Here is a 42,275-nt window from a genome sequence, read left to right as displayed (position 1 = left end):
TCGATTGTTGTTACTTTTGTTATAAAAGCGAATTGACTTCGCAAATATTGTTTGGGTTTGATACCAAGTATCAAACCGCCCTACACATATTTGGTTTGTCGAAACAATGTTCAGTTTTCAAAGGTCTACCTGATTGCTTGCCTGAACAAGCAACTCATAAAGCATATCATTCTATTGGTTTGCTGTCAACAACTAAATTCAATCTTTTAAATTGGTCTAGTCGTTATTTCGTAACAGCAACGTATACAACTATACCAACCAGCGTCTAAATCGTCAACTAAAAAATGACAATTAAACAATCTTTTTTTAAAGGCGAACCGCACAAGAAAAGCGTCTGAAATTGCACCGTAAAAGCCGCACAATTTCAGACGCTATATCAGTTGTTGTCCGTCGTCATTTTGTCCGTCGTCGCAAGATCGGGGCAACACCGACAACAAATCCGGCCGCAACGATGAAATCAACAATCGCACACAGTAAGAATAAAAACTTAAATGACGTGAACTGACCAATCACAACGCCCCCAAGAACAGGGCCTAAAGCCTTCCCAAGCGATGAGAAAGAATTAACCAGTCCTTGGTACTTTCCTTCATTTCCCACGGTGTACGCGTTAATCAACGCCGGAACCCCCGGTACATAGACAGCTTCCCCCACCGTTAAAAGGGTCATCGCCATAAAGAGTACCACGATGCCAGAAGTTGTCGTCATTAATAGAAAAGAAAAGGCAATCGCGAGGAGTCCAAATAGAATCTGCCACGGAATAATCCGTACGTGACTGGCCTTGGTCATCAGTGCCTGTACAATGATCAAAAGAATCCCATTGTAGACCCAAAGATAACTGTAGAGCTTAATCCCTAATCCTTCATTTTGAATGTAGACCGAGACGTTACTCATCCACTGGGCGTAGGTAATCCACATGAAGACCAACGTTAAGAGAATAATCACAAGACTCGCCACGGGGAGTTTCCTACTATTAATTACCGTGGTCTGTTGTGTCGAAGTTACAACGGCTTCATCCGTACCACTGGCTTCGAATTCAGCAGCCTTCCAACGCCAGAGGGCAAAAGCCCCAAGATAGCAAACAATCAGCAGGGTGAAGATTGGTCGTAGACTGTGATGGAAAAGAACCCCGATGCTGGCGGTTCCGACGACAAGCCCGACATTAATGAATATATATAGTAGATTAAAGAGTTTACTGTCATTATGACTGAGCTGTGCCGTAAGTGCCGTAATCAGAGTTAACATGCCCCCCGTGAGGAGCCCAAAAACAATCAAAACAATTGGATAGGCAATAATCCCATTCCAGATAAACCCGAAGCCAGCATCAATCACCAATGCTGCGAGCATGCCCAACCCAACCGTTTTTGCCGAGTAGCGATCCGAGAGGACCCCACCTAGATACCCCCCTAAGACATTGCACCCAGAATAAGCTGCTAAAATCAGTCCACTCTGAACTAAGTCTAAATGGAGATTCCCATGAAGATAGATGGTCGTTAACGGCCACATCACACTGTACGCTGTGTTCACCAAGAACCCCAGCACCAGTAACGGCCACATTCTACGAATCGTTTTTAACATATGTCGTTTCCCGCCCTTCAATACTAAGTCCATTCTATCATCACCCGTCACTGACCGAAACACCTGAATCGATCATTTACCCCCCCCCGTTGCTCACCTGATCTCTCCGTGGCTTTATTACAAAGTTTCTAATAATTCGAGCTATACATAAATTGTTCCAGACCAATTTGCTAATTCGGCTTACAAAAGCCGTCAAAGTCATGTTTGCCATACTAGCACCCCAAAGATATTTATACATTTTTCTAAATAAAATTAACTTTTTTAGCGATTTCCCTTGCTTATTTGGTCGAAATAAATTAGATTTAAGTTAGATTTGGATTTGATTTACCGAATCAATACTTATTAGGAGGCCACATATATGAGCAATAATCATACAAACAGTTCCACGCAACCCGACTTAAACGATCAAATGCAGGTTCGGCGGGACAAAATGAACAAGCTCAGTGAACAAGGCATCGCGCCATTTGGACACCGGTTTGACAGGACCGATACTAGCAAGACACTTAACGACAAGTACGGTCAAAATACTAAAGAAGAGTTGGCCGAAGATAAGCATAATGTGACTCTTGCTGGGCGGGTAACCGCTAAGCGTGGTAGTGGGAAGGCCGGATTCGTCGATATTCTCGACCGTTTCGGTACTATCCAAGGCTACGCACGGCAAGATGAACTCGGTGAATCTGCCTACGACTTATATACTTCTTTGGACTTAGGTGACTTTATTGGTATTCACGGTTACGTTATCAAGACGGATACCGATGAATTAACGATTCGAATTACGCAACTTGAATTCTTATCAAAGGCGTTACGTCCGTTACCTGACAAGTTCCACGGTTTAACGAACCAGGAATCTATCTACCGTAAGAGATACTTGGACTTAATCGCTAACCGCGATAGCTTTAACCGCTTTATGCAGGTTACCCAGATCAAGCGCGCTGTGCGTGAATACCTGGATAACCAAGGTTACATTGAAGTCGACACGCCTGTCTTACAGACGCAAGCCGGTGGTGCGGAAGCACGGCCATTCATCACTTCTTCTAACGCTCTCGACATTCCTTTATATCTCCGGATTGCCACGGAGCTTTACCTGAAGCGCTTAATTGTCGGTGGATTCGAAAAGGTTTACGAATTAGGCAAGGACTTCCGGAACGAAGGGATTGACACCCGTCATAACCCTGAATTCAACATGATCGAAGTTTATACCGCGTATACGGACTATAACGACGTCATGGACTTAACGGAAAACATTTTCCGTTACACGGCTCGTAAGCTTCACGGCGATGGCCACATCACTTACCAAGGCACCCCTATTGACCTGGAATCTCCATACAAGCGGATTCACATGGTTGATGCTGTTAAGGAAGTTACTGGTATCGACTTCTGGAAGAAGATGTCCGTTGAAGATGCTCGTAAGTTAGCTGACGAAAATGATGTTGAATACGAAGACTACTGGACTGTTGGTCACTTCATCAACGCCTTCTTCGAAGACAAGGTTCAAGATACCTTGATCGACCCAACCTTCATTTACGGTCACCCAGTTGAAATCTCACCATTAGCTAAGAAGAACCCTAAGGATGGTCGTTTCACTGACCGTTTCGAGTTATACATTAATGGTAATGAATATGGGAACGCCTTTACCGAATTAAACGACCCTGTCGACCAACGTCAACGTTTCGAAGCACAAGATGCTGAACGTGATGCCGGTAACGAAGAAGCCCATGGGATTGACGAAGATTACCTGGAAGCCATGGAATATGGTATGCCACCTACTGGTGGACTTGGAATCGGGATTGACCGGATGACCATGCTGTTAACGGATGCACCTTCAATTCGTGACGTCATGCTATTCCCAACGATGCGTCCTAACGAGTAATCTTTGAAAAGAGGCAATTGCATGAAAGCATTCCAACTGATTGCGTTACTACAAGAACATGATTTGTACCAAAGTAATTCGCTTAAATCAGACGACGTTTCTTTCGAATCATTAGCTTATGATTCTCGCAACGTCAGTGAGAATGGTCTCTTCATCTGCAAAGGCAAGAACTTTTCAGTTGATTACCTAAAGCAAGCCATTGCTAATGGGGCCACTAGTTATCTCGCTGAAACTGATTATAGTGACGTGGTTTCCGTTCCGGGGATTATCGTCAGCGACGTGCGTAAGGCTATGTCCTTGGCCGCTCAACTATTCTTCGGTTTTCCCCAAAATGAATTATTTCTGATTGGGTACACGGGAACCAAGGGTAAAACCACTTCCACTTACTTCACTCACAATATCCTTGAACATGCTCATCCAGGTGAGGTTGCCATGTTCTCGACTATCGACCGGATTGTTGGTCAGGGTGCTAAGAACCAATTCAAAGCCCACTTGACCACCGCAGAATCTTTCGATCTATTCAAGGAAATGCGAGAAGCCGTGGATAACGGTGCGAAGTACCTGGTGATGGAAGTTGCCTCCCAGGCTTACCTCCTTGATCGGGTTTACGGTTTACAATTTGATGTGGGTATCTTCTTAGATATCACACCAGACCATATCGGCATTAACGAACATCCTGACTTTGCAAACTACTTGTTCTGCAAACAGCAGTTACTGCTGAACTCCCGTAATGTGGTGATTAACGCCGACACCGACCACTTCGATGAAGTCCTCGCTGCCTCGCAAGTCTCCACCGCTCCCGATCACATCTTCACCTATGGAATGAACTCAGATTCAGCCAGTGTGTCGATCACTGATAACCAAGCTAGTTTGACGGCAAGTACCTTCAAATTAGTCGTTAATAGCGACAACCCCACACTCGCTAGTCTTGCACAAACGTACAATGTCTCCGTTCCTGGTGACTTTAACCAAGGTAATGCCTCCGCAGCCATTTTAGCCACTGCAATTGCAGGTGCTTCCGCTGAGGACATGCAATATGGCTTGGCTAATACTAAGGTTCCTGGCCGTATGCAATTTACTCGGACCAAGAATCACGGAACCATCTATGTGGACTATGCTCACGATTGGGGCAGTATGAATGCATTACTTGGCTTTCTGAGCACTCAGTTCCCTGATCAACGGGTTATTGCCGTTCTCGGCAGTACCGGTGATAAGGGTGAAGACCGGCGAGAAGGTTTCGCCCGTGCCTTGAACGATTTCGCTGATGTCGCCTACCTGACGGCTGATGATCCGGGTCACGAAGACCCCATCAAGATTGCCGAGGAAATCGACAGTCACATCGACCACTCAAAGGTAGCCACCACTATCGTTCCTAAGCGTGAAGACGCTATTCGCCAAGCGATTACCGGCGCATCCAATACGGATCTCGTCGTTCTGGCTGGTAAAGGTGAGGACAAGTATCAAAAGGTGAACGGTGTAGATACACCTTATCCTTCCGATCCTGTCGTTGCCGCTAACGTCTTAGAATCGCTAGCTGACGAAGCCTAAAGTTTCTAGGATAAATAGGTCACAATCAAACGTAAATAGCACGACAGATGATAAAAATCACCTGTCGTGCTATTTTTTTGCTATTCTAACGGAACAAAATCCGTACCGCCCGATCGATCTGCTTCGAAGCCACCCTTTGTCTAGACAATCATCACCTGCCCCACTGTCCAAACAAAATAAAAAAGCCATCAGCTCGCTCACGCGAACCGACGACTTTTTCTAGGCAACTAATAATTAGTTAGCTTCAGCTTCAGTAGCAGCTTCTTTGTTGGCCTTTTCAATTTCCTTTTGGTCTAAGTCAAACTTAGGCGAAACGAAACCGTACATAGTCCAACCGAAGAAGGTAACTAATGAACCTAAGACCATGGCTTGCGCACCTGAAGCGTACATTGCGTACAATGAGTAAATTGCGGCAACGACAGCTAAGAAGTTCGTAACCTTGTAGGTCATGTTGTGCTTGCTGATCCCGGCACTTTGTTGAATGGTCTTTGCAGCACCCATTGACAAGATGTAAGGAACCAAGTTGGTGATAACAGCCAAGTTAACTAAAACGTTAAATTGTTTGTTCAAGTCAGGACTGATAGTCATGAATGACAACAGAATTTGAACAATTAACAAGATAGTCATACCGGCAATTGGGGCACCATTCTTGGAAACACGAGAGAAGATTGCTGGGAAGTAACCTTCATCAGCGGATGACTTGAACACTTGGGCGATAGTAAATTGCCAACCCAATAATGACCCAAGACAAGCAAGAACCATGATACCTTCAACGACTTTACCAGCCCAGCCACCGAACATGGTTGAGAAAGTCAAACCGAATGGGGCGTTAGAAGTCAGCAATGCTGAGTTCTTAACAATACCAGCCATAACGTTAGTGGACAGGATGTAAATAATCCCGGCACCAATCGTCCCAGCCATAACGGCGATAGGAACGTTCTTACGTGGGTTTTCAACGGCATCCATGTTGGCAACCGCAGATTCAAGTCCTAAGAAAGCCCATAACGTAATTGGAATTGATGAAGCAATTCCGTCGAAGAATCCAACATTGTGTGGATTCCATGAAGCAGCGTACAGTGATGGTGAGAACCAGAACCAGCCTAATACGGCCAAGATAACAACTGGGAGAATAACACCCCAGACAGTTACGGAACCAATCCGACCAGTCAACTTAGAACCACCGAAGTTAAGCAAGGTCGTAATGATAACCGTTCCGATAACCCAGAAAGTAACTTCGATTGGCTTCAGTGTAATGTCCAGGAACACCGTCAAATAACCAACGGCGGAAACCGCGATGGCCACGTTGGCGATAACCAGTGATAACCCATAAGTAAAGTTACTCATGAAACTACCGTCTTTACCATATGAGTATTCGGCGTATCCACCCATACCACCGGACTTTGTACTAAACATACCGTTTCTGGCGAAAACCCATGCCAGACAGAGGGCCCCACCTAAAGTTACAATCCAAGAGAGAACGGACATCGTCCCAACTTGTGCTAACTTAGATGGCAACATAATAATCCCGGAACCAAGCATGTTAACAGCCGTAATGATGGTCAGCTGCATAACACCCATTTTCGTACTATTTTCTGCCATTTTTCTAACCTCAATTGAATAAAATTTTGAAACGAACAATTGCTAGAATGCCGGCCCAAAAAGGACCGACATTCATTAGTATAAATCTAGAATCTCATAAAGTCTAGGTTATTTTGCGGCATCCTTGTCATAAACGTAACCGTAAGCCTTAACGCGACCGTCTTCTTGAGGTTCCATGTAGACACCTTGGATTTCAGGGTCAAATCCAGGGAAGTTGTTGATACCTTCTTGAAGAATCGTGAAGTAAGTTGCGGCTTCCTTGTTCCAAACTTCACCTGGGGCAACACATAAGATACCAGGAGGATATGGAAGTGCACCTTCAAGAGCAGTTTCACCAACGATCTTGTCCAATGGTACTAACTTAGCATTGTTAGCAACTAATGCCTTGTCAGCATCGTATGGGGTCATGCTTGGCTTTGGCCAAGTCTTTTCCCGGAACAATGCACGTTGATATGCCTTGGCATTTGACTTCTTGTAGAAGTCATGAATTTCTTGGCAAAGTTGACGGATCGTGTAACCACGGTACCGGTCAATGTTTTCAGCGTAAATCTTAGGTAAGACATCGCTCAATGGGGCATCTTCCTTGATCAACTTTTCAAGTTGAAGAATGAAGTTAACCAAGTTGTCCAACTTAGCCTTAGTTTCAGCAGGCGTGAGTAAGAACAAGATTGAGTTCAAGTCAGACTTTTCAGGGATAATCCCATGTTCACGCAAGTAGCTGGAAATCAGCGTTGCGGGAACACCGAAGTCTTCATATTCACCGGTTTCCATGTTGATACCTGGTGTCTTCAACATGAACTTCAGTGGGTCAACGAAGTACTGGTTGTCAGCATAGCCGGCAAATGAGTGCCACTTTTCACCCTTACTGAAGCGCCAGTAGTCGATGTCGTTAGCAATCGTGTCCGTATCAACGTCTTCCCACTTCTTACCATGAACAGTGGTAGGAATGAATGGCGTGAACATCGTGGATTCCTTAAGCATCCGCTTACGAGCTTCGATACCCAACTTAACCGTGTCGATCCACATCTTGGCACCGGCAGGGCCTTCCATCATCTTGGCGTTAACGTCAAGTGTGGAGTAGATTGGGTAGAATGGTGAAGTAGACGTGTACTTCATGTAGGCGTTGTTAAACCGTTTGTGGTCAATGTAACGCTTCTGACCCTTAATGTGCTTATCTTTCTTGTGAATCTGGGAAGCTTGTGACAAACCACCCATTTGCTTGTGGACAGATTGGGTAACGAAGATACCTGGATCTTCTGGTCCCAAGTCATCAATCAGCAATGGTGAGCTATCCTTCATCATAGGAATGAATTGTTCGTAACCAACCCATGCAGAGTCAAAGAGGATGTAGTCACAAAGACGACCGATCCGCTTGATAACTTGACGTGCGTTGTAGATACTCCCATCGTAAGTCCCTAATTCGATGATAGCTAATCGGAATGGACGCTTTTCCTTAGCTTTTTCTGGATCCACCTTAGCAGCTTGTGCACGGATGTAATCTTCATTGAAAGCAGCATCGTCGATACCACCGATGAAACCGAATGGGTTCCGTTCAGTTTCGAGGTAAACTGGTAAACCACCAGCTTGTACCAAGGCAGCGTTGTAGTTAGACTTGTGGTTGTTCCGGTCGAACAATACCAAGTCGCCTGGCTTAACAGCTGCAATATCAACAATTGCGTTAGAAGTGGTCGTCCCATTCATAACGAAGTAAGTCTTGTCAGCGTTGAAGACACGTGCGGCATGCTTTTCACCATCAAGGGCAGCACCACCGTGGGTCAACAAGTCACCAACTTCGACGTCAGAACTACTTACGTCAGAACGGAATAAGTTTTCTCCGTAGAAGTTGTACAGTGCACGACCAGCTGGGTGACGTAAGAAGAATTGTCCACCGTGGTGACCTGGCGTATCAAAGTTCAGGTTACCTTCTTCAACGTAATGTACCATTTCCTTGAAGAATGGAGGAATCATTTTATCTTCATACGTAGCGGCAGCTGTTTCAATTTCACTGTCGTAGATGTTACGGTAACTCTCGTCATTGTTGTCCAAGAAATGGAAGACCATTTCACGAACGCTTGCATCGAGAGCTGCAGAGTCAGCAGTTAACATAAATACAGGAATATCAAATTTCGTTGCATTAATTAACTTTACGCTGGCAATATCTTCGTCAGAATCAGTGACGACGGCAGCAGCAATATCGGTGAAGTCAGTCTTACCTGCGAGGTCGACGATCTCACGGTCAGTACTGAAGAATTTAAGAGCTCCTTCAGAGCTAGCTATTTTCAAAGACTCAGCCATTTTCGATAAGTTCCTTTCTATTTCCGAATGAGTTTACTTTTTGCTTGAATCGTAAACGTAACCGTAAGCAACAGTCTTGCCGTCTTCTTGCTTAAAGTAAACACCTTGGATTTCTGGTGCAAAACCAGGGAATTTGTTAATACCTGCTTCAAGAATTGAGAAGTAAGTTTGAGCAACCTTGGTCCACTTTTCACCTGGGGCAACACAGAAGATACCAGGAGGATATGGTAAAGCACCTTCAAGGGCAGTTTCCCCTTCAATATCACTCAACTTAACTAACTTAGCATTGTTGTGTAACAATTCAACGTTAGCATCGTATGGCGTCATTGCTTGTTCTGGGAAGTAGTCAGCTAAGAACATCTTCTTTTGGTATTCCTTAGCATTGTTACCCTTGTAGAAGTCATGTAATTCTTGGCAAAGTTGCTTGATAGTGTAGCCGGCGTAACGGTCTTTGTTACGTGCGTACAGACGAGGCAATACCTTAGATAATGGGGCATCAGCCTTGATCAAGCTTTCGAAGTTAACAATTTGGGTTACCAAGTTGTTCATCTTAGCTGGCGTTTCGGCAGGAGTCATCAAGAATAAGATAGAGTTCAAGTCATTCTTTTCTGGGATGATTCCGTGTTCACGCAAGTAGTTAGCTAAGATAACGGCTGGAACACCGAAGTCTTCGTATTCACCGGTTTCAACGTTGATACCAGGAGTCGTTAACAAGAACTTGTTAGGGTCAACGAAGTATTGGTTGTCTTCGTAGCCGTCAAATCCATGCCACTTAGCACCCTTTTCAAAGCGCCAGTAGTCGATGTCGTTAACGATCTTTTCAGTGTCAGCATCTTCCCAGTTCTTACCATTAACAACTGGTGGAACGAATGGACGAATCATGGTTGCGTTCTTTAACAGACTCTTACGAGCGTTAACGGAAGTTACCAATGCATCATGCCATAACTTCTTACCAGCTTCGCCTTCTTGCATCTTGGCGTTAACGTCAAGCGTAGCGAATAATGGGTAGAATGGTGAAGTAGAAGCATATTGGTTGTAAGCGTTGTTGAACCGTTTGTGGTCGATGTAACGCTTCTGACCCTTAATGTGCTTATCCTTCTTGTGGATTTGTGATGCTTGTGAGAACCCAGCTTGTTGCTTGTGGGTTGATTGCGTTACTAAGATACCTGGATCTTCTGGTCCGAGGTCTAACAGTAATGGAGAACTGTCTTTCATCATAGGAATGAATTGTTCGTATCCAACCCATGCAGAGTCGAAGAGGATGTAGTCACAAAGGTGACCAATCTTGTCAACAACTTGACGTGCGTTGTAGATAGTCCCATCGTAAGTCCCTAATTGGATAACAGCTAAACGGAATGGGCGCTTTTGCTTGGCCTTTTCTGGGTCAACCTTAGCAGCTTGCTTCCGGATGTAGTCTTCATCGAAGTCACGGGCATAAATCCCACCGATGAATCCGTAAGGGTCACGGGAAGTTTCTAAGTAAACTGGACGGCCACCATCTTTAACGAGGGCAGCGTTGTAAATGGACTTGTGGTTGTTCCGGTCGAACAGAACCAAGTCACCGGGAGCAACAGCAGCACCAACAGCGATGTTGTTAGAAGTTGAAGTCCCATTCATTACGAAGTATGTCTTGTCAGCGTTGAAGACTTGTGCGGCATGCTTTTCAGCATCCATAGCTGGACCTTCGTGAATTAACAAGTCACCTAAGTCAACATCGGCGTTACAGATGTCGGCACGGAAGACGTTTTCACCGAAGAAGTTGTAGAATTCGCGACCAGCTGGGTGCTTAGCGAAGTATTGCCCACCTTGGTGTCCTGGACAGTCGAACTGGATGTTACCCCGTTCAACATATGACTTAAGGGCTTTGAAGAATGGTGGTAATACACTATCTTCGTACTTTGCGGCAGCCGATTCAATTTCACGATCAACCAATTTACCATCTGACTTACTGTTTAAGTCAACAATGTGGTAAATCTTTGCCATCAAATCGCCCTGGATCTTTGAACTGTCTTTACTGAGAACAAAGACTGGCACACCAAACTTTGTTTCGTCAACAGCATTGATAGGATCAAGTTGATCATCCATTACAACAACCGCTGCAGAATCAACGAAGTCAGTGTCGTTAGCATCGACGATTTCACGAGTAGTGGTGAAATACTGCCGAGCTTCCTCAGTAGACGCAATCTTTAAATTATCCATGAGAGCCTCCTTATAAAATTTACAATTTTTACCACGGCTTCCGGATGAGGGAGTCGAAGTAAGACTTACACTCTTATTTTTACTACATTTTGAAAGCGCTGACAAGGGGGTCTTTCATTTCAAACCACCCTTTGACCCTCATTAGAGGATGATGGGAATTTTCGTTTTATCAATAAATATACTCATCCATTGGATTGATTACCCACTCACTAAGCCAGACCAATTCGCCTTAAAGCCGCATGGCGCCGCCATCTTTGATTAGCGAAACTTTTCACGAGCACAACTAATAATATTCACTTTAAATGTATATTTCCGTTCAAAAAACGTTAAATTTAGCGTCTGCTTTTCATTCAAAAATAATTTTTACTTTTTTTTACTAACCCCACCAAAAATCGAATTTTGTGGTCACTTCACACCGACTAAAGATCGGCCCATAGCCTAGAACGTATCTGTTTTCAATAGTTTATAGTCTCTTTTGACTTTGTTTTCGTGAGCCGTTTTCATTTCTTTAAAATGGGAACGTTTGAGGTGGCAACCGGTTGCTTTATTAAGCGTTTTCATTTTCATTCATGCTTTTTTAATTTTCTATGCATAAAAAACAAAAAAGATCACCCTAAACCGGGTGATCCTGAGACATTTTAGATATGTTTGACACTTGAACGTTTGACCAGTCCAATCGGCAAGTTCAACGTTTCTCGCGGCGTCTGTGGCTTTTGATTCAGCTCTTCTAACTTATCAAAGGCTGCCCGACCAATATCGGATGCCGGAATCAGCACCGACGATAACTGCGGGTGCGTATAATTATCCAACTCAGAGTTGCCCACACCCAGTAATGACTGGGTATCCGGTACCCGCTGCCCCTTGGAGGCCAGGCCCCGCATCATCCCAATCGCAATCTCATCCGCAGCCGTAAAAACCGCCGTGTAGTCTTGTAGATTGGTGTTTTTAGCAAAGCGGTAGCTCTCACTGAGGGAGGGCACAATGCGGAAGATGTCTTGTTCCTCCAGTTGGAGGTGGTATTCTGCAAGTCCTTCGCGAAACCCAGCAACGATCTCTGAATTCGCGTGATTCTCTTGGGGCACGACCACCGCTATCTTCCGATGACCATTGGCCAATAGGTATTCTGCAGACAAGATCCCAACCTCATGCAGATCGACCCAAACATCCGAATCACTAGCTGCCGCATGACTGTTAACGATCACATAGGGCACTTTGAAGGCGGCAGAGAGCTCCCGAAGGATCTTCGTTGGAACTATGGGCTCACAAAGAATTAGGGCATCAATAGGCTCTCTGAATAATCCCTTCAAGTCTCGCAGATTATCCTCGTAGGTGTTCCCCACTTCATAGAGCGAGACAATAACCTCTGTCCCCGCTGATTCGCGAATACCCGTAATGACATCCTGATAAAAAAATTGATTAAACGCTGTCATAACAACACCGAGCCGGTAAATTTTCTTGGCATATCGCGGCACAACTGGACGCTTTTCAATATGATAACCGAGTTCATCGCGCAACTGAAAAACCCGCGAACAGGTTTCCTGACTGAACCGCTCACCTTTACCATTAAGAATCAACGACACGGTTGTTGGTGAGATACCCGCTGCCTTAGCTATGTCAGTGATTGTGACCTTTTTGACCATAAAACCACACCTCGCCAAATAGTTATTATAAGTTAATCATAAACTAATCTGTCGCTAGGTAAAAGTTTTTTGTGATTTTACCTGCAAATTCACGGTTGGTTATCAATGGCCTAATGCTTGCGCCGACGCCGGCGCCGCTGTTTTCGACTATATTTAATTTGCTTAACGGGTTTTGTCCGTTTTAACTGCCGATCCGCCGTAAATAGCGCACGACTAATCGCTGGATGAGCGCGCAAATAGGTCTGCGTAAAGTGATCAACAGCTGTGTGATCTTGAGTATCGATGCCGGCTTGTTCCATCGCTTCGGTTAACCCCTCGTAGAATTTCTCTAATTCCGGATTGTACATCGTCACCAGTGCCTCATGCTGTTTGAGCACCCAATCCTGCAATGCGGCGGCATGGGTTAATTGATTGGTTTGCTCAAGATAGGTAAAGAGCGTCGTCAGAGCAAAAGGCACTAACTGAAAGAGACCCGAAACCCGGTCTTTTTCATCCAGTAGATGCGTGAATGGGCCAAACATAATGCCGCTCAACGTGTCGACGTCCCAATCCTTCGGTGCCAACTTTCTCCCGGTAATCATAAGTTCCGCGGTAGTATGAATAATCGTCACAAAGTGATGTTGATCGGCGATCGTCAGATTCATCACTTCGGGTTGCTCAAACATAGCTTGAACCCACTGCTTCACCTGTTGGACAACGCCATCGTAATCTGCCTCTTCTTGTGCAGTCTCCGCGTGCTTGGCCACCAATGCTGGGCGTGCCGCCTTCAGTGCCGCGATTAAGGGCTTTACCTGATGACCTTGGGCCTCAAAGTAAGCGATCATCACAGGAACGACGGCAACATAGTAAACGTGTGGCTGGTCAACTAAACTTGGGAGCGCTGCTAACGTCCCTGCTACCTGCCGAGGTGTCCAGACCCCCTGGTTAAGATCCACCGTCTCACGGGCTGCCAACACATCCGTCAGAATCGTTTCGGCATACTTTTGTTGGTTGGCTGATAGCCTCTTAAATTGCGTGGTGGTCAGAAAATCTGCCACTGTCAGAGTGTCAACCGCTTCATCTGTTTGTTCCATTACAACTAATCCCCTATCTTGTAAACTCCTCCTCATTATAAGAAAAGTCTTTAAGAAAATGCAAATCCTCATCTCATTCCAGTCCTCCGCCAAGACAAAAGCGGCAAAGTCGGTTATATTTAAGTTTCGGAAACTCATCGGAAAAGGAGAATTCATACACATGGCAGAAGAAGTTGTCATCGTCAGCGCCGTTCGGACGCCCATCGGTAAATTTGGTCGGAACTTCCGGTCAGTCTCTGCCGTCACCTTGGGAACCATCGCCGCAAAGGCCGCTATCAAGCGTAGTGGTCTTGAACCTAACATGATTCAACAAACGATTTTTGGCACCGTCCTCCAGGCCGGCCAGGGGCAAAACGTCGCCCGTCAGATTGAATTGAATGCCGGCCTCCCCGCTAGTAGCACCGCCATGACTGTCAATCAGGTCTGTGGTTCCAGTCTGAAGGCGATACGCTTGGGACAAGGCGCCATCCTCATGGGTGACGCGGATGCCGTACTGGTTGGCGGGACCGAGAGTATGAGTCGCGCACCTTATCTCAGTCATCATGCTCGCTGGGGTCGCAAGTTTGGCGACCTCACACTCACGGATAGTCTCGCTAAAGATGGCTTAACTGACGCTTTTAGCCAAGTCCCTATGGGGATTACAGCCGAAAATGTTGCCGAAAAGTTCAACGTCAGCCGTGCTGATCAGGATGCCTTTGCGTTACGTTCCCAACAAAAAGCCACGCAAGCGCAAGCTGCCCACCGATTCGACGCTGAGATTGTACCCGTACCTGTAGCTGGCAAAACCATCACGCAGGACGAGGCCGTCCGCGCCACCACCTCACGCGATCAGCTTGAAGCCTTAAAGCCCGCCTTCAAAACCAACGGGACTGTCACTGCGGGAAATGCCGCCGGCCTTAACGATGGGGCCGCCGCTATGGTCTTGATGCGTAAGTCCACGGCCATCGCCGCTGGTATTCCCTACCTCGCCACGCTGAGTGGTTATCAGGAGAGTGGTATCGATCCTCAGATCATGGGGTATGCTCCGGTCACCGCCATTCAAAAGGTTCTCCGGGATCACCAGCTAACGGTAGCCGATATCGACCGCTTCGAAATTAACGAAGCCTTTGCCGCCCAATCAGTCGCGATTACTCGGGATCTTCAGATTCCCGCAGATCGTTTGAACGTCAATGGTGGTAGCATTGCCTTAGGACATCCCCTGGGTGCTTCCGGAACCCGTATCGTGGTTACGCTACTTCACGAACTCCTGAGAACCCAAACCCACCGTGGCCTAGCCGCCATGTGCATCGGCGGTGGCATGGGGATGACCCTGTTAGTCGAACGCTAACCCGAGAAGTCTGGTATAATGCGGTTAATAACTTTGAAATGAGTGAGGTGCACCATGCTGACAGCAGATTTTGATGTCAAAATGAAATTATTAATTTTGGCGAGTTTGGGCCTAATCATTCTCTGTGGCGCCCTAGTCACCGTAACCCGTCGCCATACAGCTTATCGGCGTCACCTGCCCGGCGTGATCGGCGCAATGGTGGTTCTCGTCTTCGTCCTGATCTCACTACTCATGATTCACTATTAACCTAAGCTTAACGACAACAGGTTCCAACAACTCGACACCATTTTTGGTGTGAGCCGTTGGAACCTGTTTTTGATTAACCTTGAATTTTTTGTTCCGGTACCGCGACTAGAGTGCCCGTATCCAAGAGATACAGATACTGTGCTGTCACAGGTTTGCCCGTCATTTGTCGCAGGGCGGTGGCATAAAGATTAACTTGTCCGCCGTAACGATCCACCAATTTGGCTATACTCTGGTCAACTGCCCGTTGATTGACATGATCCGTCTTGTAATCGAAGAGCGTGATGCCGTCAGCTGTCTCCAAATACCCGTCCACAATCCCATGAATGAGGACCTGTGAATCGGCCTCACGGAAATCTTGAAACAGACTCTTGGCCGGAATCAAGAGTGAGAATGGGACTTCTCGATGTAACTGTTCAGGATGATCCAATACAGCCTGACCAACCGACGTCTCAAAGAAACCTAGGACACGATCAGCTTCAATCTTAGCCGCCACTTCTAGTGTCAGAATTTTCGCCGCCACTAATCGGTCGATCACCGCCTGAACAGTTTTCGCCGTTGGTACACTGGTTACCGGGAGCTGTTGTAACACCAGGTGAGTCGCCGTTCCGATTTCGGTCGGTAATGGGGCCCGCACCGTTTGTAAGAACGCCGGCCGATCGAAGTCATGGCTGACGAATCGTCGGCCATGGCCGGTAGGCTTATCCGGCTGATACTCCCCAATTGACGCGTTGTCTGGGTCTTCAAAGAGCCGCTTAGCTTCCGAAACCGACTGGTAAGCCGTCGTTAATGTGGCCGCCTCATGAGGATACTTAAAGTCCATAACACCACGGATGGCCGTCTGTTCTAAAGGCGTTCCCGCCTGAGCATCTGCCTTGGCTTGGGTTTCTTTCAACCAATCCGCGGCTTCTTCACCAACCGCTGTCACCGGTCCAAGATCCTGCGCGGTCGCGAAGCTAACCTGAAAATTAGTTTGATCATCTACCAACTTCGGACTGGTTGCCTTACCATCGCGCCAGTCGGCATTAAACCGTGGCGCTCTGACCAAACACATTCCCACCCAATCCAGGTAATTCGCCAGCGTATGCTTTTCTCGCAAAGTGGCATTAAGTACCAGGTCACGGCTTTGATAGGCCTGACGCCAGGCTTGTAAGGCTTCATCTTTGGTCTTATGAGATCCGACAAGATAAAGCCGTGACTCAGCTCTAGTTAAGGCCACATAAAGTTTCCGCATTTCTTCCGCCAGGCTTGCCCGTGAGATCGCTTGAGCCCCCACTAACTTCTGTAGGCTCGCCGAGCGAACTCGCGTCTCGGGATCCAGATAATCGATCCCAATTCCCGTCTTACCACTCATAACATAAGTTCCCTGCTGATCTTTCATGTTAAATTGATGCGACGCGTCCATGATGAAGACGACTGGAAACTCCAGCCCCTTACTCCCATGGATGGTCATCACTGACACGGCGTCTTCCGCCGTCTGAACGGGCGCACCGGCCAAATCGTCGTCACGTTCCTGAAGACGTTCCACGAAGCGAACAAACTGAAAGAGTCCTTTGAAGCTACTCTGCTCATAGCTCTGAGCGCGTTCGTACAGGGCATGTAAGTTCGCTTGTCGCTGCTTTCCAGCCGGCATTCCCCCAACGTAGTCCAAGAAACCCGTATCCTGGTAAATTCGCCAAATAAGGGTAACCAATTGATTTTGCCGCGCAATGTCACGGAACTTATCGAGTTGTTCCAAAAAGTGACTCACCTTCTGGTAGACCCGTTGTTGCATGTCGCTCGCCGGACCCCCAACAGCCATTTGTTGTTGAAAATGACGAACAGCTTGATAGTAGTCCCCAGTTCGTTGATTAATCCGTAATAATGCCAGCTCATTTTCGTCGAGACCCACGATGGGCGAACGCAACACCGCAGCGAGTGGAATATCCTGATAAGGATTGTCGATCACCTGTAGAAGGGCCATCATGATCTGAATTTCGGTCGTCTTGAAGTAATTCTGCGCGTCGTTCACTACCACTGGAATTCCCAGTCTCCGGAGTTCATCCGTGATAATAAGATTATTATTCCGAGTTGGCGTTAAAAGCGTAATGTCCCCATAGGTCATCGGCCGAATGCATTTCTTATCACGATCATAAATCGGCGTCTCGGCAGCAATAAGATCTTGAATCTTTTTCCCAGCCATCAGGACTTCTCCTTGGTGCTTGTCATCTACCTGAAAGGTCTCATCCATCGCCTCATCATCCTGGTCATCTTGATCGGCTCCCTTGGTCAGATAGACCAATAATTCAGCAGTACTGGTGACCTCCTCGGGATAGTAAGTGGCGCCAAAGGCTAACTCGGCATCCCCGGTGTAGTCCACCTCACCCAATTCACGATTCATCAGTTGCTTAAAGATTAAGTTCGTAAAATTGTCGATATTTTCCATCGAGCGAAAGTTTTCGGCTAAGGTAATCAATCCCCCGGACTGCGGATCTTGACCGTAATGGTCAGCCTTTCCCATAAAGAGGGTGGGATCCGCCTGTCGGAACCGATAGATCGACTGCTTCACATCCCCCACCATGAACAAATTACCGTGAGGCGCTGGATCAGCAATCGCTGTTAGAATGGCTTCCTGCAAGCCATTCGTATCTTGATACTCATCGACCATAATCTCGGCATACTGCTGACGAAGTCGTTGTGCCACCTGCTTTGACTGTTCCGTTCGGCTAGTCAGAATCCGCAACGCAGCATGTTCAATATCCGCAAACTCTAAGACGCGCCGCCGTTCCTTTTCAACCCGATAAGCCTCACGATAGGCCAACACAACACGTGATAGTTCCGTGACCAACTCTTCAGCCCGTTGCATGATCATAACCAGCTGATCCTCTGTTTGAGCGAAATACTTATCGCGAATTTTATCGAGCTCATCCTTGGCGGGTTCGTAGTAGGCAGTCTTGAGATCGTTATAAATTGGGTAATCTTCATTCTTTTTTTGAATGCTAGGAATCCTTCCCCAACTAAAATCCTGAATAGCCGCTCGTAAATCATTCCAACTGCCATTGGTCACTAAGTCGTCCACCCGAGCTAGCGACTTCAAAGCTTTGGTCATATGATCAGCCTGCTTATCCAATGCATGCTGAGTTGCTAGATTCTGAGCGCTGGTCAGGTCCGCCTTAACTTGATTTAATTGATCTGTCAGCAAAGGTTGTATTCGCTCACGATAAAAAGTCGTATCCGTCAGCTTTGGCGCGTCCAATTGATAGGCTACCGGAAGCTGCTTCAGCCAGGCGGCTGGATCGGGGGTGGCATTTGCGAACGTGTACGTACGCTGGACCAGATCGGCCAAGCCATCATCACTTCGGTCATTAGAGAAGTTTTCAGTCAATCGCGCAAATCGCCCCGACACATCATCGGCGTAGAGTTGTTCCCGCAGGTCAGACCAGACTTCATCGCGAAGTAAGCCGACTTCCGTCTTATCCGTGAGTTGCCGAAAGACAGGGTCCATATCAATGACGTAATAATAATGTTGTAGAAGGTGTAAACAAAAGGCGTCCAACGTGGTGATATCGGCAACTGGCAGTTGATTTAATTGTCGTAAATAAAACTGTTGCTGCTGTTCATCCTTAGCTGCCGTGAGTTCCTTACGCAACGCCTTTTGAATCCGATCGCGCATCTCGGCTGCCGCGGCATTGGTAAAGGTCACAATGAGAAACTCATCAATTCCGGTGCCTTCCTTCAACCGTTCGATTACGCGTTCAACTAGAACTCGGGTTTTCCCAGAACCAGCCGAAGCCGACACTAAGAGGTTATTCCCATGTTGATGGATCGCCTGATCCTGACTCGGGGTAAATGAAAAGCCATTACTCATGATGGTCCTCCTTTCTGGTTGCGGCTGCCTGCTCGTCTTGGATCAATTTAAAAACCTCATCGCGTTTGAGTGGTGCCAAATCATAATAATTATTCATGGGCAACAAAGGATCAAACTGCATGATGGCCTTATAAGGTGTGTACTGCATCGCCGTTTTGTTCTGGCTCTTTTCCCTGACTGGCGCCAGATCCGTTTTCCCAGACAAAATACCATTGGCTGCCCGTTTGATTAGCGTTTCCGTGTGGGCTAACAACAAATCAAGTTCAGCCCGGGTAACCAACATCCCACTCCTTGAATAAAAGCCACCGGCCTTTTTCTGAGCAATACTCTTAAAGAGTTGTGAGCTAACACCATAGCCTTCCTGACTAAACAAGGCATCAATATTCTTCAGCAGATCGGGATCGTTTAACAGCAAGCCCTGGTACCTCTCGGCTTTCAATAAGGCCCCAATTGGATCTGTTGCCTTTAAATCAGCCGGCTTCAAGATTGGATTTTGCAGGTGAAGATAGACAGCCCCGGCTAATTCGGCGGCTTGAGCATCGTCATCTTCGAGATACTCTGACAAATTCTGCTGAACAGCATCAAGGTACGTCAACATTTGCATGGATTGGCCGTAAAAAGCCTCCTGAAAGCTAAATTCATGGTCTGAACTCTTGTAATCCACGATACCCAGGTAGGTCTTTCCCGCCGCTTGAAGGCCATCCAAGCGGTCAATTCGACCACGAACCGTCACCTGACGGCCATTCCCTAGATCAAAGGACAACCCCGTTCGTTCATTCTTGGTTCCAAATTGAACTTCGGTCTTCCGGGGGCGCAACTGCGTTCGCTTACTCTGTTCCCAGAGAGTTTCGGCCATCTTCTGCATGGTCTTCTCAAGCTGTTGCTGAATGTACGTCATCCGATGAGAACTCTGCAGAATCGCAAATTGCGGGTTCACGTCAGTATCTAGGACATTAGCCATGACTTCAGTTGCCAATTCATGGAGCTGTTGCTGGTCCATCTTAGCCAGATCTAAGTGTTGGTCATGAATCTTGTGAATCAGGCCATCCATTGTCGCATGGAAGAACTCCCCGGTGCTAGCCGGCGACAACTCAAAAACATCCCGTTCCTGCAGCTTCAACCCATATTTCAGGAAGTAGGCATACGGATTGGCATAATATTCTTCTAATTTTGAAATCGAGGTACTGATATGCGTTCCGTAGAGGTCAGTGACGATTTCGGGCTTTAAGGCCTTCGGAACGTTACGATAATTCAGGCTCCCCAGTAGTTTTACAGTCAGATCGCCATACGTTGGATCATCCTTTAACAAACGGTAAACCGTGATCCAGGCCGGTGACAACGGTTGTTGCCGCTCCTGACTGTCATGGCTCGCTTGAACCAGATGACGGAGTGTCGTGCGCCGAGTTCCCACAAAGGATCCGATCCCAGTTTGTTCAGCATGTGGCGCTGTAGCCGCAATAATTGGTTTCAAATTAAAGTGTTGTTGAATCCGGGCAACATAAGGTGAAACCTGCAATGTGTTGTCCTCATCACTGGTCACCGGATAGCTGAAAATCAACTGTTCGCTAGCACTCATGAACGCCAGGTAATTTAAGTAGGGCTCTCCGGCGAGTTGCGTGGCCGCATCATCTCTAAGATAATGCGTCTCATCCGTCGCCTGTAATTGTGCACTCAAATCTTGGCGGTCATTATCCGCTAACAGTGTGGTTGGCACTTGCTCATCCGGCATATTGTCGGCGGTCGCCCCCATCAGGAAGGTTACCTTTCGATTGTTTGCCTGAACCAGTCCGCTTTCGGAAATAGACACCTGATCCAAAGTCGATGGAATCTGGCTGTATTTGGCCCCGGCGAACCCAGACTGTAAAATCGCCTGGAAAGTCGCCTGGTTAAATGCCATGTTTCCCAAAATATCGTGGCATTCATCCAGCATCTGACAGAAGGTCGACCAGGTCTGTTCGGGTTGCCCAGCACGCATCAGATCTCCCTCGTCGATTGCCTGATCACGCCAGAGCATTAATCGGTCGGCAACGCCCGCGTGATCCAGAAATTGATAAAGAATCGCAGCAGCATCGGTATAGGTCTTGGCCTTTTTAAGCCGTTGAAAGAACGGTGGCAATGTGTTGCTGACAAAATGACGAATCAAGTTAATCTGCCGGGTAATACGTTCGTCTTGTGTCGTCTGGACTTGATCTGCGACAGAAGCAAATCGGGTATAGACCCAATCCCTCTTTTGCGTCCAACGATGCTGGCCCTCGTAACCATTCTTCAAAACCAGGTTCTCCGTTAAAGCCAAAGCCTGACGATACGTTTGTAAGTCAATTGGTTGGCCGTCCGAATTTTTCGGTAAGAGCAGCTCTGACTTCAGAACCCGAAAAACGTCGGCATACCGATAATTACGGCGATCAACATCAAAGAGTGCGTTGATAAGTTCTACAAAAGGGTGATCGGCCATTTGAACATCGGCATCATCGAAGTATGGAATTTCTTGCGCTTTAAAAATAGGATCAATCACCGTTTGATAGGCATCGAGGTGCCGGGCGACCACTAAAAAGTCTTGATAACGATAGTCACCAGTCGCCACCATCTGACGAATCTTAATGGCCACTTGAGCCACTTCCACATAACGATTGGCCGCCTGGACAATCCGAATGTTCGCTGGTGTCTTCGTGGCCTTAGTGGGTACCGTCATCAGTGAATTGGAAGCTTGCCAATAGGTATCTAGTGCCTGTAGGTCGGCTGAAACCCGTGGTTGCTGTGCCATCCGATCGGGTTCCACACGCACCTGGGCGGCTGTGGCTACTTGCGCCAGTTGAAAGTATAACCGCCCCGATTGATAGAACAGATTGGTCGCGTCTGGCTTCTGACTACGGTAAGGTCGATCGAGATTCAGGGCCACGGTCACACTGGCAGCATGCTCGATTAAGACTGCTACCAGTCGGCGTTCTTGCGCACTTAACTGGGAGAAACCTTCCAGATAGAAGTGGGCCTGGCTGAGGTCAACCTTTGTCGCAAGAAAATCCGCCAACTGATTGAGCAAGTCGGTATTTTCGACATACTTCCCCAGCATCTGTTGTTCAAAGGCTTCATAAATAATCATGAGATCATGAAGCTTAGCCTGAAGATCGGCATTGACCGTATCCATCTGTTCCACGGCCGTCATCAGGTCTACTGCCGTGACTTGTCCTACCTTAAGCTCAGCCAATTGGGCCGTTAGCTGGCTGACAAAGCCCGGCCGATCAACCTCCACGCGAAAGATCGTTAACTCGTCCGCATGACTTTGAATAATTTGGTAAATCAGCATATTGAGTCCGGCCTTGGAGATCCGTGGTAATTGATAGACCGGTTCATTTTTCATAAAGAACCAAGCTAAACGGGTAAACGAAAAGACCTGAACCTGAGACTGTGCGAACAGTCCCTGATCCGGTGCTAAGCGAGCTTTTAATGCGGCTAAAACATCGACTTCCGTTTCAAACTTGATATGGTTAGGAACCAAATAGTAGTCCCGATCCTGAGGATGATCGGTCACCTGCTGAGTTAAAGCAGTCACCATGGGCGTCCGATGATCTTGCCCCGCGCTCCCCAAGACGAATTGTAAACTCATATGCCAACCTCCTATGTCATTTTTACTTGATTATAGTCTAGCATACCCGACGCCAAAAGCGAACAAACGTTTGGCTAAAATGTCAGTTAACGCCAAACTTTTTTGCGCGATCAGTCTCCATTTCGCCAAAACCGTGCTACACTAGGACTTAAATATTAAAAAATGGTGAGAAAGTGAGTTGAGTCTTCTATGCAAAAAAGCGAACAAGTTGAGATTTTGCAGCATTTAATTCAAATTAACTCTGTCAACGGGAATGAGGCGGCCGTGGCCGACTATCTCCAGCAACTCTTCACCGACCACGGAATTCAGTCCCACCAAGTACCTTACGCCGAAGGACGCCATAACCTCATCGCTGAAATCGGTGCTCCCGACAATGATCGGGTTCTGGTGCTTTCTGGTCATCTCGACACCGTCGCCACCGGCGACCTAAGCGACTGGAAATTCGATCCCTTTGCCGCACACATCGAGAATAATCGCCTCTACGGCCGCGGTAGTGCCGACATGAAGAGCGGTCTGGCAGCGATGGTCATTACCTTCCTGACTTTAGCAGATGCCCAGACTCCGCTTAACGGTCGTTTGCGTTTCATCGGTACCGTGGGTGAGGAAAATGGGGCCATGGGATCACGCATGCTGACCGAACAGGGCCTGGCAGATGATGTCAGTGCCATGGTCATCGGTGAACCTACCGGTGGTAACATCGTTTATGCCCACAATGGCTCACTCAACTACCACGTCTATTCTAAAGGCGTAGGTGCCCACAGCTCCATGCCAGAAAAAGGCGTGAATGCGGTCACCAACCTGGCAAAATTTATAACGGCCGAAGCCACCGGCTTTGACGACGCACCAGTCAGTCCCGAACTTGGACCACTGGTACATAGTGTCACGGTCTTCAATGGTGGTGAACAGGTGAATAGCATCCCCGCCAAAGCTGAACTGCAAGGTAACATCCGACCAATTCCAGAATTTGACAATGCAGCCGTGATCGCCCGGTTAAATGCCCTCGTTGATCAATTGAACCAAGATCCCCAGCAGGATTTGACCCTCCACGTAGATTACAGTTTCAAACCCATCATCTCCGAACAAACGTCGCCATTGGTCCAACTGACCAAGAAAATTGCAGATACTGAATTCGGTCGGACAATTAATTTACAGGTCATTCATGGCGCCACAGATGCCTCTGAATTTACGAAATCCAGTAACGTCTTCCCAGTCATCGTCTACGGAGCCGGTGACTGGCGTGATGCGCATGCCTTGAATGAATCCGTCGATTTGGACCAGTTCATTCACGTGCAACACGTCTATCAGCAACTCGCAGAACAATTCCTCGCATAAGTCACTTATCCTATTAAATGATAACTTAAGGGGTCGAGACAATGTCTCGACCCCTTTTTATGATCGTCATTACTTACCAGCTGTCCGGTAGTCATGCGCCCCAAAGTACTGGAGGCCAGGCAATGCCTGATAATTTAACAGCTGACTAACCGTCACCAGCTTGTATCCCTTGGCTTTCAGCCGCTTGATAATCGTTGGCACGGCCGCTACCGATTGTGCGTGGATATCATGCATAAGGACGATGGACCCCCCTCTAGTGGCCCGCATGACAGAACTAATATCTTTTTGCTTGTTCAGATAAGCCCAGTCACGAGAATCAACCGACCAGCGGACGATCGGCTGTTCAATAGCTCGACCCTCAGCGGCCGTGATGTTCCCATATGGCGGCCGAACGTATTGTGGTAGCGTCCCCGTCGCCTTGTAGATGGCTTGGTTGGTCCGCGTAATTTGCGCCGCGGTCTTCGCCGTTCCAATGGCGTTAAAGTCTGGGTGATTCCACGAATGGTTCCCCAATTCATTGCCCCCAGCGAGCACTGCCCGTGAGATTTGTGGGTAGCGACTGACACTCTGGCCAACTTCAAAGAAGGTCGCGTGAACCTTGTACTTTTTCAGCGTCTTCAGCAGCCGTGGTGTGAGCGTCTTATCTGGTCCATCATCGAAGGTTAATGCGACCAACTTAGATGTTTTGATCGTCTTGGTCCGTTGCGCCTTTGGTAGATAACGATTCCGAATCTTCCCTTTCAAGTCCTTGTAAGGAACCGTCACGTTCTTTAACTTAAACGAATTCTTCTGCAAACTGACCCGTAACCCCTTGGTGGTCAGCTTCCCTTTCTTATTCATATGATAGGGCAACCCTACCTTGTAAACCGCCTTAACCCGGCTACTCTTCGATTTTGTCTGCTTGAGAATCTGTTGCCGCGTCGCCTGACGAATAGCCGCGAGTCGATGGGCATTGTTATTCGTGAGTTGACCATAGGTGACGGCTTTGGTCGTCGCCGCATACCCAGTAACTGAGCCCCCAACTAGTCCAAAGGTTAGCAAGGTGACCAGCGCTCCGCTCATTATCAATTTTCCTTGTTTCATCATAACCCCTCCTCAAGGGTAATCCCCTAAACTTATCTCCATTTTACCAGCCTTAGCCCCCAACCAGGTTCCATACGCCTTACAAAAATAGCAATAAAAAAGTAGGCTAACCGAAGTTAACCTACTTGCTAGCAGCATCCTCTGGAGGATTAACCGCTTGATGATTCTCTTTTAACACTTCATTGGTGTAGTACTCCAAATCGGCGAGGACTGTTTTACCATCCGTCTGCTGTGCCGCCATATTTTCGGCGACTGCCCAGCGGGCCAAAGCATCCGTAATTGGGACAATATCCTGAATAACCGTCATGTCGGAATCAGCCGCATGCTGTTCCTGAATGGTTCGAAAACTCTCAATATCCGTAATCAGGCGCAGAACCTTGCCTGTGTCTCTTTCAACGGATTCAAAGATTACAAAGTGGGCCTGTTGGTTCGCTTCGTCCATCCGTTCACGAATTGCTTGAAGTTGTTGATCATCTATTTTAATTGCCAATGCCTTCACCCCACTGCCCTTATTTTAACAAACTATGTGTGCGAGCAAACCCTTTTCCATGAAAAAAACTAACTTTGTGTTGTATTTAGCAAATTGCAATCGATTGATAGTCATAACCGCCATTGCACAGGACATCCATTGCCACGGCCGCAACCGTTTCTCTTGCCACCTGACCAGCAGGAACAGGATGGCCCTCTGGAATAATCTGGGCATCTTCTTCGGGCCGATCAACCATCGCCACTGGTCGAAGAATCGTATATGGAAACTCCGCTTCATCCACCAGTTTGGCGGCATACCGCTGCTGATTCAGGTATTCGTCTGTGGCCGAAATACCAGGATAGGTCAGGTCGCCTTCAACCTCGTGATCCACACCCGCAGTACTCAACATGACGAAGCGCGGATAGGTCAGTCGCTGGTGATACTGCGCGTCGAATAAGGCCTCGAAGGCCAGATCGACATCCATTCCAGTCAGCGCCGAGAAGACAACCGGCTGACCCTGCAACGGTGCCTGGTAGGTGGCTTCTTTTTGGAGATCTCCCGTGTATTCGGTTACCCGATTCGCCACACTGGCCACTAAATGTTCTTGTGGTGTGTGCAGAAGACGTACTGCACCAGCATCAGCTGCCAATAGTCGTTCAGCGACGCTTTGACCCACAGCCGTTGCACCAATAATTAAGAAAGTTGTCATCAGTTCTCGCTCCTTTTTACTTGCCTCCCAGTGTACCAGAAAGCTTCACCGAGGGATAACGACCTTACCAATTTTCATGAATTTTCAATATTTATGAACAGACCTTTCTAATGTTGTGACCTTTTCTAGCAACTTCTTCGTTCAACGTTAATTTCGCTTTTATTAATACGAACATTATTTTTATAAAATATATGTTAATTCGTGATTGCTTCTAAAAGAGAAAAATGTTAAGCTCTTTAAGGAGTATTTACCGACAAATACACGAACAATAGTCATTAATGTTCGTCTTTTAATCAAATAAATTACTGAGGAGCGCTGATTCATGCAAAAGATTGCCAACTATTTTCATTTTAATGAGCTAAATACCAACTTTAGAACCGAGATTCTAGCCGGCCTCACCACCTTCGTTTCCATGGCGTACATTCTCTTCGTTAACCCACAGGTCCTCGGGGCCTCTGGAATTAGCCAAGGGGCAGTATTCACCGCAACTGCCTTTGCCTCTGCCTTCGGGTGTTTCGTCATGGGAATCATGGCCAATTATCCCATCGCTATTTCGGCTAGCTTAGGAATCAACGCTTTCTTCGCTTACTCTGTCGTTATTGGTATGAAGGTCCCATGGGAAACGGCGTTGGCCGGGGTCTTTGTGGCCTCACTACTCTTCATGGTTTTAACGGCATTCAAGCTCCGTGAAATGGTCGTTGACGCCATTCCACGTGATCTTAAAATGGCCATTAGTGCCGGTATTGGGTTATTTATTGCCTTCATTGGCCTCAGTCAAGGTGGCCTCGTTGCCGCTGACAAGTCCACTGTGGTGACCTTGGGTTCCCTGCAAGTCGGGAGTACTTGGTTAACCATCTTTGGCCTCTTAGTCACCCTAATCCTCATGAGTGCCAAGGTCCCCGGTGCCATCTTTATCGGAATGGTGGCCAATTCCATTCTGGGTCTTCTCACAGGTTTGATTCCATTGCCAAGTCACCTGATTGCGCCAATTCCTAGCATCCATTCCACCTTCCTAGTGGGCCTAACACACATTGGAAGTATCAACTCAATTCAACTCGTCGTGGTCGTTCTGACCTTTCTGTTAGTAACCTTCTTCGATACCACCGGGACCTTAGTCGGTCTGGCTGAACAAGCTGGATTAGTTAAGGACAATAAGTTACCACGAATCGGTAAGGCCTTAATGGCCGATTCCAGTACGATGGTTGTGGGGTCTTTACTGGGTACCTCCCCAATGGGCGCCTTCGTCGAATCATCCGCCGGCATTGCCGTGGGTGGGCGAACTGGTTTTACCGCGATCGTCACTGGAATTCTCTTCATCTTCGGTGCCTTCTTCTCCCCACTATTGGCTGTCGTAACCAATCAAGTCACGGCACCAGCCTTGATTATCGTTGGGGTTCTCATGGCCCAATCCTTAAAGGGTATTCACTGGGAAAAGTTTGAAGTTGCCGCACCAGCCTTTCTGATTGTTTTGGGAATGCCCCTAACTTACAGTATCTCCGATGGCATTGCTCTGGGCTTCATCACCTATCCCTTAACCATGATTGCCGCCAAGCGTGGTAAGGAAGTGGGCCCCATGATGTATGGCCTTGCCGTGGTCTTCGTCATCTTCCTTTGGATTTTAAATGCAGGCTAAACCGCCTCTAACTAAAGACAGCGTGACCAGTCAAACTGGTCACGCTGTCTTTTTAATTTCGCTTAATTTCCTGGGTTATAGCTGCCCTTTATTTCCGTCGATAACGCCGCCACCCTTGCATGACCAGACCACTAGCAAGGCTTATGCCACCAAGAATAGTCAAAATCCAGCCACCCGCAAGTCCCGGTGTTCGGTAGGTCAGTTCGATGTGGTGGTCACCAGCCTTCATTGGGGCCCCAACGAACCCGTCATTGACGATCTGGGTTGGGACTTTCTTACCATCAATTCGTAACCGCCACCCGGTCGAGTAAGGAATCGAGGTCGTCAGCCAGCTCGACTGGGTGTTCTCGACCGTCCCGGTAACGCGATTATCGTGAACTGTGGCCGCCCGGATTCCCCGATATTGAATGGCGTGGACCTGGCGATCGTAGTCTTTACCATAGGGCATGGCGATCAGGTTGACCTTTTTAAAATCGATCTGCCGGGTCGCACTGAACGTAATGTCAATAGTCTCACGCCGCTGTTTTGAATAACCGAGGTTTAAAAGAACGTTGTGCTTAGGCTCATAATCTGAAAGATTATCGATCCCAAATTGAGAAAAGCTATTGCGACCATTTCGAGTTTTAGCTGTAACCCAATAATCGCCAAGATCAGGGGTCCGAACAGCTTCCCGCCATGAATCAAGCTTCGTCAAAGCCGAGAGAGGCGTGCTCCCAAAGATGCTTGAATTTTCTTGTTGTTTAAGTTGTTGACGCGTCGACTGGCGGGTCGCACTGATCCCGTCAAAGGCTAGATACAGTTCTGTTCCCTCAGCTTGTTTGGGCCGTTGTATTGTCAACGTATACTGAATTGGCTGGCCCTGAACGTCACTCGTTACTTGATGAAGTCCCGTTGCGTTGGCCTGGGCATTCCGTAAAACTATCCGCTGATTAGCCTTGAGAACCCGCTGAAGTGCTTCCTGATTCTGTTTAATCTGAACGATTGGCCCGTAAGTCTGCTCGTCCTGGCGACTCATAAGGCCGTTCTGATCCAGAGTCAGTTTTGGCGCCTTCAAGGTTTGACCAAAGGTTGCCAGCTGTTTGTCATTAAGCGTCTTCTTTTGGCCAACCTCGGCCTGTTTCAATCGATACTGAATAACCTTGTTGGGGCTATCCAGTACGGGAATCGTATTGGCCGTCACGGTGTAGCTCAGGTGGCGTGCTGGTGAATGATAGTTAGCCTCGGCCACCTTAGTTTGATTACCCGGAACCACCGCGGCCTGTGTGAGGCTACGCTCGCGGTCTACCGCAGACAATCGACGCCATTGTTTTTGCGTCAGCACCTGCGGCTGCGTATAAATTAAGGGAAAGTTCAAATTCGTAGTCAATCGTCGGGTTCCCGTGCCATTGGAAAGGCCATAGACTGACTCTTCCGGGTAAATTCGCTTCCCGGCATGATAACCGTAAGGCAATGCTGTACCATTTTGAACCTGATCGTCCCGAGCAAAAAGCGTCTTTACCCCGAGAATCTGATTCAGTGCTGTGCGCCCATCCAGTTGTCCTAAGGGGGAATTCATGGCATACTCGGCATTTTTGACATCCTGACTGAACTGGCCCAGGTGCCCATTTTGGACGGAGAAATACGACATTACCCCATGAAGGTCATGGGCCATGGTCATGTTGTTCCCTACTGTCCGCTGTAAATTAAAGTTAGGCGCTGTGTTGACCCGACTAAATGGCGTTTGACTGAGGCCCTGTTGTGCGCCATCAAAATACGCCGTGATGTAGCGCGTGGCATCCTGATTTCGTAACTGCTGAGTTGCCTGCACGCCGGCATCGGGATCATAATAACCCCAGGCGTTGCTGATCAGGTTTAACCCCACCAATGTTCCCAGTAGCCCCACAACCCAGCGTCGTGACCACTGATGGCCACCAACGACAACGACGACCAAAGCTAAAAAGAGGCCATAAGTAATCAGATTGCGGCGCGGATTACTGAAAACAAACCCATTGCTGGCGTAAACCACCAGAATTAAAGCCGCCGCCAGGCCCGTTAGAAAACGACGATCCCCCTTGGACAGACTAAACAAGTGATCTCCTAATACCATCGTGGCCAGGTTAAAGGGAATCGTCGCCAAGAGCAACCAGCGGTTGGACGGCGTCGACATAACATTGAAGAACGCCGCCACGGCTGGAAACGCAAGCCCAACCACGATGAGTCCCAGTGTCAACGCCAAGTCATGGTATTGGCGCCAATGACGTAGCGTATAGCCACATCCTAAAAACGTCAGGCCACTCATTCCCAAGATTGCCCAGTAATTAAGGACGTTACCGGTGGTCAGGACTGCATTTCCCAAAGTCAGGTAATAACTGGCCGGATAGACCCATAACCCATTGGCAAACGTCGACAGCGTCCGCGTAGACTGGAGCATCATGACCCCAGCCGGCACCAATAATACACCAGCAAAGAACAGTCCTGTGATCGCGGCAACCACTAATTGCCAGCAGATCGTGCGAATCTTAAGGGTTAGTCGGCCCTGGGAACGCAGACTAAAGTAACGAATCACCGCGTAACAGAGACTGCCCAACCCTAATATGTAAGCAAAATAAAAGTTACTCAAAACGGCGAGTCCCGTGACGAGACCCAGCAAACGCCAGCCCTTACCAGCAAAGACGCGCTCGATGCCCAGTAAGAGTAGTGGGAACCAGAGCATCGGTAAGATGAAGAAGGGATGGTGCACCCCAATCATCAGGGAATACCCCGTGAAGGTGTAGGTCAGCGTCCCTAATAGCCGACTCCCCGGCGTAAAGGCATAGCAACGGCTGAAGGCCAGAAAGGCTAAACCAGCTGCATATAGGCGCAAAATCACCAGTACCCCATACCCCGCCTCCATTAGGCGTAACGGGAGGAGTGCTAGCACATAGGCAAAGGGATCACCCAGAACGTAGTAGGCCAACGTTGTCAGTTTATCGGCTCCTAAGCCGAAAGTCCATGACCACCCCGCCACGCCCCCTAGGCCTTGGCGATGGAGGATCTGATGGAACGTACGCATCAAGGGATAATGCTGATTGACGCCGTCCATATTCCAAATCAAGGTTCGGTTAGCCATGGCCAACACCCCAAAGCTCGCCGCCGCAATGATAGCAAAGGCGATTGTATACAGCAGCCACAGCGGCCAACGATGTCGCGCAATCTTCATCTTGTTTCCTCCAATACTCACAGTTCACTTACCGGCAGGCTAATTCCCTGTCCGATACCCCATTTTTATTGACCCGTTCAACCGCGAGATTTTCCCGCCAAGGTCACTTGTTTTAAGAATTGATTCTACCAAATCCGGATTAAAATTTGCTGGGGAATGACCGGGTTCATACCTTGATTTTTGACCCTTTGAAAAATGCACCGGGAAACCCAAAGAGGCGAGGACCCGCGTCCTCGCCTCTCACACATACTACCTATTGCTGCTGCGGGTCTGCCCTGCCAACCGACCGGTTCTCCCGGCCTCAATCCGGTGGCTAAGCACCACGACCTTCAACGTCTTCATCATACCACCTGTCCGCGATAAACCACTACTGAAATGGCTTATAAGATTGGCGATAATAAACGTGAAGCCGTTTGCTTAAATTTCAAGTAAGCCGACTGCTGATCAAACATCTCTGGCGTGATCAACTCACTGTTGTGAATATCTGTTTCATAAATAGCCGTCAGCTGTTGTGCAATCTGTTCATCGTAAATAAAGGCACTAATCTCGAAATTCAACTTGAAGCTTCGGTAGTCCATATTGGCGGACCCTACGGAAGAAATCTTCCCATCGATAACCATCGTCTTGGCATGAATAAACCCATCATGATAGTAGTAAATCTTGACGCCATCATCCGCCAACTGTCGAGCATAGTACTGCGTCGCCCGATAAACGAAAGCATGATCTGGCTTGTCAGGAATCATGATCCGAACATCAATACCAGCCATCGCGGCGATCCGCAAAGAATCCAAGACACTGTCGTCGGGAATCAAATACGGCGTCTGAATCCACAGACTCTTCTCTGCCGTTTGAATCAAGCGCATGTATCCCATCTTAATCTGTTGTAAGTCGGAATCCGGTCCACTAGAAACAATCTGTAGACTCGTAGTCCCCTTGACCTTCGTAATTGGAAAGTATCGAGAATCGATCCGATCGTCTACGAAGGGGTGGTCACGATCGGTGGCATTCCAGTCAAGCATGAAGCGTGCCTGGAGCGAAAAGACCGCGGAACCCACGATGCGCAAGTGCGTATCGCGCCAGTTCCCAAATTTTTTCTTGCGACCGAGGTATTGGTCCCCAATATTGAAACCACCGACGTAGCCAACTTTGCCATCAACCGTCACGATCTTCCGGTGATCACGGAAGTTTAGACGGAAGTCAATCACCGCCGAGCGAACACCCAGGAAGGGTTCCACGTGACCGCCGACGTCCATCAAGGGTTTAAAGAACCGTTTCCAGGTTCCCATTGAGCCCCACGGATCATAGATGACGCGGACTTCAACCCCTTCAGCGGCTTTTTTAACCAAAAGATCTAAGATGTCATTTCCGATCTGATCGTTATAAAAGGTGTAAAATTCGATATGAATGCTGGATTTGGCGCCCTCAATATCCTCCATCATGGTGTGAAAGAGGTCATGTCCATTGGTGAAAATGCGCACGCGATTCTTACGGGCCAAAAAGGCCTGATCGGTTTCCATAAACATATTCACCATATTAATGACCGAATGACTAATCTTATCGGCGGGCATAATTTCCGTTCCCAACTGTTCACGCTGCTGGTCCAACCGTTCATTTAACTGGACGGCCACCTGCCGCTGCAGTCGAAACATTCGGTTCTTCGGTAGTTTCCGTCCGATGAAGGCATAGGCGATAAACCCAACTACCGGCAGTAAAACTAGCACTAACATCCAGGCCCAAGTTGCCGCAATGTCGCGTTTTTCTCGGAAAACCGTCACGAAGGCTAACGCCGTATTCAAAATGACGATAATATCCAAGATCAGCACAAAATTCACGTTCACCAGTAACCCTCCTCATTAAACAAAACACTTTCTTTTTTTATCATACGCCAATCCGTGTAAATGTCTTTAATTTTATTTAACTTTTACTTACTTCTCCAGAAAAAAATTTAGGAGGTTAGCTATCATGCCCAGACTCTTTGCCTTACTTGGCGGCCTACATGGCACCGGAACCTTCCGTGCCATCCGTTGGATTTTCCGTGACAATCCTACCGTTGGTCTGATCCTGCTGGCCGGACTGGTTCTCTATCTCATTTACCGTTATATGAATCGTCACTAAAAAGCGACACCGACTGTTAAGTCGATGCCGTTTTTATCTTTTCGGCTAAAATGCCGCCGCAGGATCGCCAAGCTGGCTACTCCCATTATCATAGTTAATCTTGATGCCGGCTTGAATATTGAAGATATAGACATTGTAAGAAATGCCCTTGCCTTCAACAGATTCAGCTTGCATGTGTACCCCACGAGCGACCAGTTCGTTTCCTCGAAAGACCGGTTGGACCTGGTAACGGATGTGATTGCTAGGATTGGCCTTCAGATAACTTGCCACCGGATTCTCGTAAGCCGTCATCCCCGGATCATTCAGGGAACGCGTCCCGGTCATCAGATTCTTCAGATTGTTATTCTGACCGGTCAGTTGATACCCAATCAGGTGACTTCGGTTATACAAATACCCCCGCTTCCCGTTAACCGTGTACGGCTTATTTCGCCACCCAGTTGGATTAACATACAGGGGTTCTCGCTTGGCCGTAGGCATCGTTGATTTGCTTAACATGGCATTAGCCGTTGTCACCCGATTACTAGTGTCTAGGGCGCCATATTTCGCCCAGGACCCTTGCTTGAGGGACAGGTCAGCCTTCGTGAAGGTTGGTTCATTATGATTAACCGCCACGATCTGAGTTCCCGTATACTTCAACTCGGCTAATTTTTTGGTAGCCACCGACTGTTTCGGTGTCTGAGCCCCACCATTTTGATCGGACTGGCTACGCGATCCTCCCGTAATCTGAGTGACTGCGTTGCTAGCCGTCTGGGTGAGCTTCTCAGCTGTCGGGTTTCCCTGTGAACTCAGTCCCCCAATGGCCCCAATCATAATCAGCAGAATTGCCGCTACAATTGAGGTCCGTCCGCGGCGCCCCCTGTGATAATGTCGCTTACTCATTTCTAATTCCCCTCTCTCTCAAACCGTTCAAACTCTCTGTCACATTTTACCAGAAAAACATACGTTCGTCTGCTCTTTCTCACGAATAACTTTTATTCTGGGTTCCTGTCTTTTCCTTTAACCTTAACCTTTTTTTAACGGGCCTCATTCCATCTTACGACGGCTGTCATGCTATACTATTGGTGAATAAAATAGCTCTATTTGTACGTTACTGTAAAAACTGTTATCATTTTTAGATGAGGTGATTGGATAATGAAGAAGTCTCGGATGTTCGCTGCTACCTTAGGTTTATTGGCGATCCTGACCATTGGCCTAGCAGGATGCAGCAGTAAGAGTAGTGACTCAGGTAACACCCAACAAGCAAGCTTTAAAAATAAGACGACAAAAAAAGCTGACGTGAAGTCCACTCTGACGCAGTCCAAACAACTTTGGTACGTAACCGGTTCGGTCAACGCTAAAAGTAATTCCGGCCTGGAAGCCTACAAGTTTAATAAGGACGGAAAGGTTACCGTCTACAACGTGAATAAGTTCTACAAGACTTTCAGTGCAGCTAAGAAGGCCAATGCACTCAATAAGGAAGGCACGTTGACCACGACGTTTAAGACGAAGGGCAAGCAAACTGAAATCTCCTTTAAGGGGAAGTTATCGGATATTCCGATGACCCAGAAATTTACGGTTAAGACGACTCTGACAGGCAAGAACAAAGCCACTCATTTGAAAGTTGCCGGCTATCACATCGCACGCGACGTCGATGAAGACGTGACGAAGGCTGTGCTGGTTAAGGTTGCTGAATAACCACCGAATTGTTGAGCCCGGGAAGTTTCCGGGCTTTTTTCGTGACTAAGATCGTAGGAGGTGCCCCATTAAGATGCAAAAACTACTGGCCTGGATTGGTGGCGTACTGGTTACGGGAAGCATCCTCGCTTATGAATACTATCGCCACTTGGGAATCATCCCCATGTTGGAAACGATCGTGCTAGGAATTGCCGCTGTTCTCAGCATTCTGCACCTATTAAGCTATTGGCACCGACGCTAGTGATGTTTCACGTGGAACAGGTTGGCTGACAGGGCCGCCCCTTTGGGTTATGATGAGTCAAAGGAGTGTGATTGCTGATGTTAAAGCATAAACTGATAACAGATGTCGCCGAACCACTGGCCACTCACCACGACGCTATGAAAACCCTCGTGATTGAGAATCCTTGGCTAATTCCCGCGACCCTGTTCATGGAAGTTCTGCCCGCCACGGTAATTATTCACGGTTATTGGAAGAATCGTCAACTCAAGAAGCAACTCCAAATCGAACGGGAACACACGAAACAACTCCAGCTGGAGCAACTTAACCAGCTACGTCCCGGCCACCATGCCGACGGCCGTCCTCGACCATTGGCACTTCGCCGGCCATTCCATCACAACGGTTAAACCTAAAAAGCGATAGCTACCGACTACTCGGCAGCTATCGCTTAATTTATTATTGTAAGGAATCCCAAGCGGGCAAGATCTCTGGCGTTGTGTGCAACAAAGCCTGTTGCGCAGTGGTCAGGAATCGTTTGTGCACGACGACCTCATAGACAAAGTCATCCATCCACTCGTCAGTCATAACAAAGTAACCCTTGTCGCCATTCTTCTCACCCCAGCTATTCTCAACCTTCCAGCGAGTTGAATCATCATTAACGAGATCAACGCCCGTCAAGGTCATAGCGTGGGTCACCTCAGCCTCATGAGTTGCAAGGCGGTCAGCTTTACTCAAGCTAAGGTCAACGCCAAAGAGTTCTGCTGTCCGGTAAAGACGGCTATCAAGAAAGCCGCGTTCCCGACTCATCTGTTGCAGAACATCGTTTCCAAACCACACAGCCTCTCCGGCTTGGAGTTGCGCGCTAGCAGCTTTCTTCAACACGTCCATCGGTTCATTGAGGAAGGTAATGTGTTTTCCGCCAACCACGTTGTCCTGGCTAGGCAGGCTGTAAAAGTGGTCAAATGGCTTGTCTGGTGAGTTGGACAGCACTACGTAGTCATCTAAGTCAACGTCAAAGTACTGGTCGAAGAAGTCCTTGGGCGTCAGGCCTGCTACTCGGTGGTAGCCTTGCTTATCGTCCTTGTATTCCAAGTCAAAGGTGGTTGGTGGTTCGCCAAAGGCATAGGCTGCCATCCGGTAAACCTCTTTCAAGGCCGCCTGACGCACTGCCGCAATGTCAGCCTCGCTGGCACCGTCAGCAACTAACTGACGAAGATGTAAGGCATCTTTGCGGAGCTTTAAGTTTAAGGCTGCCGCGAAAGCCGTAGTGTTGTTAGCACTGAAGGATTCGGGCATAACGCTGGTTGGCACCACCCCATACTTTTGAACCAATGCCGCACCCATGGCCCATTGGCCACCATCATCGTCGGGACGGCTCAGGTAGTAAGCCACTTCCCGGTCATCAAGAGGCCGATCAGCCGTTTTTAAAATGTTGGCATAGAACATGTTAGCCCGTTCGACTTTGTCCCAGAAGAAGAGGTAACTCTGGGATAACTCGAAATCTTTCACGTTGTATTGTGCCGCGAATTGATGGCGAATCGTGTTTAACACGGAGAAGAGCCAGCAACGGCCAGAATGTTTCTGGTTGGCGACTTTCCCGGTATCGAGTTCAACGGAAAAGGTTCGGTTCAATCGCGTGACAGCCTGTGGATCCTCGGCCGCCGCTAAGACCCCGTTTTTAATGACGGCGCGCCCAATGACCTCGTGCGCGGGTTGCGTCTGTAAATCGGCATGTAGGGCCGCAATTTCAGCCACTGTTAAAGGATAATTCGTTTGCGTTTCTGGCATAAAATAACTCCTCTCTCCTATTTCATGAGAAATCTCATGAAAATCTCATAATAAAGCATGAATTCATTCTAACGCTTTCCGATAGTGGACGCAACGAGGAGTTTTCTTTAAGCGTAAACGACTAGTCAGCGCGCCTTAACGTTAGTCATCGGATAATCCTGATTTGCGTTTGTTTGGCTATTGGGGGTGAGCAGCACGGCCTGTTTCCCACGTTTCAATACGATAATTTCAGAGACCAAAAAGAGACCAGGACAGTTGTCCTGGTCTCTCCACCACAACTTAATTTTGATCCGTTACCGCTTCATTATCTACGGCCTGCAAGGCCAATTGACGAACGGCTGCGACCAACTCGTCGTGCCGATCCCCTGGAAACTGGGCCAACAGGTCATCGGCAACCGTCTGCCGTAAACGTAAAATATCGGGGTAAATGCGTTCCCCTCGTTTGGTCAGTGACAACTCGTAGACCCGCTTATCTGCCTTGGACTGCCGCTTACGAACGTAGCCCAGGCTGACTAACTGGTTGACAGCCCGCGTCACATTACTGGGATTCAGGTAAGTCATGCTGATCAACTTATCCTGCGTCAGACGAGGTTGTTCGTGCAATCTCAGAATATAATAATACAGACTGGCATTTAAGCGATACGACTGTAAACATCGGTCCAGTGCGATTCTCGTATAGCGGTTGGCAATCGACAACCACTTAATAATATCCGAATCCTTTCCCGTGGTAGCCATCGCCACCACCTCCCTCTCTCTAATTACGTGCGCAAGCATATTCTAAATGTGCTTAAAAGTCAAGCCGCTAAATGAGGCACCATCCCCGTCGATTTCGCCTGAAAATTATGCTGAATCTGCGACCAAACGGCCCAATCTGTTCGGCTCTGTTCGGCCGATCAGGGCCCCATTGAAAAGTCGCGTCAAGTGGCGAAACAAAAAGGCGTTCGGAATCTTCCGAACGCCATCCTGTTATATTTAGTAGGCCAGTGAATTCACATTGGCTCGTTTCGTCTTATTAGATGCCCAGACCGGCACCTTGACCACACCTAAGACCTTATCCTTGTTCACAAATCCCCAGTAACGAGAATCGTTGGAAACACTCCGGTGATCCCCTAAGACAAAATACTTGCCCTTAGGTACAACCGTGGTCCCGTTGCCCCAATGATAGGTCTTCTGCAAGCTAGCCAGCGTCCAATTTCCAGTGCCAGCAGTCCGTTCACTATCGCTGATAAAGGACTGTTTAATCTTCTTGTTGTTGACGTAGATGTACCCATTCTTACTGCTAACTTTGTCACCAGGTAAACCAATGACCCGCTTGACATAGTTGGTCTTGACCTTGGCCGAAGGATCTTCACCATGGGCATCGAAAACGATAACACTTAGGTGTTTGACCTTGGATTGCTTCAAAGCAAAGACTTTTTCGTTGTTATTCAGGTTAGGCTCCATTGACGGTCCATCTACCCTAACACGGGTAAAGACAAATGCTTTTAACGCTCCAGCAATAGCTAACCCAATAATGACGGGAATGAGCCAACTGGCAACTTCCTTTAAGACTTTCATACTGGCACTCCTTATTTCTCAACTAGTTTATATTTGTTATTATCATACACCACCCCGGGAATTTGTCCCATTCCCCAGTTTAGCGGTCGCTTCTAATCTTACCATTTACACGGAAAAAATACCCTCGCTTTCCGCGAATTTAATCCATTTGATACGGAATTGCCAACTGACCGTAAGAACCACCTTGCAAATTCCCGAATTTCCGTCAATAATGAAGCATACGTGTCAACTTACATACGAACCACGACTATATGAAAGGGCTGACTTATTTGAATCCTACTCTTACTCGGCGCCGCCAACTCTGGCTGACTCTCCTCTTGGGGACGGTCAGTGCGACCGGCCCGTTGGCTATTGACCTCTATCTGCCGGCCCTGCCCCAGATGCGCACCCAATTCGGTACCAGTGCCTCTCTCATGCAGCTCAGCATCACTGCCTGCCTGATTGGTCTGGCTCTGGGCCAATTGATTGCCGGCCCCTTATCGGACCAGTATGGGCGACGTCGCCCGCTCATCGCGGGCTTCATTATCTTCGGCCTAGTTTCTCTGACTATGGCCTTTATCCAATCGATTACGTTACTTATTATCCTCCGTTTCATTCAGGGACTGGCAGGCTATCTTCATATTACTTGCCGCGATTGGCTGGATCATTGCCCTGGCTGTCGCCTTAGGACTCAAGGAATCGCTGCCAGTCGACCAGCGACAGACTGGCGGTTTCCATGCCTCGTTGACATCGATGGCCCAGCTCGTGGTCAAACCCGCCTTCTGGCCTCTGATTCTCGCAACCGGGCTGGTCTATGGTGCCCTCTTCAGTTACATCTCGGCCTCGACATTCGTCTTTCAAACGGGATTTGGCATGGCACCACAAATGTTTAGTCTCCTGTATGCCTTTAACGGCCTGGGAATCGTCGTTGGCAGTAACCTGCCAGGGCACCTGGCCAAGCGCTTCACCAATCGCCAACAGGTGACGCTCTTCCTCTCACTTGCCGCTGGATTCAGTGCCCTATTAGTGGGGACCTTACTGTTCCCAGCCAACGTCTGGGTGGTCAGCATCTTCATCCTGATTCTAGTGGTCCTTATTGGGGCACTCCTGACACTCACGGTAACGCTCATCATGGACCGTGCCACCAGCAATGCCGGTGGGGCCTCTGCCGTGATTGGCCTAGCGCAGAACGCCTGTGGTGGTCTCGCATCCCCATTGGTTGGACTGTCCGGTCAATCCTACGCAGCTATGGCGGCCATGCTCTTCATTTGTTCCGCGGGAGCACTGGGACTGGTCACTTATCAAGAAAAACAATATCCGGAGCTTTAGCTTCAAGACACCTCACAGAGATGATTGCCAAATGGTGATCGTCTTTTTATTTTTACCAGTCTACACAGAAACCCATTTATATCTGCCATGACCTCGCCTCCAAATTGCACTTTGTGAAGAATGTATCAATATCTAGACCCGCTGTAAATCAAGTGTTAGGATGAAGCCGTAAGTGTTCTTGACGACATATGCTGCCTTACTATCCCATCAGATTGAAGGTCTTTTTATGGAAATAAATTTTAAAATGCCCGTCGTTTTAAGTATCATCATTGGCATCCTCGGTTTAGGTCTAGTGAGCATGCCCCGCAATGTAAGCGCTTCTACAAATTACTCAGGAACGATGTCTGTCAGCGATACAACTCGCAAGCCAGTCACTTGGACCTTAAAAGAGGGGCTCCTCACCCTAAGTGGCGGTGTCATGGGGACACCCGATACCAACCACCCACAAAATGGACAGCTACTGATGTCTCTAGTCAATTCAACCGACATTAAACCTACAGGTACCACTCTGACGATTCAGGACCTAGCCCCACAAATTAAAACAGTTAAATTAACAGCCCCGATATGGGATGGAACGCCTAACGACCTGGCTAATCCCACATACGAAGGTGCCGATCTGGACTACTTGTTTGCTAACTTAACAGCGGTCACACACTTCGTTGGTCTCGACTACCTACAGACAGCCAATGTTGCAACAAAGGAGGGCTATTATCGCGGGATGGCCTTTATGTTTGCCAACGACACAAGTCTCGTTACCTTTACGTCTCCTAAGTTCGCGGTTACGGCTACCACTAGCCCACGGGATATGTCTGACATGTTTTCGGGAGACTCTGCCTTATTGTCGGCCGATCTTTCTCAACTCGATACTCACAACGTCTCAAGCATCTATCAACTTTTTATAAATGACACGTCGATTCGTACCATCAACCTCGCAAATATGGCTTCTTATGATGCAAAAACTACCGACTTATTTTTGGGTGATCAGCATTTGCAAAATCTGACGCTAAGCCCCAAAGTTCATTTAACCACCGCCCAATACCTGCTACTAACTGTCGGTCTTAGTCCAGACATGACCCCTACCGATCAGTCAACGTTTACTTCTCAGCAATGGCAAGCCGTCGGAAACGGCCAAGTTAACTTCGTCAACAACGATCCCACTCAAAGATATCTGAACTACAATCCCTTAGGGGAGACTTACTCATCATCCGTTGACGAAAAATCGCTAGTTTACCATTACACCAACGACAATGCCAACATTCCTGGAAATGAAACCTACGTTTGGAAACCAGATAAACCGATAATCGCACCGGCTTTTCCAACGACAGCCGTCAATCCAGTCACACCCCCGACAATCAATCTGGCCCCTTACTATGTCATTGCTACTCACAAGATTGGCTTTTACCGAACGCCTAACTTCACCGCTGGATCTCGATCCCACTGGTTCGTCAAAAAACCACAGATGAAACAACCAACATTCACCATTCTGGGGACCGCAACTTCCGTCAACGGTAATCCACGCTACCGCGTTCGTGACACCAATCGTAGATCTATGACTTACGGGAAAAAGGGTTATATCACGGCTAAGCCCGCTTATGTCACCGCAACTTATGATCAAGTTGCTCCAAAAAAGATTACCGTTATTGCACGCAATGGTATCAATGGCTACAACAATGCGACCCTAGACCATAAACAAGTTTCCTACTCACAAGGAACCATACTAAACGTGAAAGCTGTAGTCACTTCTGGCCATGTGACTCGTTTTCGTTTAGCCAATGGCCATTACATCACCGCCAATAAGCGTCTCATAACAACGGGTAAAGTCACGATACCCGCTCAAGTTCGAGTTAAGTCAGGGATGAATCGCTACACCAATGCCAATTTAACCACGCGAAACCATCACTATATCGGTAAGCATCACCAGACTCTTAAGATAATCGGTTATGACTATTCACATGGAACCAGTACGTCTGTGTCAGGTCATCTTCGTTATCGTGTCACCGGTGGCTATATTACCAGTAATCCTAAATTAGTCACCAGACTTAACTAGCAAAAATAGGCTAACCGCTTCATTTTGCACTAGTCCCTGTCAAGTTGACAGTTGAAATAATATAATTTTTAGTATTGCTTAAGCGGCTTCATCGCGGTATTCATTCGCGGTGGAGCCGTTTCTTTGTGCTGTGCGATCAATATAGTTGAAGTAGTAAATGCCTGCCTCAATCAGTTTCATTAATTCTTCCCTTGTCTTTGGCATTGGGTGGCTATCCAACCAGTTAAGCTTGAATTCATTCCACCAACGCTCCATTGGCGCATTATCGTACGGTGTTCCTGGACGTGACATGCTTCTGATCACTTCGTGATCAGTCATTAAATTATTGAAAGCTTTTGACGTGAATGC

General features: G+C 47.8%; 30 protein-coding genes and 1 pseudogene. 13 read left to right on the top strand and 18 right to left on the bottom strand.

Annotation, left to right across the window (positions count from 1 at the left end; genetic code table 11):
* Positions 1–393: 393 nt before the first annotated feature.
* Positions 394–1,575: an MFS transporter gene (locus tag EKM71_RS09685; protein ID WP_125574412.1), complete on the bottom strand. Its 1,182-nt coding sequence runs from the start codon at positions 1,573–1,575 to the stop codon at positions 394–396.
* Positions 1,576–1,933: 358 nt separating this feature from the next.
* Here EKM71_RS09685 and lysS point away from each other — a divergent pair, with 358 nt between their 5' ends.
* Positions 1,934–3,445, top strand: a complete 1,512-nt coding sequence (lysS, locus tag EKM71_RS09680) for a lysine--tRNA ligase (RefSeq protein ID WP_125574411.1) — start codon at positions 1,934–1,936, stop codon at positions 3,443–3,445.
* Positions 3,446–3,466: 21 nt separating this feature from the next.
* Positions 3,467–4,993 (top strand): UDP-N-acetylmuramoyl-L-alanyl-D-glutamate--2,6-diaminopimelate ligase, encoded by a 1,527-nt coding sequence (locus EKM71_RS09675; RefSeq protein WP_125574410.1) that lies wholly within the window; start codon positions 3,467–3,469, stop codon positions 4,991–4,993.
* A 234-nt stretch (positions 4,994–5,227) separates the two neighbouring features.
* Here EKM71_RS09675 and potE read toward each other — a convergent pair whose 3' ends face one another.
* The 5 genes from potE to EKM71_RS09650 form a co-directional block, all read right to left on the bottom strand.
* A complete protein-coding gene (gene potE, locus EKM71_RS09670) occupies positions 5,228–6,592 on the bottom strand; it encodes a putrescine-ornithine antiporter (protein ID WP_125574409.1) in 1,365 nt (454 codons plus the stop codon).
* Between the two features lie 108 nt (positions 6,593–6,700).
* Positions 6,701–8,887, bottom strand: a complete 2,187-nt coding sequence (gene speC, locus EKM71_RS09665; protein WP_125574408.1) for an ornithine decarboxylase — start codon at positions 8,885–8,887, stop codon at positions 6,701–6,703.
* Between the two features lie 33 nt (positions 8,888–8,920).
* Positions 8,921–11,086 carry an ornithine decarboxylase gene (speC, locus tag EKM71_RS09660; RefSeq protein WP_125574407.1) on the bottom strand — a complete coding sequence of 722 codons (2,166 nt, stop codon included), beginning with the start codon at positions 11,084–11,086 and terminating at the stop codon, positions 8,921–8,923.
* Between the two features lie 638 nt (positions 11,087–11,724).
* On the bottom strand, positions 11,725–12,726 hold the full coding sequence (locus EKM71_RS09655; RefSeq protein ID WP_125574406.1) for a LacI family DNA-binding transcriptional regulator: 1,002 nt from the start codon (positions 12,724–12,726) through the stop codon (positions 11,725–11,727).
* A 110-nt stretch (positions 12,727–12,836) separates the two neighbouring features.
* Positions 12,837–13,799, bottom strand: coding sequence for a hypothetical protein (locus tag EKM71_RS09650; protein WP_125574405.1), 963 nt, complete (start codon positions 13,797–13,799; stop codon positions 12,837–12,839).
* A 160-nt stretch (positions 13,800–13,959) separates the two neighbouring features.
* Here EKM71_RS09650 and EKM71_RS09645 point away from each other — a divergent pair, with 160 nt between their 5' ends.
* Complete coding sequence (locus EKM71_RS09645) at positions 13,960–15,126, top strand: thiolase family protein (protein ID WP_125574404.1); 1,167 nt, start codon at positions 13,960–13,962, stop codon at positions 15,124–15,126.
* Between the two features lie 54 nt (positions 15,127–15,180).
* Positions 15,181–15,372, top strand: a complete 192-nt coding sequence (locus tag EKM71_RS09640) for a hypothetical protein (RefSeq protein WP_125574403.1) — start codon at positions 15,181–15,183, stop codon at positions 15,370–15,372.
* Positions 15,373–15,445: 73 nt separating this feature from the next.
* On the opposite strand, the gene addA is transcribed toward EKM71_RS09640, so the two are convergent.
* Together addA and EKM71_RS09630 are read right to left on the bottom strand one after the other, a co-directional pair.
* The gene (addA, locus tag EKM71_RS09635) at positions 15,446–19,216 is read right to left on the bottom strand and encodes a helicase-exonuclease AddAB subunit AddA (RefSeq protein WP_125574402.1); all 3,771 of its coding nucleotides are present in this window, start codon (positions 19,214–19,216) and stop codon (positions 15,446–15,448) included.
* On the bottom strand, positions 19,209–22,817 hold the full coding sequence (locus EKM71_RS09630; RefSeq protein ID WP_125574401.1) for a PD-(D/E)XK nuclease family protein: 3,609 nt from the start codon (positions 22,815–22,817) through the stop codon (positions 19,209–19,211). Before EKM71_RS09630 ends, addA begins: the two co-directional genes overlap by 8 nt.
* A gap of 189 nt (positions 22,818–23,006) precedes the next feature.
* Between EKM71_RS09630 and EKM71_RS09625 the strand changes: the two genes are divergently transcribed.
* Positions 23,007–24,149: an ArgE/DapE family deacylase gene (locus EKM71_RS09625; RefSeq protein ID WP_125574400.1), complete on the top strand. Its 1,143-nt coding sequence runs from the start codon at positions 23,007–23,009 to the stop codon at positions 24,147–24,149.
* 69 nt (positions 24,150–24,218) lie between these two features.
* Here the strand turns inward: EKM71_RS09625 and EKM71_RS09620 are convergent, their stop codons facing one another.
* From EKM71_RS09620 to EKM71_RS09610, 3 genes are all read right to left on the bottom strand, one after another.
* Positions 24,219–25,232, bottom strand: a complete 1,014-nt coding sequence (locus EKM71_RS09620; protein ID WP_225418030.1) for a polysaccharide deacetylase family protein — start codon at positions 25,230–25,232, stop codon at positions 24,219–24,221.
* Positions 25,233–25,353: 121 nt separating this feature from the next.
* Positions 25,354–25,731, bottom strand: a complete 378-nt coding sequence (locus tag EKM71_RS09615) for a hypothetical protein (RefSeq protein ID WP_225418029.1) — start codon at positions 25,729–25,731, stop codon at positions 25,354–25,356.
* 76 nt (positions 25,732–25,807) lie between these two features.
* Entirely contained in the window at positions 25,808–26,410 is a 603-nt protein-coding gene (locus EKM71_RS09610; protein ID WP_125574397.1) for an NAD(P)H-binding protein, read from the bottom strand.
* A 322-nt stretch (positions 26,411–26,732) separates the two neighbouring features.
* On the opposite strand from EKM71_RS09610, the gene EKM71_RS09605 reads away from it, so the two are divergent.
* Positions 26,733–28,043, top strand: coding sequence for an NCS2 family permease (locus EKM71_RS09605; RefSeq protein ID WP_057878803.1), 1,311 nt, complete (start codon positions 26,733–26,735; stop codon positions 28,041–28,043).
* Positions 28,044–28,131: 88 nt separating this feature from the next.
* On the opposite strand, the gene EKM71_RS09600 is transcribed toward EKM71_RS09605, so the two are convergent.
* Together EKM71_RS09600 and cls are read right to left on the bottom strand one after the other, a co-directional pair.
* Entirely contained in the window at positions 28,132–31,221 is a 3,090-nt protein-coding gene (locus tag EKM71_RS09600; protein ID WP_125574396.1) for a YfhO family protein, read from the bottom strand.
* Between the two features lie 380 nt (positions 31,222–31,601).
* The gene (gene cls / locus EKM71_RS09595) at positions 31,602–33,059 is read right to left on the bottom strand and encodes a cardiolipin synthase (protein ID WP_125574395.1); all 1,458 of its coding nucleotides are present in this window, start codon (positions 33,057–33,059) and stop codon (positions 31,602–31,604) included.
* 124 nt (positions 33,060–33,183) lie between these two features.
* On the opposite strand from cls, the gene EKM71_RS11115 reads away from it, so the two are divergent.
* Complete coding sequence (locus tag EKM71_RS11115; RefSeq protein ID WP_164504780.1) at positions 33,184–33,336, top strand: hypothetical protein; 153 nt, start codon at positions 33,184–33,186, stop codon at positions 33,334–33,336.
* 45 nt (positions 33,337–33,381) lie between these two features.
* Here EKM71_RS11115 and EKM71_RS09590 read toward each other — a convergent pair whose 3' ends face one another.
* Positions 33,382–34,215 (bottom strand): DNA/RNA non-specific endonuclease, encoded by an 834-nt coding sequence (locus tag EKM71_RS09590; RefSeq protein WP_125574394.1) that lies wholly within the window; start codon positions 34,213–34,215, stop codon positions 33,382–33,384.
* Positions 34,216–34,467: 252 nt separating this feature from the next.
* On the opposite strand from EKM71_RS09590, the gene EKM71_RS09585 reads away from it, so the two are divergent.
* The 3 genes from EKM71_RS09585 to EKM71_RS09580 all read left to right on the top strand — a co-directional run bounded on the left by EKM71_RS09585 (position 34,468) and on the right by EKM71_RS09580 (position 35,634).
* A complete protein-coding gene (locus tag EKM71_RS09585; RefSeq protein ID WP_125574393.1) occupies positions 34,468–35,010 on the top strand; it encodes a hypothetical protein in 543 nt (180 codons plus the stop codon).
* A 73-nt stretch (positions 35,011–35,083) separates the two neighbouring features.
* On the top strand, positions 35,084–35,251 hold the full coding sequence (locus EKM71_RS11110) for a hypothetical protein (protein ID WP_164504779.1): 168 nt from the start codon (positions 35,084–35,086) through the stop codon (positions 35,249–35,251).
* 77 nt (positions 35,252–35,328) lie between these two features.
* On the top strand, positions 35,329–35,634 hold the full coding sequence (locus EKM71_RS09580; RefSeq protein ID WP_125574392.1) for a transposase: 306 nt from the start codon (positions 35,329–35,331) through the stop codon (positions 35,632–35,634).
* 49 nt (positions 35,635–35,683) lie between these two features.
* Here EKM71_RS09580 and EKM71_RS09575 read toward each other — a convergent pair whose 3' ends face one another.
* From EKM71_RS09575 to lepB, 3 genes are all read right to left on the bottom strand, one after another.
* Positions 35,684–37,015, bottom strand: coding sequence for a C1 family peptidase (locus EKM71_RS09575; protein WP_125574391.1), 1,332 nt, complete (start codon positions 37,013–37,015; stop codon positions 35,684–35,686).
* Between the two features lie 279 nt (positions 37,016–37,294).
* Positions 37,295–37,750 (bottom strand): MarR family winged helix-turn-helix transcriptional regulator, encoded by a 456-nt coding sequence (locus EKM71_RS09570; RefSeq protein ID WP_125574390.1) that lies wholly within the window; start codon positions 37,748–37,750, stop codon positions 37,295–37,297.
* Positions 37,751–37,987: 237 nt separating this feature from the next.
* Positions 37,988–38,572, bottom strand: a complete 585-nt coding sequence (gene lepB / locus EKM71_RS09565) for a signal peptidase I (protein WP_125574389.1) — start codon at positions 38,570–38,572, stop codon at positions 37,988–37,990.
* A gap of 251 nt (positions 38,573–38,823) precedes the next feature.
* Between lepB and EKM71_RS11260 the strand changes: the two are divergent.
* From EKM71_RS11260 to EKM71_RS09555, 3 genes and pseudogenes are all read left to right on the top strand, one after another.
* A pseudogene (locus tag EKM71_RS11260) lies at positions 38,824–39,123 on the top strand (MFS transporter); the annotation flags it as partial.
* A 61-nt stretch (positions 39,124–39,184) separates the two neighbouring features.
* Positions 39,185–39,880 (top strand): MFS transporter, encoded by a 696-nt coding sequence (locus EKM71_RS09560; protein WP_225418031.1) that lies wholly within the window; start codon positions 39,185–39,187, stop codon positions 39,878–39,880.
* A 226-nt stretch (positions 39,881–40,106) separates the two neighbouring features.
* Complete coding sequence (locus EKM71_RS09555; protein WP_125574388.1) at positions 40,107–41,927, top strand: DUF5776 domain-containing protein; 1,821 nt, start codon at positions 40,107–40,109, stop codon at positions 41,925–41,927.
* Between the two features lie 78 nt (positions 41,928–42,005).
* On the opposite strand, the gene EKM71_RS09550 is transcribed toward EKM71_RS09555, so the two are convergent.
* Positions 42,006–42,275 (bottom strand): integrase core domain-containing protein (locus EKM71_RS09550; protein WP_164504778.1); only part of this gene is annotated, 270 nt, incomplete at its 5' end.

The sequence above is a fragment of the Levilactobacillus huananensis genome (assembly GCF_003946145.1).
Taxonomy (GTDB): Bacteria; Bacillota; Bacilli; order Lactobacillales; family Lactobacillaceae; genus Levilactobacillus; species Levilactobacillus huananensis.
Note: the sequence above shows the minus strand (reverse complement) of the source record. Positions and strands in the feature narration are given on the sequence as shown.

Coding starts and splice junctions, on each gene's coding strand:
- EKM71_RS09685 (WP_125574412.1), bottom strand. CDS start 1,575: ATGTTAAAAACGATTCGTAGAATGTGGCCGTTACTGGTGCTGGGGTTC.
- lysS (WP_125574411.1), top strand. CDS start 1,934: ATGAGCAATAATCATACAAACAGTTCCACGCAACCCGACTTAAACGAT.
- EKM71_RS09675 (WP_125574410.1), top strand. CDS start 3,467: ATGAAAGCATTCCAACTGATTGCGTTACTACAAGAACATGATTTGTAC.
- potE (WP_125574409.1), bottom strand. CDS start 6,592: ATGGCAGAAAATAGTACGAAAATGGGTGTTATGCAGCTGACCATCATT.
- speC (WP_125574408.1), bottom strand. CDS start 8,887: ATGGCTGAGTCTTTGAAAATAGCTAGCTCTGAAGGAGCTCTTAAATTC.
- speC (WP_125574407.1), bottom strand. CDS start 11,086: ATGGATAATTTAAAGATTGCGTCTACTGAGGAAGCTCGGCAGTATTTC.
- EKM71_RS09655 (WP_125574406.1), bottom strand. CDS start 12,726: ATGGTCAAAAAGGTCACAATCACTGACATAGCTAAGGCAGCGGGTATC.
- EKM71_RS09650 (WP_125574405.1), bottom strand. CDS start 13,799: ATGGAACAAACAGATGAAGCGGTTGACACTCTGACAGTGGCAGATTTT.
- EKM71_RS09645 (WP_125574404.1), top strand. CDS start 13,960: ATGGCAGAAGAAGTTGTCATCGTCAGCGCCGTTCGGACGCCCATCGGT.
- EKM71_RS09640 (WP_125574403.1), top strand. CDS start 15,181: ATGCTGACAGCAGATTTTGATGTCAAAATGAAATTATTAATTTTGGCG.
- addA (WP_125574402.1), bottom strand. CDS start 19,216: ATGAGTAATGGCTTTTCATTTACCCCGAGTCAGGATCAGGCGATCCAT.
- EKM71_RS09630 (WP_125574401.1), bottom strand. CDS start 22,817: ATGAGTTTACAATTCGTCTTGGGGAGCGCGGGGCAAGATCATCGGACG.
- EKM71_RS09625 (WP_125574400.1), top strand. CDS start 23,007: ATGCAAAAAAGCGAACAAGTTGAGATTTTGCAGCATTTAATTCAAATT.
- EKM71_RS09620 (WP_225418030.1), bottom strand. CDS start 25,232: ATGAAACAAGGAAAATTGATAATGAGCGGAGCGCTGGTCACCTTGCTA.
- EKM71_RS09610 (WP_125574397.1), bottom strand. CDS start 26,410: ATGACAACTTTCTTAATTATTGGTGCAACGGCTGTGGGTCAAAGCGTC.
- EKM71_RS09605 (WP_057878803.1), top strand. CDS start 26,733: ATGCAAAAGATTGCCAACTATTTTCATTTTAATGAGCTAAATACCAAC.
- EKM71_RS09600 (WP_125574396.1), bottom strand. CDS start 31,221: ATGAAGATTGCGCGACATCGTTGGCCGCTGTGGCTGCTGTATACAATC.
- EKM71_RS11115 (WP_164504780.1), top strand. CDS start 33,184: ATGCCCAGACTCTTTGCCTTACTTGGCGGCCTACATGGCACCGGAACC.
- EKM71_RS09590 (WP_125574394.1), bottom strand. CDS start 34,215: ATGAGTAAGCGACATTATCACAGGGGGCGCCGCGGACGGACCTCAATT.
- EKM71_RS09585 (WP_125574393.1), top strand. CDS start 34,468: ATGAAGAAGTCTCGGATGTTCGCTGCTACCTTAGGTTTATTGGCGATC.
- EKM71_RS11110 (WP_164504779.1), top strand. CDS start 35,084: ATGCAAAAACTACTGGCCTGGATTGGTGGCGTACTGGTTACGGGAAGC.
- EKM71_RS09580 (WP_125574392.1), top strand. CDS start 35,329: ATGTTAAAGCATAAACTGATAACAGATGTCGCCGAACCACTGGCCACT.
- EKM71_RS09575 (WP_125574391.1), bottom strand. CDS start 37,015: ATGCCAGAAACGCAAACGAATTATCCTTTAACAGTGGCTGAAATTGCG.
- EKM71_RS09570 (WP_125574390.1), bottom strand. CDS start 37,750: ATGGCTACCACGGGAAAGGATTCGGATATTATTAAGTGGTTGTCGATT.
- lepB (WP_125574389.1), bottom strand. CDS start 38,572: ATGAAAGTCTTAAAGGAAGTTGCCAGTTGGCTCATTCCCGTCATTATT.
- EKM71_RS09555 (WP_125574388.1), top strand. CDS start 40,107: ATGGAAATAAATTTTAAAATGCCCGTCGTTTTAAGTATCATCATTGGC.